Raw genomic sequence first — 56767 nt, 5'->3', positions numbered from 1 at the left:
GCGCCGCATAAAAAGCCTCCTGAGCCTGCACCAGAGGTGCGCGCAGACCACAGGCCGGCAGTATCAGGCAGGATTGATCTGTCCCAAAACATTCCACCACAGGTGTGTCACGTTTCATGGCACGAACAACGGCACCGATGCTGATCTGGGCCGCCGGACGCGCCAGCGTCAGCCCCCCGTTGCGCCCGCGCTCGGAGACCACGAACCCCTCACGGGCAAGCTGGGTCGCGACTTTGGACAGGTGGTTTTCTGACAACCGATAAGTTGCCGCAATGTGTGATGTCGGAACCCGCGCCGGTGCGCGCACCGCCAACATCATCAATACGCGCAGGGCGTAATCTGTGAATTTGTCCAATTGCATGGGGAATATTTAGCATTTGCAATACGTATTTAAAAGAACTAGATAATCCGCATCTCAAATACCAATTAAGGACTGAACCATGACCCTCTCTGATGCTATTCTCTGGCCCGGAACAAAAGTCTGCGAGCATCTAGGTCTGGATCCAAAGGCGGACGCCGGCCTGATCCGCTGGTTGATCAATACGCTGGTCTATCTGGTGATCAGCCTGATCGTTGTCTGGGTCGTTGTTGTATGAACATGCCGCCGCGCATCCCTGTCACGGAGGAACAGATAGACCGGGTGGTTTCGCAGTTCTACACGCGCGTTCGCGCCCATCCCGCACTTGGACCGATCTTTGCCGCACATGTGAAAGACTGGTCCCCGCATGAAGAAAAGATTGGGCGGTTCTGGCGCAACGCGTTGCTTTTGCAACGGTGTTATGATGGCAATCCGATGCAGGTTCATATGGCAGCTGGCAACGTCAAGCCCGCGCATTTCCCGGTTTGGCTGTCCTTGTTCGACACGGTGCTGATGCAAGAGTTGCCGCATCCGCTGGCAAAATCCTGGTCCGCGCTGGCCCACCGGATCGGACGCGGCCTGAGTTATGGGTTGCCTCAGGAAAACGATCAGCCCCAGATGCCTTATCTGGGTGAAAGCTGGACCAAAAAGATCCTTCTCCAAACAGGCGAGACGGAATAGGGTTGCTTCGTACGGGCACCCTGCCAGATCAGGTCTGGCACCACGACCTTAACCGCAACCGACGTAGTCCGATGTCCCATCGCGATCGGCCTTATCGCAAGCCCATGAGACGTGTGTTAATGCCCGCCCAGTATCCCGGTGCGCACATCATAGTCCACGGCCAGTTCGTAATCGGGGTCATCGTCACTATCGACCACAAGATGGCCGGCCTTGGTCAGCAAACGGTGACAATCGCGGCTCAAATGGCGGAGCTGAATGCGTTTGCCGGCCTCTTCATACTTGCCCGCGATCGCCTCAATCGCCTGCAAGGCGGATTGATCCACCACCCGGCTGTCGGCAAAATCAACGATCACCACATCGGGGTCCGCTTCGATGGTAAAAAGCTCTGAAAACCCATCCGATGATCCAAAGAACAGCGGCCCGTGTATTTCGTACACCTTGGCCCCCTTCTCACGCTGCGATTCCCGTGTGGTGGCGTGGATGCGTCGCGCATTGTTCCACGCATAGGCCAGCGCAGACACAATAACGCCGACCACGACGGCGACAGCCAAATCCTTGTATACTGTCACAACCGTGACCAGCAGGATTACAAAAGCATCCATCAAAGGCACTTTACGCAAGATTGTGAGGCTGTTCCAAGCAAAGGTGCCAATCACGACCATGAACATCACGCCCACCAGCGCCGCCAATGGGATAAGCTCAATCACCGATGATCCGACGAGGATAAAGAGCAGCAAGAACACTGCCGCCGCAATTCCGGCCACACGGGTGCGACCGCCGGATTTGACGTTGATCATGGACTGACCAATCATCGCACAGCCACCCATGCCGCCGAAAAAACCGGTCACGGTGTTTGCAACGCCCTGCGCAATGCATTCCTGCGATGCGCCGCCACGGGCATTGGTCATGTCGCCAACAAGGTTCAGCGTCAGCAAGGATTCAATCAGGCCAATTGCGGCCAGGATCACGGCGTAAGGCAGCACGATCCAAAGTGTTTCGAGCGTGAAGGGCGCAAGCGCCGTGCCATATATCCCCACCCCTTCACCAAAGGGGATGTGGAAAGCTGGAAAGCCACCGCTGATTGACGCCAGATCGCCCACCCGTGGCACATCCATGCCGGTAAAGATTACCACCGCCGCTACAATTCCGATGCCTGCCAAGGGTGCCGGAATGAACCGAGTGATACGCGGCATGATCCAGATGATCGCCATCGTGGCCGCCACCAGCGCCAGCATGAGATAGAGCGGCGGGCCAGAGAGCCACTCCCCCCCCGACATGCCATGCCCGGTGTCGACCATGGTGCCGGGCACCTTGAATTGGCTCATTTGCGCGAGGAAAATAACAATGGCAAGGCCGTTCACAAACCCAAGCATAACCGGATGTGGGACCAGCCGGATAAACTTGCCCCATTGCATGACGCCTGCAAATATCTGGATCAGTCCCATCAGCACAACTGTGGCAAACAGGTATTCAACGCCATGTTGTGCAACGAGGGCCACCATCACCACGGCCAAAGCACCTGTTGCCCCCGATATCATACCGGGACGCCCCCCGATCAACGCCGTGATCAGGCCCACCAGAAACGCGGCATAAAGCCCGACCAGCGGATTGACCCCCGCGACAAATGCAAATGCAACCGCTTCTGGCACCAGCGCCAGCGCCACCGTCAGTCCTGACAGCAATTCGATCCGCAAACGACCAATACTGAACCCATCCTCCGGCATCCAGCGCAGGTCGGTCACATCGAGGTTCTTGGTAAAGCTGTGCAGCGTAGCGCGCGGCATGAGGGGTATCCTTCGTCGGAATTTCGTCAGTAAATGGCCCATATGAATGCGGGCGATTTTGTTAGCGCTGACTAGACCAGAACGCTGGAGATTAAAACCCTTTGGCGCATGCCCATGTCTGCAGCCCGCAGAAAACGCCGTTTCTCTTTGTGCTAACGCCCTGCGCTACCTCCTGCGCAACCCGCCAAACGCGACCATCAAATTTTCCCTTTCTTACGGTGGCGAGGCAAATTCGTGACCCGCAGGGACTTGATATTGAGGGGATCGTCTGACTTGGTGGGCTTAAATAGCATACCAAACCACAAGGGAGTGTCGCATGACACAGACAAAAATCGCTGTGATTGGCGGGTCGGGGATTTACGACATTGACGGGCTTGAGGGTGCCGACTGGATCACGGTCGAAAGCCCTTGGGGGGTACCGTCGGACGCGATCCTATGTGGGACTTTGGACGGCGTTGAAATGGCTTTTTTGCCGCGCCATGGGCGTGGCCATGTGCATTCGCCAACAACTGTGCCCTATCGTGCCAACATTGATGTGCTCAAACGGTTGGGCTGTACGGATGTGATATCGGTCTCTGCCTGCGGATCGTTTCGGGATGCAATGGCACCGGGGCATTTCGTGATTGTCGATCAGTTCATCGACCGGACCTTTGCGCGGGAAAAGTCGTTTTTTGGCACCGGTTGTGTGGCCCACGTCAGTGTCGCCCACCCGACCTGTCCGCGATTGGGCGATGCCTGTGAACAGGCCGCAAAAGACGCAGGTATCACGGTGCATCGGGGGGGTACGTATCTGGCTATGGAGGGCCCGCAGTTCAGCACCCTTGCTGAATCCAGGATGTACCGCGAAAGCTGGGGGGCGGATGTCATCGGCATGACCAACATGCCAGAGGCTAAACTGGCCCGCGAAGCAGAGCTTTGTTACGCATCGGTGGCGATGATCACCGATTATGACAGCTGGCATCCGGATCATGGTGAAGTCAACGTGACACAAATCATCGCGACGCTTATGGGCAATGCGGACAAGGGCCGCGCCCTGGTCAGTCGGCTGCCCACCCTTCTGGGTGCAAAGCGGGATGCATGCCCGCACCACTGTGACCGCGCGCTGGAACATGCAATCCTGACGCAACCTGACGCGCGTGACCCTGCAGTGATGGTCAAACTTGATGCGGTGGCAGGGCGCATCATCTGACGGCCGTGAGGATGTGAGAGCAGACGGTATTTGAGAAAGGGTGAAATTGAAGTGTAAGGCGTGCCGCAATCCCTGTTGCGCTGAGGCCGTGATGCTGTCTTTGATTGGAACCAAACCATTGGAGGCTGCCCCATGTCCTTTGAACTCTGGCTGACGTTTGTCGCGGCCTCTACGGCGCTGCTGTTGATCCCCGGCCCAACGGTCTTGCTGGTGTTGAGCTATGCGCTGTCGAAAGGCAGGTCTGTTGCCGTGGCGTCGGCTGCCGGTGTGGCTTTGGGTGATTTGATCGCGATGACGGCGTCTTTGTTGGGATTGGGCGCGTTGGTTCTGGGCTCTGCAACGTTGTTTGTGGCGCTGAAATGGGCAGGCGCTTTGTATCTTGTCTGGTTGGGGATCAAGCTGATCCGCTCCGCGCCATCTGACGGCCTGTTTGTCAGCGCACCTTCGGATGTCAGCGCCAGACATGTCTTTGGACATGCTACGGCAGTAACTGCTTTGAACCCCAAATCCATTGCGTTCTTTATCGCCTTCGTTCCACAGTTTATCCGGGCGGAAGCACCCCTTTTGCCGCAGTTCAGCATCCTGATCTTGACCTTTGTGGGCCTTGCCGCCCTGAACGCTCTTGCCTATGCGCTGCTGGCGGATCGTTTGCGCCAGGTCATCGCGCGGCCCTCGATCATTACATGGATCACGCGCTCGGGCGGTGCCGCACTGGTCGGCATGGGTGTCTTAACAGCAACTTTGCGCGGGAGTGCGGTATGAAAAAGGTTGAGGATTACATTCGCACGATTGTCGATTTCCCCCATGAAGGCATCATGTTCCGCGATGTGACGACGCTTTTTGCGGACCCGCGCGGGTTTCGCATGGCAATCGACCAGATGTTGCACCCCTATGCAGGCATCGACATCGACAAGGTGGTGGGTCTTGAGGCGCGCGGATTTATCCTTGGGGGGGCCATTGCACACCAATTGTCCGTGGGGTTTGTGCCGATCCGCAAAAAAGGCAAGCTGCCGGGGCGGACCATCAGCCAAGATTATACGCTGGAGTACGGCGAAGCGATTGTCGAAATCCACGATGACGCCATTCAGGCCGGAGAAAAGGTACTGGTGGTCGATGATTTGCTGGCCACAGGCGGCACCGCCGAGGCCGGGATCAAATTGATTGAGCGGTTGGGCGGCAAGATCGTGTCCTGCGCGTTCATTATTGACCTGCCGGAACTGGGTGGACGCAAGAAGCTAGAGGCAATGGGCATGGAAGTGCATGCGCTTTGCGCGTTTGAGGGGATGTAAGCAGAGAGCCAATGTCTGCTTTGTGCCCAGGGCGGACTCATCAAACAAATATTGTCACCGCCGAGACCTAGACATGCTAGAAAGAAGCATCTTAGGTCGATGAGAAAGAGATGCGATATGTCTGATGGGCACATTGGCCGCTGTCTTTGCGGAGCTGTGGAGTACAATACGGGCAGCGAGCCCCTTTGGGTGACGATCTGCTACTGCCGTTTCTGCCAACGTGCTACGGGTTCGGACCGAATGGTTGAGCCCATATTCGAACACGAAACCTTCTCTTTCACCCAAGGCAATCCGAGCGTATACACACTCCGTTCAGAAGGTAGCGGTAAAGCCGTAAGGGTTCACTTCTGCTCCAATTGCGGGACCAAGCTTGCCCTGACTTTCGAGCGTTGGCCCGATCGATTGGGCATATATGTCGGCACACTGGATGATCCGAGTTCGATTTCAACCACGCCCGAAAACAGCAAGTGCATTTTTGTCTCTGAAGCACGCATCGGCACCACCCTTCCGCCTGGCTTTAAGACCTTCGACCGCCATGCCACAGAAAACGATGGTACACCGATTGAGCCGACTGTGCATATGACGGCTTATCTGGTGGGGAGCTGAAGCTTTTCACCAGCCCTAGCCCAACATCTGCATCCGCACGATGCAGCAATTAATGGTCGGCGTTCCGAACATTTTGACCTGAGCGTCGGTTCTGAGCCCAAGAAGGCAGCATTGACGAAGTTGAGATCAGTGTACACCCGGCATTGGAGCAGCGTTTACTTCGATCGTGTTTAGATCGGGATCAAGCATATAGAGTTGAGGGAAACCGGCGAGGCCTTCACGCAGGATCATTACTCTTTTCCTGTCATTCTCCGGCAGGTCCTCCCTAAATCCAGCCGCCTCCAATCGTTGGACCATATTTTCAAAGTCATCGGTACAGAATGCAAAGTGAACATCGGCAAGGTCAGGAGACGATTTGGTACGATAGGTTCCAGCTTCGTTCAGCACTAGATGGATTTGGCGATCATGACACGCCAACCAAACACCCGGTATCGGAAATGGTGGGCGTTCAAGACGTTCTAGGTCGAAAAGACTTTCGTAAAAAGAAGCCGACACCTCAACGTCCCTCACGGGATACGAGACGTGATGAAGCAGCATTGTGGGCATGAAATCTCTCTTCTCAAAGTCTTTTGTACAATCAATATCATATGTTGCACCAAATGTCCGCTCCGTCCCGCAAAGCGGTCTTTCGTTCAAACTTCAGCGCTCCATCTCATGATACCCAATTTCTCGCAGCACCGCCCCCGGATTCATAATGCCGTTCGGATCAAGTGCTGCCTTTATCGCCCGCATCGCGGACAGTTTCGCAGGATCGCCATAGCGCTCCAGATCACCAACCTTGAGCCTGCCGATCCCGTGTTCGGCACTGATTGACCCGCCCATTTCATGCACCAGATCATGTACCATCTGTTTGATACCATCGCGCAGGTGTTCGTGATCAGCGCGGGTTTTTCCGGGCACCGGAAAGACATTATAGTGCAGGTTGCCGTCGCCCACATGGCCAAAGCAGTTGATGCGGAAATCGCCCAGTGCGGCAATCTTGCGCCCCGCTTGGGCGATGAAGTCAGGGATCGCGCCCAAGGGTACCGAAATGTCATGGCTCGATACCGATCCAATGAGACGGTTTGCCTCCGGGATCATTTCGCGGATGCGCCAGAAATCATCCGATTGCTGCTGGTTCTGGGCGATCAGACCGTCCGTGACAAGGCCCGCCTCCATTGCGGTCGCAGACAGCGTTTCGAGCGCCCCGGCAGGGTCGATACCGCCGCTCAGGCCCAGCTCAATCAACACCGACCATTCTGGCGTTGTCGCAAATGGGTGTCGCACGTCAGGCAAAACTTCAGCCAGAAAATCAAAGCCTTGGCGATGTATCAGCTCAAACGCGCTGACCATTTCACCCAGTTGCACCCGCGCCATCGACAGCAGTTCAAGGGCGGCAGCAGGGCCTTGGACGGCCAACAGAGCGGTGCCTGACCGCGCGGGCTGCGCAAAGAGTTTCAGTGCGGCCGCGGTGATCACGCCCAATGTCCCCTCGGCACCGATCAACAAGTGCCGCAGGTCATAGCCGGTGTTGTTTTTCCGCAAGCGCGTCAACCCCTTCCAGATTTGGCCATCGGGCAGAACCGCCTCAAGCCCCAGACACAGATCGCGGGCATTGCCATAGCGCAGCACGCCGGTGCCGCCTGCGTTGGTGGCCAGATTGCCACCGATCCGCGCCGAGCCTTCGGCGGCGAGTGACAGAGGGAACAAGCGGTCCACATCCTTCGCGGCGGATTGTACATCGGCCAGAATCACCCCGGCCTCAGCCACCAGTACATTCTCATCCGGGTAGATCGCGCGCACCTTGTTCAACCGTTCAAGTGACAGGATCATCGGCGCGGGCCCATCGGGCGCGACCTGTCCCCCGACCAGACCTGTACCGCCGCCATAGGGCACGACGCCAACACGCGCTGCATTGGCGTGACGGATCAGGATCGCAACCTCTTGCACAGTGCGCGGCAGCGCCAAAAGCGCCGCCTGCCCGGCATAACGGCCGCGCGGTTCTTCGAGATAGCGGTCATCGGCGGGGCGAAACACAGCGTCCGGCAAATCAGTACGCAGGCGGGTCTCAAATGCGGTGTCAGCAGGATTCAATGTCATGGAAACTTGATCAGGCCTCAGGCGCTCAGATGCAAGTCCCTATCGCGCAACGTCGATATAGGCCGGGCGCAGCACCATGATGGTGGGCCGTGACGGCAGCTTGTCCATCGCCACAGTTAACGATGGGCCGCCCACCTCAACGATTGAAAATTCATCCGCCATGCCGCGCAGGAAATCCCGCAGCGCGGCTTCGGAAAACCAATGCATGGGAATGACAATTGACGACTTCAACCGTTTGAGAATTGCAATCATTGTTGGCTGATCAAGAGTATAACCGCCATCCACCGGGGCCATCACAACGTCCACCCGCCCCAAAGCGGCGTATTGCCCCGCATCTGGTTCATGATGCAAATGGCCTAGATGGCCGATGCACAGGCCCGCCATTTCAAACACAAATATCGAATTTCCTTTCGGTTCGACTCCGCCATAAGGCGACCGGATGTCGGTCGAGACATTGCGGATCAGCACCTCGTCCAATTCCAGCTTGTGATCAATGCCTTCCCCGAATGGCCCCCACCCTTTCAGCGGATGGGGAATGGCGGGATCCACAAAGTTGGTCCAATGGCTGTCATGGGCATGGTTCATGGTGATCACATCCGGGACAAACGGCAGCGTTCCGGTAAATCCTGTGTAGTCTGTGACAATGTTAAGGGCACCGTGGCTGCGGATCAAAAACGACGCATGGGCGATATAATGGAGATATACCGTTTCAGCCGTCACCTCAGGCAATGTTGCAAGGGTGACATATTCCAAGCCGGGTGCCGCATTGGCCAAAGCCACACAGTGACTTGGCGTTCGGTCCTGTGCCAGAGCAAATGTTGGCAAACAGAGCATCAGCAAAAAAGAAAAACGGAAAATCATGGCATCCTCCCCTTTGGCCCTCAACCTAGAGCATCAATGGCATATTGCGACCAAATTTCTACACGCAGGGGGGAAATCTGGTTTGCCAAGGGACGCAAAAGCGCGCGATGTTGATGAAAAATGAGGGGAGTGATCAAAATGTTGGCGACAAGAAAATGGGTACCGGCGGCCTGCGATGCGCGGGTGACCACCATTGCAACGCAAACGGCGGCTGCCAGCAGCGCTGAGATTGCCGACCGCATTGCTGCATTGGCCAAAGAGAACCGCGATATTCATGAACGGGCGTGTTTTAACCTCAATCCTGCAACCAATGTCATGTCACCGCGCGCCGAGGCGATCTTGGCGTCTGGCATCGGCACCCGTCCGTCACTTGGATACCCCGGCGATAAATACGAAATGGGGCTGGAAGCGATCGAAGAGATCGAGGTGATCGCGGCGGAGCTTTGTGCGCAGGTATTTGATGCGCAGTTTGCCGAAATCCGGGTGCCATCGGGGGCGATTGCCAATCTCTATGGGTTTATGGCGACCTGCAAACCCGGTGACACCATCATTGCACCGCCTGCGTCAATTGGCGGCCATGTGACGCATCACGCGGCGGGATGTGCGGGGCTATACGGGCTCAACACTGTGCCCGCGCCAATCAATGCGGACGGCTACACACTCGACATTCAAAGGCTGCGTGCTTTGGCGCATCAGGTGAAACCAAACCTGATCACGGTTGGGTCTTCGCTGAACCTCTTTGAACACCCGGTGGCCGAGGTGCGTGAAATTGCAGATGAGGTGGGGGCAAAGGTGCTCTTTGACGCGGCCCATCAATGTGGGATCATCGCAGGGCGCGCGTGGCGCAACCCGCTGGCCGAAGGCGCGCACATGATGACAATGAGCACTTACAAAAGCCTTGGCGGGCCTGCAGGCGGTCTGATTGTCAGCAACGATGCCGCATTGGCCGAACGGCTTGATGCCATCGCCTTTCCCGGCATGACAGCGAACTTTGACGCGGCAAAATCGGCTGCTCTGGCGCTGACAATGCTGGACTGGATCGATTATGGCCCGGAATATGCCGCTGAAATGATCGCGGTGTCGCAGGCTTTTGCGCGGGAACTGGATGCGGCGGGACTGCGGGTTTTTGCCAAGGATCAGGGTTTTACCACATCGCACCAATTTGCGGTTGAGGCTGCGGAGTTTGGGGGCGGTCAGGCGGCGTCAAAAAAGCTGCGCAAAGCGGGATTCCTGGCCTGTGGCATCGGCCTGCCGATAGATGAGGTGCCGGGGGACATGAACGGCCTGCGCATCGGGACGCCGGAATTGGTACGTTGGGGTGTGGGCGTAAAGGATGTGCCGGAAATCGCCGCGCTGGTGGCGCGGGCGCTGCGGTCAGACGACCCGACGGGCTTGGCGGATGAGGTGCGCAGCCTGCGCGGGCGGTATGGAAGGTTGCATTTTGTGGGATGATGCGATCGGGCAAGGACGGCTGTAAGAACAACGACCACCATGACAGAGGCAGTGACCTTGTCAGGGCAGGAGAGACGCTCCAATTGACCGCGCGATACGATGATTGATACTAATCAATGTGCAGCAACATGCGAGTTTGTATATTGCGACTTAGGCAACAGAAACCAAGGAGTCTTCCATGCATAGATTTTTCATTGTCACGACAGTTGTTTCCACTTTGGGTCTTTCTGCGTGTGACGAATTAAATTCGGATTTGGAGCGTGCTGCGGTGGGCGGTGCGATCGGCTGCGCCGCCGGAGAGGTCCTTGCAGACGGGCGCTGCGTCGAAGGTGCCCTTGTTGGTGCAGGTGTTGGCGTCTTGACCAACTAGAACGCAGTAACGGCCTGTGTGGTCGTCGGATGCTATATTAAGGGCAAGCTCTTTGAAGGCGAGTTCAACAGCGGATGGGCGCGTGCCACTTAGCGAAGTTAACTCTCTGCCACGGGCGACGGTGTCGAGCTGGATCAAGCTTCCAGTTGGCACCTGTCGATGATTATTTCTGCTCGACATGGGCATTGTTGCAGCGTTCGCGGATCTATCTTGGATCAACTCGAAACACCGCTTTGTCTGCACAGTGAACGGTGCTTTCCGCTACCCTGCCTCCGTCTTACCCCGCCGATCGCTGCGCAACGATGCGTAAAGGACATGGGTCCGCCAGCGGCCCTCAATCTGCAGATAGCTTTGCGCGACGCCCTCGTATTTGAACCCGGCTTTTTCCAGCAATCCGCGTGAAGCAGCGTTTTCAGGCAAACAGGCGGCCTCAACCCGGCTGAGATCCAGCCGGGAGAACGCCTGATGCACAACTGCGTCGATCGCCTCGCGCATATACCCTTGCCGTGCAAATGGTTCCCCGGTCCAATAGCCCAGAGTGGCCGATTGTGACGGTCCGCGCCGGATGTTGTCGAGGGTGATCGCACCGATCAGTGATTGATCCTCGCGGCGGATCAAAAACAGTGGCATCGCAGTGCCACTGCTGATCGACCGCGATGCCCAATAGACCCGGTTGGTGAACGCCTTGCGGGTCAGATGATCATCCGCCCAAGTTGGTTCCCACGGAACAAGATAGCTCTGGCTTTTGACCCGCAATGCCGTCCAGGCCCGAAAATCAGAATGGATCGGCGTGCGCAGTGTCAGCCGTTCAGTTTCGATCTTGATTTTGCGCCTCATCAACAGCATCAGGCCGCGCGCCGCTCCTGTAAGGCGGCAAGCGTTGGTGCCGCTTCCACTGGACCATAAAGCGCCAGCGCTGCCGGGGCCGCGAGTGCCATGGTTTCAGCAAAATCACGCACATCCCCGGTCGTCACAGCGTCGATCTGAGCCACGGTTTCTTCCAATGGCGGGATACGGTCCCAAATCTGGATCAGCCGGGCCAGACGTTCAGCGCGGTTTGACGGGCTTTCCAGCCCCATCAGCAACCCTGCTTTCATCTGAGCGCGCGCGCGCGCAACTTCTGCGGGCGACATATCGGATGCTGCGCGCTTCATCTCGTCCACGGTGATGGTCGCAAGTTCCGGCAATTGTTCAGCGCTGGTCCCGGCGTAGATTGTGGTCATCCCGGTGTCCGCATAAGCGCCGGCAGAGGCAAAGATCGTATAGCAGAGCCCGCGGTTTTCGCGGATTTCCTGAAACAGCCGCGACGACATGCCGCCGCCAAGCGCTGAGGCGTAAATCTGAGCCACATAAATATCGTCAGCGCGGTAGCCGGGCGATTCAAAGCCAAGCGCAAAATGGGCCTGTTCCAACGGTTTGATGTGGCGCGTCTCGCCGCCCTGAAAACGGGCTGCATCCACCTGGAACATCGGCTTGGGCGTCATGTCCCCAAACAGCGCCTCGGCCAGTTTCACGATCTCATCATGGTTCACAGCACCCGCCGCCGACAGGATCATTTGTTCGGGGCCATAGTGATCGCCGATAAACGACCGCAGGTCTTCGCGGTTGAAATTCGAAACACGCTCGGACAGACCCAGAATGGTGCGGCCCATCGGCTGATCCGGGTATGCCTCTTCTTGCAGCCAGTCGAATATCACGTCATCGGGGGTGTCCAGCGCCTGACCGATTTCCTGCAAGATCACGCCGCGCTCAACCTCGATTTCGCTTGGGTCAAGGATGGGATCACGCAGAATGTCCGCAATCACATCCAGCCCCAGCGCCACGTCGTTTTCCAAGACGCGCACGTAATAGGCCGTCACTTCGCGACTTGTATAGGCGTTGATATAGCCACCCACATCCTCGATCGCCTCTGCAATTTGCAAGGAACTGCGTTTTGAGGTGCCTTTGAACGCCATATGCTCAAGGAAATGCGCGATGCCATTTTGTTGCGGCGTCTCGTGACGTCCCCCCGCTGTGACCCATATCCCGATGGAGGCTGAAGCCAATCCCGGCATATGTTCTGTGACGATGCGAAAGCCGTTCGACAGGCGGTGCTGATTCAGGCTCATGCGTTTAGTGCCCCTTTGATGTAGGTCTTGAGCGCGTCCAAATCGTTGGCCACGCGGGTGAACCGTTCTTTGCGGTCAAATAGGTCCGCCATGCGCGGGGGCAGGCCCGGTCTTGTTCCAGTGGCTGCCTCGACCGCATCAGGGAACTTGGCGGGGTGCGCCGTGGCAAGTGTGATCATCGGGGTCGCTGCATCACGTTGTTCATTGGCGACTTTCACGCCGACCGCAGAATGCGGACACAAAAGCTCGCCTGTCGAATTGATCATATCTTTGATGGTTGCTGAGGTTTCCGCCTCGGACGCGCTGCCAGAGCGATAGATGTCCTGCAACGCCTGCATCGCCCCTTGCGATACGTCAAATCCGCCTTGGCCCAATTCCGTCATCAACTGCGCCACCGCATTGCCATCGCGGTCATAGGCATCAAACAATGCCCGTTCAAAGTTGGACGATACCTGAATGTCCATGGACGGACTGATCGACGGATGCACGCCGCCCTTGTGATACCCCTGCCCTTTCAGGCAGCGGTCCAGAATATCGTTTTGGTTGGTGGCAATCACCAGATCGGCAATCGGCAGGCCCATGCGCTTGGCGATATAACCGGCAAAGATGTCACCAAAGTTACCTGTTGGCACGGTGAAACTGACCTCGCGCCCGGGCGCACCCAGCGACACGGCAGAGGTAAAGTAATAGACCACCTGAGCCAGCACCCGGCCCCAGTTGATCGAATTCACCCCCGCGAGCTTTACACCGTCGCGAAATTCAAAGTCATTGAACATATCCTTGAGACGGGCCTGGCAATCATCAAAATCTCCATCCACGGCAAGGGCATGGACGTTCGGTTCTGACGGTGTGGTCATCTGGCGGCGCTGCACATCGCTGACGCGGCCATGCGGGTAAAGGATAAAGACGTCGACATTATCCAATCCCCGGAACGCTTCTATCGCAGCGGATCCGGTATCGCCGGATGTGGCCCCGACGATGGTCACACGGGCCCCTTTGCGACCAAGCGCCTTTTGAAACATCTGGCCAATCAATTGCATCGCGAAATCTTTGAACGCCAGTGTTGGTCCGTGGAACAGCTCCAACAGGAAATGATTGGGGGCAAGTTGCACCAATGGGGCGCGGGCGGTGTGGCCAAAGCCCGCATAGGCATTGGAAATCAACCTGCGAAATTCGTCGTCGGTAAAGGTATCGCCAATAAACGGGCGCATCACCGTATAGGCCACGTCCTCGTAGGATTGCCCGGCCATTGCTGCGATCTGATCCTTGCTCAATGTCGGGATCGTCTCGGGTACATATAGCCCGCCATCACGCGCAAGCCCGGTCAGCATCGCCTCTTCGAAGGTGAGGACAGGGGCAGAGCCACGGGTAGAGACATAGCGCATGGGTTAGCTTTCAGGGGTTGGCGCGCGACGGCGCAGGAAATAGGCGGACATGGCAAGCCAGATCGCAGCGAGGGAAAACCACGTGATTGCATATTGCAAGTGGTCATTCGGAATTCGGGCGGTATCGACGGGCAGCGGTGTGATATCACCGTCCTGGAACGACACATCGCGCGCCACGATCAGGATCGGACTGGTTCCAAGCTCAGCCGCCATCGCCTCCACATCGCGGGCAAACCAGATGTTGTTTTCCCGGTCTGGCGCAGGCGTGAAACTGTCGGTTTCGTTGGGCCATTGCAGGTTGCCCGTGAGGGTCACAGGGCCACTTACAAAGGCTTGTCTGCCTGCCTCAACAGGCAGGAACCCGCGATCCACCATTACTTTCATATCAGGTGTGTTGAGCGCCGAAATGATCCGATATCCCGGCCCTACATCCTTTTGTGAAACAAGAACCCGCAACACCTGTGTATCAAAAGTCCCAGTGACCGTCACCGGCAGATAGGCGTCCGCATCAGGGTTGGGATCATTCGGCAAGGCAACCGGAGCGGCCACGATCCGTGCGTTGATGCCAGAGATAACGCCCTGCTTCCAGGCCAGTCGCTGCATTTGCCAGATGCCAAGGCTTACCAGAATGGCAGCCCCGCCCAGACCAATCACAACAAAGAACAGCGCGCGGTTCATAAAGGCTCTGACCTCAAGAAAAATCGCGCGAGGCAGGTGCTTCGCGCGATTTGGGTTTTACGCCGCAGGGGCGCGATTGCAACCCTGCAAAATCATGGGGCTATTGGGCAGGCACACCAAAGACATAGACGGCAAAGAACAGGAACAGCCATACGACGTCAACAAAGTGCCAGTACCAAGCTGCCGTCTCAAAACCAACGTGCTGTTGCGGGGTGAAATCCCCCTTCATCGCGCGGATCAGGCACACTCCCAGAAAGATCGTACCAATGATCACGTGAAGGCCGTGAAAACCTGTGGCCATAAAGAACGCAGAAAAGAACGCGTCTTCGCCGAACTTCCAGTCATGGTGCAACAGCAATTCGCCGTATTCATAGGCCTGCAACGCGGTAAAGGCGATGCCCAGCACGATGGCAATGGCCAGACCTGAAATCAGGTCTTTGCGGTTGTTTTCATGCACAAGGGCATGGTGCGCCCATGTGACGGCACAGCCTGACAACAGCAGAACCAACGTATTGATCAGCGGCAGGTTAAAGGCGTTCACCGGATCGAATACCGGCGGCACATATTCTGAGCCTACGTATTCGTTCATCGGGTACATGGCTTGTTTGAAGAAGGTCCAGAACCAAGCGACAAAGAACATCACTTCGGACATGATAAACAGGATAAAACCATAACGCAGGCCGATGCGCACGACGCCGGTGTGATCGCCAACGTGGCTTTCGATCACCATTTCGCGCCACCATCCGAACATCACATAAAGAACGGCAACAAATCCGCCCAAAAACAGGAAGGGTGTGATACCGTGTATCCACAAAACGGCACCAACAAGCATGGCAAAGCCGCCAAGCCCACCAAGCAGCGGCCAGCTGGATGGGGCTAGAATATGATAATCGTGGTTCTTTGCATGGGCCATGATGCGGGGTCCCTCACCTTTGTTAATTCAGGTCTGTTGTTGTTCCCTGCTCCAAGGCGGCATAGCCTTCGGGCAGGTCAATTTGATAGAATGTATAGGACAGTGTGATGGTATGTACAAACTTCCCGTCACGGTCTTTGACAATTTCCGGATCAACGTAAAAGCTAACCGGCATCTGGACGCGTTCGCCCGGTGCCAGCACCTGTTCGGTGAAACAAAAGCAGTCGATCTTTTCGAAGAAAGCGCCAGCCGTGTAAGGCGTCACGTTATAGCTGGCCTGGCCCGCAATGGGCCGGCTGGTCGGGTTATAGGCTTCATAAAAGGCAAGGCCGGTTTCGCCGATACGCAATTCCATCTCACGCACGACCGGTTTGAATTCCCAGGCGAGACCTGCATTGATCGAACCATCAAAGCGGACTTTTATAGTCTGATCCAGAATTTCCTCTGATGCGGTTTCCACCTGACCCGGCACACCGCCAAATCCCGTAACCCGGCAGAACCAGTCGTAAAACGGCACCGATGCCCATGCCAGACCGCCCATCAACACAACAAGCGATACGGTCTGCATCACGGTTTTCTGAGGACCGGAAAGCGCCATCAGTTATTGGCCTCTTTTTGCGCTGCGGCCGCGGCACCAGCAGCACCTGCGGCCTTGGTGAAATCAGTCTGAGTGATTTTGACAAAGGTCAGCACCATTACCAGAATGACGAAAGCACCCAACATCAGGCCCACCCCGACATTGCGGCCTTTGCGCCGGCTGTGAATTTCATGTTCTGCTCGAATGTTCATGACCAGCCTCCCAGACCCCAGGGGCGCAACGTGGCCTCAATCAGGATCGCGCCGAAATGCAGGAAAAGGTAAAACAGCGACAGCCGGAAGAATTTGCGTTCGACGGCGTAATTGTCACCCTCTGCATCATCTTCATCCCGGTTCCAGATGCGCCAGGCCCCAAGCAGGAACATCGCATTCAGGATGACCGCTGTGGCCAGATAGATCGGCCCGCCGATTGAGGTGAACGCCGTCCCGATCGCCAGCACCGCCAGCAGCGCCGTATAGATAAGTATGTGCCGCCTGGTGGTTGGACGCCCATGCGTCACTGTCAACATCGGCACGTTGGCGTCGTCGTAATCCGACCGCATGAACAGCGCCAGCGCCCAGAAGTGTGGCGGGGTCCACATAAAGATCAACGCGAACATCAGCCATGCTTCGATCGAAAAGCTGCCCGTGGCAATGATCCAGCCAATCACTGGGGGAAACGCACCAGCAGCACCGCCAATCACGATGTTCTGCGGCGTCGCACGTTTGAGCCACATGGTATAGAAAACGGCATAAAAGAGGATCGTGAACAGCAACATCCCTGCCGCCAGCAGGTTTGCTGCAAGCCCAAGCATCATTACCGCCATGCCCGACAAAGCCACGCCCAGCGCCAGCGCTTCGCTCGGTTGTACGCGGCCAGACGGAATTGGACGGGACCGCGTCCGGCGCATGACCGCGTCGATGTCGGCGTCCCACCACATGTTCAGCGCACCAGACGCCCCTGCCCCGATGGCCACAAACAAGATCGACGCAAAGCCAATGACCGGATGCACAGAGACCGGTGCAGCCAACATGCCAACCAGCGCGGTGAAAACAACCAGTTGCATCACACGTGGCTTGAGCAGGGCGAAATAATCGCCCAGCTGCGCCTCGTATTCTGATGCTGGTGTGTTCGTGACGTCCGTCATTGCGGCTTTTACCTTATAAACAAGGTGGGCGCTGCGCCCACTTTACCTGTCATGTCGCAAGCTGGGCGCACCGCCCAGCCCGCAGGCAGTTTAGTTTGACGCAACGGTCACTGGCTGCGCGATGCCAGCATATTCCGCTTTGGCCTTGCCCAGCCACTCGGCATAAGCGGCCTCTGACACCACTTTGACCGTGATCGGCATATAGGCATGCGCCTGACCACAAAGCTCTGAACACTGGCCAAAATAGACGCCTTCCTTGTCAGCGCTGAACCACAGTTCGGCCAAACGACCCGGCACCGCATCTTGCTTTACACCAAACGCCGGCATTGCCCAGGCGTGGATCACATCAGATCCGGTGACCTGCATAACGATCGTTTTGCCAATCGGCACAACGACGGATGTATCCGTCGCAAGAAGCCATTCATCGCGGCCATAGCCCGCTGCGGCCAGCTTGGCTTCCATCGCGGGGTTCAAAACGTTGGCCACGGCACCAGCTTGTTCATCTTCGGCTGACAATGTGGCAGGTGCACCAATCATATAGCTGTCAAAGCCAAACTCTTCGTCGACATATTCGTAGGACCAATACCACTGATTGCCTACCGCCTTGATGGTGATGTCAGCGACCGGGATTTCCTGCTGCCGGAACAAGATTGGCAAGGAATAGGCACCGATCAGCACCAGAATAACGATTGGCAAAATGGTCCACGCAATCTCGATCGGGGTATTGTGCGTGAACGACGCAGGCGTTGGATTGCGCTTTTTGTTGTAGCGGACGGCGACCCAGAGGATCAGACCAGTCACGAAAACAGTGATCAGGGTGATGATCACCAGAATCAGATAGTCCAGATCATGAATGTCAGTGGCCAGCCGGGTCACACCAGGTTGAAAACCCATTTCGCCGTCAACGGGTTTGCCGATGATCTCAAGGCCGTCAATCCGAAGCGATTCCTGCGCAAATGCCGGCAAGGCTGCAAAGCTGGCCAAAAGACCCGAAAGAGAGAGAAGATGTTTCATATGTCGTCCTGATCTTGTGACCATTAAGTGCGAATCTTATGTGCCCAGCCTATCGGAGCAGCCCGGCCGTTGTAATCCTACTGCTTACAATCATATTCTGAGTGCAAGATAAAGCCACCCGATTGCGTCAAACAGACGCGAAATGTGTTTTTGTGGCGAGAATTGAGGACAGACCCCGATGACCAACACCCCATTCAAGCCGTTTGAGGCCAATGTAGATCGCGAAATCGCACTTCAAGTGCTGCGGGATGCCGTTGCCGGGGCCGATGATGGGGAATTGTTTTTGGAACGCCGCCGGTCCGAGGCATTGGTGTTCGACGATGGTCACCTGAAAACCGCCAGTTATGACGCCTCAGAGGGATTTGGCTTGCGCGCCGTGCGTTCTGAGGTCGCGGGATATGCCCATTCGACCGACATTTCGGTGAGTGCGCTAAAGCGTGCCGCCGAAACCGCCCGTCTGGCAGTGGGTGCCGGCGGCGGCACATGGTCCGATGCGCCCGAGGGGACAAACAAACGTCTTTATACAGACGCCGACCCGATTGAAGGGGCGACGTTCCCGGTCAAAATCGAAACCCTGCGTGAGATTGACGCATTTGCCCGTGGGCTGGACAAACGGGTCATTCAGGTCAGCGCAACCATTGCCGCCAGCCTGCAAGAGGTAGAGATATTGCGCCCCGAAGGCACCTCCGTGCGTGATGTTCGCCCCATGACCCGTGTAAACGTGTCGGTCATCGTTGAACACAACGGCCGCCGCGAAAGCGGGTCTGCAGGTGGTGGCGGGCGCGTGGGTCTTGACGGGCTGCTGAGCGCTGACGATTGGCAGGCCAAGGCCCGTGAAGCGTTAAGAATAGCAGTGGTAAACCTTGATGCCGTGCCTGCCCCTGCAGGCGTAATGGACGTTGTGCTTGGCCCCGGCTGGCCCGGTATCTTGCTGCACGAAGCCATCGGTCACGGGTTGGAAGGCGACTTTAACCGCAAGGGAAGTTCAGCCTTTGCCGGATTGATGGGCCAACAGATCGCCGCAAAAGGCGTGACGGTTCTGGACGATGGCACAATCCCCGACCGGCGCGGTTCGATCACGGTTGATGATGAAGGCACGCCCAGCGCCAAGAATGTATTGATCGAAGACGGTGTGCTCATCGGGTATATGCAGGACCGCCAGAATGCGCGGCTGATGGGGGTCAAATCCACGGGCAATGGGCGACGACAGTCATATGCGCATATCCCCATGCCTCGGATGACGAACACCTATATGCTGGGCGGCGACGTGGCACCGGGCGACATCGTGGCCGATCTTAAGGACGGTATCTATGCCGTGGGGTTTGGCGGCGGCCAGGTGGACATTACCAATGGCAAGTTCGTTTTTTCATGCACCGAAGCGTACCGCGTCGAAAACGGGGTGGTCGGCGCGCCGGTAAAAGGGGCCACGCTGATCGGGGATGGCGCCACGGCGCTGAAACAGATCCGCGCCATTGGGAATGACCCGGCCCTTGATCCGGGCATGGGCAATTGCGGCAAACAAGGTCAATGGGTGCCAGTGGGGGTGGGTCAGCCAACATTGATGATCGGCGGCCTGACGGTGGGTGGTGCAGCGGCTTAACGCGCATGTAGATTAGGTGCCTACGAAACGGGCTGGTAAATATATGGTGGACGCTTGGTCCATCTGCCTTGCCGCATTTGTCTGAAATCGAGCCGGAACGATTCATCCTGTGTTAACCAGTTCGCTCTAATACTGATTCCAGCAACGGATGGAGACGCGGGATGACTGACAAGGACCTAAATCCTTCTTCCACTCACCCCCCAATCCCACCCACCCAGGAAGATGAACAGTTTGCGCGTCTCCGTCTGTTGCGCTCGCGCCGGGTTGGCATTTCGACGTATAAACGTCTGCTGATTGAACATGGCACTGCGCAAAACGCGCTGGCCGCGCTGCCTCAGGTGGCGCGCGCCGCGGGTGTATCCGAATATCAGATTTGTCCCGAGGGTGTGATCTGGGCTGAACTTAAGGCCGCCCGCGCTGCCGGTGCGCAATTGGTTTTGCAGGGGCAGGACCCCTACCCATCCCTTTTGAACGATCTTGCAGATGCCCCGCCATTTTTGTGGTGCATCGGCGATACCTCGCTTTTGGCGCGCCCGATGATTTCAATGGTAGGTGCCCGCAATGCTTCATCGTTGGGGACCCGTATGGCACAGGCTTTGGCCCGTGATCTGGGCGCGGCCGGATATGTCGTGGTGTCTGGGTTGGCGCGAGGTATTGATGCGGCCACCCATCTGGCCTCAATGACAACTGGCACCATCGCGGTGCAGGCAGGCGGCGTTGATGTCATGTATCCGGCTGAAAATACAGAACTTGCGCTCAACATCGCCAAATCTGGCCTGCGCCTTTCAGAGCAGCCAATGGGCCTGCAACCCATGGCGCGACATTTTCCCAGCCGCAATCGCATCATCTCAGGCCTCAGCCGTGCGACCATCGTGGTTGAGGCGGCCGCAAAATCCGGCAGCCTGATCACGGCACGTGATGCCTTGGACCAGGGGCGTGATGTGCTTTCTGTGCCGGGGCACCCATTTGATGCGCGCGCAGCAGGGTGCAATATCTTGATCCGTGATGGTGCGACGCTGGTTCGTTCTGCAGCCGATGTGATTGAGGCGTTGGGACCCATATCTGGCCAGCAGACCACGCCAGAACTTCCACTGACCCCTGCCAAGCCGGACAAACCCAAACGCAGCCTGCGTGAAACTGCCGCACTTCATCTGCAAATCCTGTCGCGTCTGGGACCATCGCCAGTCGCAGAGGACCAGTTGATCCGTGATCTGCAAGCCGCACCCGCAGATGTCGCCCCTGTTCTTGTGGATCTGGAGCTTGACGGCCAAATTGCACGCCGTCCCGGTGGTTTGCTGGCGCGGGTGGTGTGATGGGGCAGTCTGTTTACAGTAACTGATTGAAAGGTCTGTCTGCGGGGTGCATCGCCCCGGCAAAACCTTCCTTTTGAGTGAGCACTGCTCATGTGCCGGTGGTGTCATTGCCGCACTTTGCTCAGCAGTTGCATTGACAATCCCCCCTTACCTCCCACATGTGACAGCGCGAGAGACCGCCCGCCAATTTGATTTAAGGTGCTTTATTTTATGCCAGTCGTTGTTGTCGAATCCCCTGCCAAGGCCAAAACGATCAACAAGTATCTGGGCGATAATTTCACCGTTCTGGCATCTTATGGCCACGTGCGCGACCTGCCTCCCAAGGATGGATCGGTCGACACCGAAAACGAATTCGACATGAAATGGGAAATCGCCAGCGACAGCAAGAAACATGTCAAAGCGATTGCTGACGCCCTGGCAAACGACAACGAACTGATCCTCGCGACCGACCCCGACCGTGAGGGCGAGGCGATCAGCTGGCATTTGCAAGAAGCATTGACCAAGCGCAAATCAATCAAGAAAGACACGCCCGTCAGTCGCGTGGTGTTCAACCAGATCACCAAGAAAGCAGTGACAGATGCGATGGCAAATCCACGTCAGGTGGATATGCCTTTGGTTGAAGCCTATCTGGCCCGCCGTGCGTTGGACTATCTGGTAGGCTTTAATCTGTCCCCGGTTTTGTGGCGCAAACTGCCCGGGGCGAAATCAGCAGGCCGGGTGCAATCGGTCACGCTGCGCATCATCGTAGAGCGCGAGATGGAAATCGAAGCGTTCCGCAACCGAGAGTATTGGAGCGTCAAAGCTCTGATGGCGACCCCCCGTGGGCAAGAATTTGAAGCCCGACTGGTAACGTTGGCAGGTAAGAAGCTGGACCGCTTTGATCTGGGCAACGCCACGCAGGCTGAAATGGCCGTGCAAGCGATCACCAGCCGCGCCCTAACCGTGACAAGCGTCGAGGCAAAGCCGGCCAGCCGCAATCCATCCGCCCCCTTCATGACCTCGACCCTGCAACAAGAGGCCAGCCGCAAGTTTGGCATGGGCGCGCGGCAAACCATGAGCACAGCCCAGCGGCTGTATGAGGCCGGCCACATTACCTATATGCGGACAGATGGTATCGACATGGCCCCAGAGGCCGTGACCATGGCGCGCGATGCGATCAAAGACCGCTATGGCGTAGAATATGTGCCCGATGCGCCGCGCATCTATAAGAACAAAGCCAAGAATGCCCAAGAGGCCCACGAATGTGTGCGCCCCACCGACATGACCAAAGACGCCCCCAGCCTGAAGTTGGAGAGCGATCAGGCCAAGCTTTATGATCTGATCTGGAAACGCACGCTGGCCTGCCAGATGGAAAGCGCACGTTTGGAGCGCACAACCGTCGAGATTGGCAGCAAAGACGAACAGGTCGGTCTGCGCGCCACAGGTCAGGTGGTGCTGTTCGATGGTTTTCTGCGCGTTTATGAAGAAGGCCGCGATGATGTGGTTGTCGATGACGATGACAAACGCCTGCCACAGATCACCCAAGGCGACGCGATGGACAAAAGGTCGGTCACGCCAGAGCAGCATTTCACCCAGCCGCCGCCCCGGTACACAGAGGCGACATTGGTCAAGCGCATGGAAGAGTTGGGCATTGGCCGCCCCTCGACCTACGCCAGCATTGTCACGACAATCCAGGACCGCGAATATGTGCGCAAAGATGGCAACCGCCTGATCCCTGAGGACAAGGGCCGGTTGGTGACGGCGTTTCTTGAGAATTATTTCCGCAAATATGTGGGGTATGACTTTACCGCCGATCTTGAGGATCAGCTTGATAAGGTCAGCGCAGCGGATGCAGACTATAAAGATGTGCTCAAACGGTTCTGGCGTGATTTTTCCGCCGCGATTGCCGAAACCGCTGATCTGCGCATCACCGAGGTTCTGGAAAAGATCAACGAGGTTCTGGAACCGCATCTGTTTCCACCGCTTGATGATGGCGGCGACCCGCGGCTGTGCCCAAACTGCGAAGCGGGGCGCTTGTCGATGCGCACCGCCCGCTCCGGTGGCGCGTTCATCGGCTGTTCCAATTACCCTGAGTGCCGCTATACCCGCCCCTTTGGCCCGCCAGACCCAGAAGCCGAAGCATCGGCTATCCCTCCGGACGGCAAGTTGCTGGGCAAGGATGGGGGCGACGAGATCCGTGTGTTCAAGGGACGTTTTGGACCCTACGTGCAGCGTGGCGCTGTTACAGAAGAAAACAAGAAACCCCAGCGACAGTCGGTGCCCAAGGACTGGCCTGCAGAAGAGCTTGAGTTGGAGCGAGCGCTGATGCTGCTGTCGTTGCCCCGCGAAATTGGCCCGCATCCTGAGGACGGGATCATGGTCTGGTCGAACATCGGGCGCTATGGGCCTTATCTGAAACACGCGGAAAGTACATCGGAACGCGGCGGCACCAACGCCAATCTGGAAAGCCTGGATGAGGTCTTTACCGTTGGCATGAACCGCGCTGTCCAATTGCTTGCCGAAAAAGTCGCAAGCCGTGGTGGACGGGGCAAAGCCGCCAAACCGATCCGCGAGATGGGCGAACACCCTGATTTGGGCGGGGCTGTGAATATCATGGAGGGCAAATACGGGCCTTATGTGAAATGGGAAAAGGTCAATGCGACGATCCCCAAAGAGGTTGAGCCTGCTGATTTGACCATGGAACGGGCGGTCGAGTTGATCGAGGAGAAGCTGGCCAAGTCCCCGGCCAAGCGCAAAGCCGCACCAAAAAAGAAAGCTGCGCCTAAAAAGAAACCCGCGGCCAAAAAGAAACCTGCGGCCAAAAAGAAACCTGCCGCCAAAAAGAAACCTGCCGCCAAAAAAGTGGCAGCCGAAAAAGAATGACCCGACCATAGCCGCGACCACATACCGAACATCATGCATATGTGATTTGCCTGTGCCATGCGCGCCTGCCAAACCCATGCGCAATCAACAATGCGAAAGGCATGGACATGGCAGAGCAGAATATTTCACGGCGTAGACTGATGATCGGGGCCAGTGTCGCGCTTTGTGCACCAAGCTTGGTGCGTGCGCAGTCAACTGACCTGAATGGTGTGCGCCGCAACGCCACCAGCTTTATAAGCCAGCACTGGCAGGATCATTTCGACGATCTGGGCAAGGCGACCATTGTGGCCGATACAACATCACGCGCGCTTCATTATTGGAACGCGGATGGCACTGATTACCGCGTCTATCCCACATCTGTGCCCGCCACAGAAGAATTGACGAAACGCGGCTACACCAAAATTACCCGAAAGAAAGTTGGTCCCGATTGGACGCCAACCGCGTCAATGATGGAACGCTTTCCTGAATACAAGTATATGCCACCCGGCCCAGATAATCCGCTTGGCACGCATGCGATGTATCTCGATTGGCCCAATTACATCATCCACGGTACCCATGACACCCGCAAGATCGGGCGGCGGTCATCGGATGGGTGCATTGGTCTTTACAACGAAAAGATAGAAGAGCTATTTGCGCTTTGCCCCGTTGGCACCCAAGTCCGCATCCTGTGACAGCACGCAAGTCCCCGCGGATCAATTGACTTTGCCGCGCTGCGGCGGCAAGACTCCCCAAACAATTGACAGGCACCGACAAGGGGGAGCGTTACGCTATGAAAAAGGTCTATGGATCAGCTGCGGAGGCGTTGGATGGCGTCTTGTCAGACGGCATGTTGATCGCGGCAGGTGGCTTTGGCCTGTGTGGCATTCCTGAATTGCTGCTGGCCGCGATCCGCGATGCAGGCACCAAGAACCTGACGTTTGCGTCCAACAACGCGGGTGTTGATGATTTTGGGATCGGCATCTTGCTCCAAACCAAACAGGTCAAAAAGATGATCAGTTCGTATGTCGGTGAGAATGCTGAGTTTATGCGCCAGTATCTGTCGGGTGAGTTGGAGTTGGAGTTCAACCCCCAAGGTACGCTGGCCGAGCGCATGCGTGCAGGTGGCTGTGGCATTCCGGGGTTTTACACCAAAACGGGTGTGGGCACGGTGATTGCCGATGGTAAAGAAAGCAAAATGTTCAACGGTCAGGAATATATCCTTGAGGAAGGCATCTTTGCGGATCTGTCGATCGTAAAGGCGTGGCGCGCTGATGACACCGGTAATCTGGTGTTCCGCAAAACGGCGCGCAACTTTAACCCGCCGGCGGCGATGTGCGGCAAAATCTGCATCGCCGAGGTCGAAGAGATTGTCCCGCGCGGGTCGCTGGACCCTGACATGATCCACCTGCCGGGCATCTATGTGCACCGGATCATTCAGGGTGATCATGAAAAGCGGATTGAGCAGCGTACAGTGAGGACAGCATAAGATGTGGGATCGCAATCAAATGGCGGCACGCGCCGCACAGGAACTGCAAGACGGCTGGTATGTGAACCTTGGCATCGGCATTCCGACGCTGGTGTCGAACTATATACCTGATGGCATGGATGTGACGCTGCAATCGGAAAACGGCATGTTGGGCATGGGCCCCTTTCCAACCGAGGATGAGATTGACGCCGATCTGATCAACGCGGGCAAACAAACGATCACCGAATTGGCGCGCACGGCGTATTTCGATTCAGCCACCAGCTTTGGCATGATCCGGGGCGGCAAGATAGCGATGGCGATCCTGGGCGCGATGGAGGTCGCTGAAAACGGCGATCTGGCAAACTGGATGATCCCCGGCAAGCTGGTCAAAGGTATGGGCGGCGCGATGGATCTGGTCGCAGGTGTGGGCCGTGTGGTTGTGGTGATGGATCACACCAACAAACATGGTGACAGCAAAGTTCTGAAGGAATGTAGCCTGCCGCTGACGGGGAAGGCCGTTGTTGACCGGATCATCACCAATATGGGCGTGCTGGACGTGGTTGAAGGTGGTTTGCGGATTGTCGAATGTGCGGATGGCGTTACGGAAGACGAATTGCGCGCCGCGACTGAGGCAACCCTCGTCTGAACAACAAAGGGGGGCGATGCGCCCTCCTTGCCGCTGCAAACGCAAAGCGGTCGCGCCGTCCGCCCCGATAATAGGTTCATCCAGATTTGTGAGGAGGTGGAGACGCGGGTTTGAAAAACACGGTAGCCGCCATTTGTCGGACGTGAACGTCCGTCCTAGTTCATTGCAGCAAAGACGCACCCGTCGGTGATCAGCTCTGGTGGTGTTTTGCACAGGCCCTTTGCCACCTGAAACGCCGCCAACACCTTGGGCACATAATCGCGGGTCTCGGCAAAAGGCGGCACGCCTGCGTGTTTGCGCACCGACCCCTCGCCTGCATTATACCCAGCCAGCACCAGGATCGGATCGCGGTCAAACTCATCCATCAACCAATTGAGGTATTTCACCCCACCCAGAATATTCTGCGTCGGCATCAAACTATCAGTGACACCAAACCGCGACGCTGTATCCGGCATCAGCTGCATCAGCCCTTGCGCCCCGGCCCCGCTGATCGCATCCGGCCTGCCCGCCGATTCAACTGTAATGACTGCCAGCACCAATGCGGGTGACACCTGCGTCCCGATGGTAGAGCGCAGAATGTCGATGCCATTCACTTTTGCAATGTCCTGCATCTGCTGCAAGCGCGGTGCACTCACTTTGTCTGCTGCGCCGGCCAACGTGGACATGGCGGTCTGCAAACGACCAGGGCCGGATTCGGCAGCATCCGGCGATACCTTGGCCCAGAACCAGTCGTACTGACCCGGCGCTTTGGGCATTATCGCACCGGATGGTTGCGCAACGGCGGCGGGGACTGCTTTTACCTGCGCTGCGGGGTCAATCTGAATGTTGATACGATTGCTGCTGCCAGATTTGGGTGGTTTGATACGTTTGGCGCTGAATTCAGGAAACGGCGCTGGACCTTCGGCAAGGCAGGGTGCCACAGCCAAAGTGCCCGCCAGAAGCGAAATTCCGAAAATACGATACATGCCTGCCTGCTTTTTTGCTTTATCGGCTCGAATGGTTGGGAATATCCCACAAAAAACCCTCTCAGACCAGCAAATCAGGGCTTAGAACAAGGCGGTTTTGCCTTATTTGACCGAAAAACCGTTCAATTTTGAATAATTCATACCTTTTCTAATTTTTATTTTCTTTTAAAAACAATAAGGTAGACTGGAAATGCTATGTATTTTGCGTATAAATGCAATTGGCACATTAACTGTCAAATTCATGCCCCAATCAGAAGTTTATATAGCTGCATACCAAGTCGGACAGGCACTTGATTGAGAGTGACAGTGCCAAACGGACGGCGAGGTAATACTCAAATCTAATGATCCTTGGAGGGACATACCATGATGAAATTTATTGCAAACTTCCGCAAAGACGAAGACGGCGCTGTAACAGTTGACTGGGTCGTTCTGACCGCTGCCGTTGTTGGTTTGGCCGTTGCTGCCTATACCTCAATCCAGACCGGTACCGTCGCACTGACCGGCACTACATCTACATACATCGAAGGCCGGACACCAGGTGGCGCAGCGCCAGCACCTGTTGCTCCTTAAGTTCAATACTTGAACTAGGTCATTCTACCAAGCTGGCGGGCACTTTCTCAAAAGTGACAGTGTCATCCGGTCGGCTTGGTAGAACTTCGAACCAGCTCTTAGTATGAAAGGACACACCATGATAAAATTTATCGCAAACTTTCGTGAAGACGAAGATGGGGCGGTAACAGTCGATTGGGTCGTTCTTACCGCTGCTGTTGTTGGTCTGGCCGTTGCTGCCTATCAAACCATCGAGGACGGCGCGACTGCATTGACTGCCGCCACAGCTGCGTACATCGAAGCGCAGGATCCTAATTAAACTTCAGTCCTGAGCGACTGCCATGGGGGCTGTTCGCTGGATACGGCGCGCTGCCCTTTAGTCATGCAGACTGTTACCTTTTTATCATTGCACTTTTTAAGGAACACATCATGTGGAGCAAACTGAAGAACTTTCGCGCTTCCGAGGACGGCGCTGTAACAGTAGACTGGGTTGTTCTGACCGCCGCTGTTGTCGGTTTAGCTGGTGCTGTTATCGTCTCAATTAACGGCAGCTCCGGCAACGTAAGCTCTGGCATAAGCACGTATCTCGCAGCACGCCCTGTTGGTCCTTAATTGCACCCAAATCTGAAGAACATGCCGGCTAATTCTTTGGCCGGCTTTTTCTTTTGGGCCTGCATCTTTTGGCAGCATTGATCGTGTTTTTGCCTGACCAATGGCAAACAAAAACCATAATTGCCTGACATTGTTTCCCACAGCAGGTCCGGGAAACTTTCCGGTAAATAAATCTAGATGAGGTGACTGAAATGCGAATGGTTTTTGGATTGGTACTTTTGCTAGGCATCGCGCTTGCCGGTGGTGCCGTGTACTTGGCCAAGGATCGAATTGCTCAGTATCAGGCTGCCAATGCCCAGGCACAGGCAGCTCTGGCTGAGATTGTTCCCACCAAAACGGTCTATGTCGCACAAGGCCCCCTTAAGTATGGTCAAAAGCTGACCAAAGAGGATGTCCGCGCAGTTGCATGGCCGGAAAATGCAATTCCGGAAGGGGCATTTGTTGATTTGGTCGCCCTCTTTCCCGAAAATACCGACGAATTGCGGGTGGTATTGCGGCAAATGGAAAAAGACGAAGCGATCTTGGCACTGAAAGTTACCGAACCCGGTGAGGACACAGGTTTGACCTCGCGTCTGGCACGAGGGACACGTGCTTTTGCGATTAAGGTCGATGTATCCAGCGGCGTCTCGGGCTTTTTGCGTCCTGGCGACCGCGTTGACATCTATTGGACAGGCCGCGTGAATGTCGCCGGCGCACCCGACAAAGGTGATGTCACCAAACTAATCGAGGCTAACGTTCAACTGATTGCCATCGACCAAAGTGCCGGTGGCGAACTGAATGAAACCACCATCGCCCGCACGGTGACTGTTGCGATCAGCCCCCAGCAAGTTGCGTCCTTGGCGCAGGCACAATCAACGGGCAATCTGTCGTTGGCATTGGTCGGCGCGGGAGATGATACAGTTGCCTCTTCTATTGAGGTCAACCAGCGGTCTTTGCTTGGCATCGCCAGCCGAGAAGTCAAAGCAGAAATTGAAAAAGAGAAAGTTTGCACCATTCGGACCCGCCGCGGGGCCGAGGTTGTGGAACTGCCCATTCCCTGCACGAACTGAACCAACTCGCCAGAAAAATCAAATGGTTAACATGACGCCGCACATTGTGCGGCGTCATTGCATTCCATATTATGTTGCCATTTATCCACATAAGCTTTCCCCCTGAACTCATTGATTCTTGCAATAAAAATGAAACTGCCGCAGAGTGTTCCAAACGACGGGCACCAAGACCCTACATTGAGGCGTGATCAAAAAGGCAGGTCACATGAAAATCGATAGATTTCTAAAAGCAGCTCTCGTAGGGCTGACATTGAGCGCCGTACCTATGGCATTGACGACACCAACCTCGGTTTCAGCCGAGACATTGCGTGTGGTTAAGAAGGGTACAAACACGGACTTGCATGTGCCGATGAACCGCGCGGTGGTTGTCGAAAGTGACATTCCCTTCGCGGAACTCAGCATCGCCAACCCAGGCATTGCCGATATCTCTTCCTTGTCGGATCGCAACATCTATGTGCTGGGCAAATCGCCCGGAACAACCACTCTGACCTTGCTGGATGCGAGCGGACAACTGATTACCAACGTCAATGTGCGTGTCGCAGCGGACGTCACCGAATTCAAGGAACGCCTGCGGCAGATCCTGCCCGGCGAGCGGATTGAAGTTCGCACAGCCAATGACGGTATTGTGCTGTCTGGCATCGTTTCCTCCACCCAGCGCCTGCAGCGCGCGCTTGATCTGGCCGAACGCTACGCCCCTGAACGGGTGTCCAACCTCATGAGCGTTGGTGGAATTCAGCAAGTAATGCTGAAGGTTCGCTTTGCTGAAATGCAGCGTAACGTTTCCAAATCCTTGAGTTCATCACTGGCGATTGGTGGCTCGGACCTTAACGCGGGGACAGGCACGACCAACACGGCAAGCAGCGTTCTTGGGTCATTGGGCGGGTCCATTCCGACCTCGAACCAAAATGCAGGTGCTGTCCTGTTTGGCTTTAACGCAGGATCCACTCAGGTGGGGCTGTTGCTTGAGGCACTTGAACAAAAAGGCGTCGTCCGCTTTCTCGCAGAGCCAAACCTTGTGGCCTTGTCGGGCCAGGAGGCGAAGTTCCTTGCAGGTGGCGAATACCCCGTACCGGTTGCACAGACGGGTGAACGGATAACCATTGAATTCAAGCCGTTCGGCGTTGAACTGGCCTTTATCCCGCGTGTTGTGGACAAAGACCTGATCAACCTTGAACTCAAGGCCGCAGTGTCGGCGATTGATCCGACAAACAGCCTGGCATTGGGCAATGGTATCGAAATCGCGGCCTTTACCCGGCGCGAGACCTCTTCGACGGTCGAAATGCGCGATGGAGAGAGCTTTGCGATTGCCGGATTGCTAACGGACGACTTTACCGACAACTCAAGCCAACTGCCGTGGATCGGTGACGTGCCCATTCTGGGTGCGCTGTTCCGTTCTGCGGACTATCAGCGCAACCAGACCGAATTGGTCATCATTGTCACCGCGCATCTGGTAACCCCGACCCGGGGTGAGGCTTTGGCCCTGCCAACGGATCGGATCAAACCACCCACTGAAAAAGACCTCTTCCTCTTTGGCCGCACAGCTGATGGCACCCGCACTCCCAAAAGAGGTGCCGCTGGTGAGGTTGCCAAGCAGGACTTTGGCGGGTCTTATGGCTATGTATTGGACTAAAACAATGAAAAGCGTGAAGGCCAACAAATTCAGCATTATCGGTCTGACAGCCGCGGTCGCAACAGTGATGGGCTGCGTACCGAGCCCGGACCCGGTTTACACCCAGTTCTACCGAGAGGCAGGGGCAATCGCCGATACTGGCAGCTTTGGCAACGCAACCCTGAACAACCGTCTGGTCATGACTGGCGAACGCCAACATACCTTTAATCTGGCAAACCGTTTTGCAGAAGACGTGAACTCAACCGTCACATTTGCCTTTAATTCTGCACAGTTGGACGGAAATGCACAAGCCGTGTTGCGTCAACAAGCCGGGTGGATCAGGCAGTTTCCGGAAATCCGGTTCCGTGTCTTCGGTCACACCGACGCTGTCGGATCGAACAGATATAACAAAGTATTGGGCCTGAAACGGGCAAACGCCGTTGTTGGATATTTGTCCACATTGGGCATCAGCCGCAGCCGCCTTGAAGCCGTTGTTTCGTTTGGTGAAACGCAGCCATTGGTCGTTACACAAGGTCGCGAACGGCGCAACAGGCGTACGGTGACCGAAGTGAGCGGTTTCGTGAAAGGACATCCAACAGTTCTGGACGGCAAATATGCACAGATCATTTACCGTGATTATATTGCCAGCGCTGTACCGCCGACACAGCTGACCGGCAGCGCGGTGGGCGAATTGGCCGCCGAATAATTTGGTCAAAATTTTGCGACGCCGCCCTCTTTCGGGGGCGGCGTTTTTCGTTTCGCGTCGCGAAATACCTCTGATCAATCACCAGCTTTCAGCGTGATCGTTTCAAGATACCCAACAATCAGACCTTTTTGGCCCCAATCCTGCCCAAGTTGCCTGTGATATTCCCAGCAATAGGACAGATGTGTCTGGGCAATGGCCTGGGCATGGGTGGTCGCGGAGATAGTTCAATTGCGCGTAAGACGCAAAGGATCGCTCTGCCAAACCCTTGATAGTAAAGGATTAGGTCATGAGCAGCAGTATGCCACAACCAGAAACAGCACCCATCGTGGCCTGTACCATCAGCCGCGATGTGCAAAACTTTGATCTATTGATCGAGGATATGGAAGATGCACTTGGTGAGAGCTGGGGTGATTTAGGGTTTGCTGAGGCACTGGCATTTTTCGGGCAACCAGAAGCGAACAACATGGAATTTGTTGCCTTGGCGATAGATGAAACAGATGAAGACAATCTGGTTCTGATGACCGAGATCATCACCCAAGCCAAATCCCGCAATATCAAAGTGATCTTAATCGCTGAAGACGTGACACCCGCCGCCTTGCATTCGCTGTTGCGCCAAGGTGCCGATGAATTTGTCCCCTACCCATTGCCAGAAGGTGAATTGGCCCAGGCCATTGCCCGCGTCCGTGCGATAGAAGAGGCCCCTGCCCCCACCGCCAACGCTCCGCAGCTTAAGGCCGGTGCCTCAAAAGATGGCGCACTGATAGTGGTGCACGGATTGGCCGGTGGCACGGGTTCAACCACGCTTGCCGTCAATCTTGCGTGGGAACTGGCCTGTGTTGGTAAAAACGAATCCCCGTCCGTTTGTTTGCTGGATTTGGATTTGCAGTTTGGTGCTGTCGCCACATTTCTCGACCTGCCGCGGCGCGAGGTCGTTTATGACATGCTGTCTGACACAGAAACCATGGACGAAGAAATCTTTGGCCAGGCTTTGTTGACCTTTGGCGATAAATTGCAGGTGCTGACCGCACCGACCGACATGTTGCCGCTTGATCTGATCACATCCGAGGATGTGAACCGTATCCTGACGATCGCGCGCAATCAGTTTGACTATGTGATTGTCGACATGCCCTCGACCTTGGTGCAATGGTCCGAAGCCGTGCTGAGCAATGCGCATGTCTATTTCGCGATGTTGGAACTGGATATGCGATCGGCACAGAATACGCTGCGCTTTAAGCGTGCGTTGCAATCTGAGGAGCTGCCAGTCGAAAAGCTGCGCTATGTGATGAACCGTGCGCCGAAATTCACCGATCTGAGTGGCAAGGGTCGCGTCAAACGTATGGCGGAATCGCTGAGCATTTCCATTGACGTGCAGTTGCCCGACGGCGGCAAGCCGATCACGCAGGCCAACGACCATGGTACGCCGTTGGCCAATTCTGCCCCCAAAAGCCCACTGCGACGCGAGATCGCCAAACTGGCGGCGTCCATCCATGACCTGAAAGGTGATCAGGCTCAAGCGGCCTGATCCCATATAGAAAGAGCGCAGACATGTTTTCGAAATACAAAAAGTCAGGGCCAGCAACGCCAGCTGCAAAACCTGATGCGCCTACAAATGTGACACCAATCTTGGAAACCCCCGCACCTGCATCAATGCGCAAGGCGTTAAAACCTGCGGCGGCAGCCCCGGAAGACAAAGAGCTGAAACGCAAGCAGCGAATGAGTGATATCAAGCTCGAACTGCACCGTGCGCTGTTGGACAACCTGAACCTTGCCGCCCTTGAGCATGCCACGGAGCAGGATTTGCGGCAGGAAATCAATGAGATTGCCATTGAGATTCTTGAGCAGAAAAGCATCGTTCTGAACCGCGAAGATCGGATGACACTGAATTCAGAGCTTTATGACGAGGTGACAGGCCTTGGTCCGTTGGAAACCTTGCTCAAGGATGAAACGGTCAACGATATTCTGGTCAACGGGCCACAACAGATTTTTGTGGAACGCGAAGGCAAGCTCGAACTCACTGAAGTGACGTTCAAAGATGAACGCCATCTTTTGCGGATCATCGACAAGATCGTGTCGGCGGTGGGTCGTCGCGTGGACGAAAGCAACCCGTATGTCGATGCGCGCCTCAAAGATGGTTCACGTTTCAACGCCATGGTACCGCCCGTTGCGGTCGATGGGTCGCTCGTGTCCATTCGTAAATTCAAAAAGGACAAGCTCGGCATCGACGACCTGGTGAACTTCGGTGCCTTTACCGAAGAAATGGCAGCCTATCTACAAGCTGCCGTGGCCACCCGCCTGAACATCATCGTTTCTGGTGGTACGGGTTCAGGTAAGACAACCACCCTCAACGCGCTGTCTTCGTTCATCGACAACGCCGAACGCATTTTGACCATCGAAGACACGGCGGAACTTCAACTGCAACAGACCCACGTGGGCCGAATGGAAAGCCGTCCACCAAACGTCGAAGGCAAAGGCGAAGTGTCCCCGCGCGATTGTTTGAAGAACGCCTTGCGGATGCGTCCAGACCGGATCATCGTGGGCGAAACGCGTGGCGAAGAAGTCATCGACATGCTGCAGGCCATGAACACCGGTCACGATGGGTCTATGACAACGATCCACGCCAACTCGGCGCGCGATGGTGTGTCGCGACTGGAAAACATGATTGCGATGGCCGGTATTGAAATGCCGCTCAAGGCCGTGCGCAGCCAGATCTCATCGGCGGTGAATTTGATCGTGCAGGCATCACGTCTGCAGGATGGGTCGCGCCGTATGACATCCATCACGGAAATCACCGGCATGGAAGGTGACGTCATCTCTATGCAGGAAATCTTTCGGTATCAGCGTGTCGGGCTCACACCCGAAAACAAGATCATCGGTCATTTCACCGCAACCGGGGTGCGCAGCCACTATGCCGAACGCTTCCGCATGTGGGGCTATGACCTGCCATCTTCCATCTATGAACCCATCGCAGCACAGTAAGGAAAACAAGTCATGAGTGCCGAACCAATTATCTATGGCCTGATTTTCATTGGCGTGCTGGTGCTGGTCGAAGGTCTGTATCTGGTGGCTTTTGGTAAATCCATCAGCCTGAACAGCCGTGTTAACCGCCGCCTTGAAATGCTCGAAAAAGGCACACGCCGCGAAGAGGTGTTGGAAAAGCTGCGCAAGGAAATGCAGCAGCACATGAATTCAAAGTCAATTCCATTGTATTCGCTGCTTTCGGAAAAGGCGCAAAGAGCCGCAATCGCGTTTTCGCCCAAGCAGCTTTTGATGATCATGGCTGGTGTGGCTGTTTTCGCCTTTTTGGCGCTGACTGTTGGCACGGAAACCGAACCACCTGTTCGCGCCCTGCTTGCCGTGGGCATCGGCGTGGGTGGTGTTTATTTCTGGGTTTCATCCAAAGCCAACAAGCGCATGGGCATGATCGAAGAACAACTGCCTGACGCAGTCGAACTGATGGTGCGATCCTTGCGGGTCGGTCATCCGTTCACCAGTGCCATTACCATTGTATCCAAGGAAATTCAGGATCCGCTGGCGTCTGAATTCGGCGTGATCTCGGATGAGGCCGCCTATGGTCGCGACGTCGGTGAAGCGCTGAAAGACATGGCCGAGCGGCTGGACATGCAGGATTTGCGGTTCCTGGCCGTTGCCGTGACGATCCAACAGCAATCTGGTGGTAACCTCGCCGAAATCCTCGCCGGTCTGGCAAAGGTGATCCGCGCCCGTTTCCGCCTGTTTCGCCGCGTGAAAGCGATCACCGCTGAGGCGAAATGGTCAGGCAAGTTTCTCTCCGCCTTCCCGATTGTTGCGCTGATCGTGATCAACGTTCTAGACCCGAATTACTATGATGAAGTGCGCGACCACGCCTTCTTCATCCCGGCCTGCTTTATTGTGGGCATCTTCCTCGCGGCAAACCTGATGGTGATGCGCGTCCTCACAGACATCAAAGTGTAAGGAGCATTTGCGATGGAATTCCTAAATCAGATCGAAGCGGTCCTGGGCCCAATTGGATTGATCATTATCGTCGGCGTGCTGGGTCTGGTCCTTGTTGCGATCACTGTTGTCCTGATTGTGAAGCAACCAGAAGACCCGCTGAACAAACTCAAGCGGGCATCAAGCCCAGCAGCGAAATCCGCTGATCCGACCAAAAAGTTGCGGCAGGCTGACGGGAACCAACAGCTACAGAAGTTTGCCAAATTTCTCGAACCCGAGGACGTTGCCGAACTGAGCGCGAAACAGTTGATGCTGCGTCAGGCGGGGTATCAGTCCCGTGATGCAGTGCGGATGTTCTACTTTGCCCAGATGGCTTTGGGCCTGTTCGGTATGTTTGCAGGCATCGTATATGTCAACTTTCTGGGCGGAGGCGAAGGCATGAGCACCCAGAAGATGATGATGTATACCGTGGGGCCCGGTGGCATCGGGTATTACCTGCCCAAGTACTGGGTGACGCGCCGGGTTGGTATGCGCAAACAGGAAATCGAACGCGGGTTTCCCGATGCGCTTGATATGATGCTGGTCTGCGTTGAGGCCGGCCAGTCGTTGGACCAATGTATCGTCCGTGTGGCGCGTGAATTGCGTGCGTCGTACAAGGCCCTTGCTGACGAGTTCGAAGTTGTCGCTTACGAAATGAAGGCCGGTAAAGACAAGGTGACCGTGCTGAACGATATGGGCGAACGTTGTGGCGTGCAGGATGTGTCGTCATTTGTAACCGTTCTGGTGCAATCGGCCGCTTTTGGTACGTCAATCTCAGACGCGCTTCGGGTTTATGCGGCTGAAATGCGCGACAAACGGGTGATGCGCGCCGAAGAGGCCGCAAACAAGTTGCCAACCAAGATGACCCTTGCCACAATGATGCTGACGGTACCGCCATTGCTGATCATTCTGGTTGGCCCTTCGGTACACGGCATTACACAATTGGGTAAGATAAGCGGACCGGGCCAATAATGACATCAAGACGCTGGCGCAGGGCAACCTGCGCGATGGCACTTATAACAATTCTTGGAATGGCCGCCTGTTCACCGGGCGGCTTTTCTGCGCCGCTGTTCCAGAAGAAAACCGAAAACCCCTATGCGCCCGGGGTCAATCAACGCAAAGACGCCGAAGACGGTGTAGAAGTTGGTCATCGCCTGATGGCGGCCGGACAGTATGAGTTGGCGATCAAATCCTTTAACCGCGCTGCACTTGCGCAAGGCGTTGATGCCGAAATCCTGTCAGGCCTGGGCAGTGCGAACCTTGGCCTGGGCCGTCTGGGACAAGCCGAAGATCTGTTGCGGCGCGCCGTCAAAGAGAACGAAACCGAGCCTGAAGATTGGAATAATCTGGGTGTTGTGCTGATCGAAAGGGGCAAAACCCCCGAGGCGGTACAGATATTTCGCAAGGCCTATGCGCTGGACAATGGCGAAAGTGACGCAATCCGTGACAATCTGCGCTTAGCGCTCGCAAAATCAGAAAATTCTGTTATTAATGATCTTGACGATGATAATTATAAATTGGTGCGGCGCGGTGCGGGTGACTATTTGATCCGTCCCGGCATATGACCGACACCAAGCCCGAGGCAGAGCAGTAAAAAGGACGCAAAAATGCGCCACCCTATTCTAATTGCAACCTGCATTGCAGGTGTCGCCGTTGTTGCAGGCTGCGGTGAAAAAGACGCGAACGCCACCGTTGAACGGGCCTTTAAGGACGTCAATGTTGTCGACGCAACAAATCTTTCAGATGTGATGCTGACAGTGGCTGACCCGAACGAGGCAGTCAGTTATTTCTCGCGTTCCATCAAGGAAGACCCAACAAGGATCGACCATCAACGCGGTCTTGCGCTTTCCCTAATCCGTGCAAAGCGTGTGACCGAGGGTGCCATTGAATGGTCCAAAGTGACAAAGATGCCAGAGGCCACAAACGATGACAGCGTCGAATACGCCGATGCGCTGATCCGCAGCGGTGATTGGGCAAAAGCCGAAACAGTTCTCAACAGTGTCCCTCCAACACACGAGACATTTAAGCGGTATCGCCTTGCTGCACTGATCGCAGACAGTAAGAAGGAATGGACGAAGGCCGACAGTTTCTATGAAACGGCGGTCGGGCTGACCACGACGCCCGGTTCCGTCATGAACAATTGGGGCTATTCCAAACTGACGCGCGGTGACTACAAAGATGCCGAGCGGCTGTTTTCGGACGCCGTGCGTCAGGATACCAGCTTGTTTACCGCCAAAAACAATCTCGTCCTCGCGCGCTCGGCGCAACGCGACTATTCATTGCCGGTGATCCCGATGGATCAGACAGAACGTGCGCTCTTGCTGCACACAATGGGCCTTTCTGCGATCAAGCAAGGCGACGTTGAAACAGGTAAAGGCCTGCTGCGCGAAGCAATTGATACACATCCACAGCACTTCGAAGCAGCCGTACGGTCCTTGCGCGCGCTCGAAGACAACGGCTAGCGCGATGGCGATCACCGCCACATCTGCACTGTGGTTTCTGCCCTTTGTCTTGCCGATCTGTTTTTACGTCATGTTTACCGACATGGCACAGATGCGCATCACCAATCAGGCTGTTGTCGTTTTGGCTTTGGTCTTTGTTGTCGTGGGTCTGTTTGTCTTGCCGTTCAACACCTATCTCTGGCGTCTGTTGGGCCTTGTGACTGTGTTGGTCATTGGTGTTGTATTGAATGCCGCAGGCGTGATGGGGGCCGGAGATTCCAAATTTCTGGCTGCAGGTGCCCCTTTTGTGGCTTTGGGCGATCTGCGAATGCTGATGGCGCTTTTTATGGCGGTCACCTTGGCCTCTGTCGCAACGCACCGGCTGGCAAAACATTCGCCATTGCGCAGACTGGCCCCCGATTGGGCCAGCTGGTCACAAGCAAAAAAATTCCCCATGGGTCTTGCCCTTGGCGCGACTTTGGCCGTGTATCTTATTCTGGGTGCAAAATATGGTGCGTGATTCACACCATATTCAGCCCTTTTGGTGCAGGTATCACATTCCCTGCCCCCATTCGTCAGGAGTGTTGTCATGAACGTCCAAGCGTCCAGCGTAGTGGCCCCGCCGCCCCCCAAGCGGTTAGAAGATATGCGGCTGCCCATCGTTATGATGCGGGACATTCTGCTGAAAACAATCTTTCGAAAAAACGTCGATTTGGTAAGTGAACTGGCCCGTGCGGTTTGCCTTCCCATTCAGGTCACACAAGAATTGGTCGATATGGCCCGCGAACAGCGCCTGTTGGAAGCAACCGGTACCCTGAATGCCCAAAATGGCAACGAAATGGGATATCAGCTGACCGATGCCGGCAAGGCGCGCGCGCTGGATGCTTTGGCACAGTCAGAATACTTCGGTCCGATGCCGGTGCCGCTGGGGGTCTACAGCGAACAGGTCAAACGCCAGTCGGTGCGCAATCTGCAGATTACCCGCGAGCAACTGGTCGGTGCAATGGGCCATCTGGTCCTGCCCGACAGCCTTCTGGACCATCTGGGGCCTGCGGTATCTGCGGGGCGCTCAATTCTGATGTACGGCCCGCCGGGCAACGGTAAATCCAGTATTTCCAACGGGATCCGTGATGCTTTGGGCGACCGGGTCTATGTCCCACGGGCGATCGAATACGCCTCGCAGGTGATCACCGTCTATGACCCAATCGTCCATTCCGCCGCCGAGGATGAGGTCCAGGACCCCACATCCCTGCGCCGCGTTACCCGCTATGATGCACGCTATGTCTGCTGCGAGCGGCCAACCGTTATCACCGGTGGCGAACTGTCGCTTGATATGCTTGATCTGGTCTATAACCCAACGGCGCGCACCTATCAGGCCCCATTACAGTTGAAATCAACGGGCGGCATTTTCATTGTGGATGACCTTGGCCGTCAAAAAGAACCACCGCAAAGCATCGTCAACCGCTGGATCGTGCCACTGGAAGAAAGCAAGGATATCCTGGCGCTGCAGTCGGGTGAAAAATTCGAGGTGCCATTCGACACGCTGGTGATCTTTTCAACCAACTTCCACCCGAATGAGATTTTTGATACCGCCGCCCTGCGCCGTATCTTCTTTAAGATTAAAATTGATGGCCCCAATCAGGAAAACTTTCTCAAGATTTTTGCCATGGTGGCACGCAAACGCGGCATGGGGCTGGATGAGGCGACTTTGGTGCATCTGCTCAAGGTCAAATACCCCACAATCGACAATGTATATGCAAACTATCAGCCGATCTTTCTGATCGACCAGATGATCGCGATCTGCGATTTTGAAGGCATCCCCTATCGAATGTCGCCTGACCTCATCGACCGGGCGTGGGCCAACATGTTCGTCAAGGACGAAGTGATCGTTAAGTAGCGTTCCCTTCCGGCGCAGGGCGCTCTAAATTGCCCAGATGACGCAACTCCCCGCTTTGTTTCAGACTTGGTTCGCCTCGAAAGGCTGGTCCATCCATCCCCATCAGCTGGCAATGCTGGAGCGCGCGGATGCACCGTCGCTTTTGCTCATTGCGCCGACGGGCGGGGGCAAAACCTTGTCTGGTTTCCTCCCCACGCTTATTGATCTGGCTCAGCGTGAACATATGGGCATGCACACGCTTTATATCTCCCCGCTCAAGGCATTGGCTGCGGATATCAAACGCAATCTGACCACGCCGGTGCAGGAAATGAATTTAGCCATTACAATCGACGAACGCACCGGCGATACGCCGCAAAGCAGGCGCAAACGGCAACGTGCGGACCCGCCCCATATTTTCTTAACCACACCAGAAAGCCTTGCCCTGCTGGTCAGCTACGATGACGCCCCGCGCATGTTCAAAGGGCTGAAACGGGTGGTGATTGACGAAATCCACGCCCTTGCCGAAAGCAAACGTGGTGATCAGATGATGCTGGCGCTGGCGCGACTGCAAACGATCTGTCCCGATCTCAAACGTGTGGGGCTGTCAGCAACTGTGGATGACCCAGCAGCCATCGCGCATCTGATGGCCCGACATCCGGACCCGTGTGAAATTCTGCTGGCCGATCCTGGCCCCGCACCCGATATCCAGATGCTGCGCACCGAAGAAGCACCGCCGTGGTCCGGTGGCGGCGCGGCCTATGCCATCCCGGCGGTGCTGGAACAGATCAAACAACACAACACCACGTTGATCTTTCACAACACCCGTGCGCAGGCGGAAATATTCTTTCATAACCTCTGGCTTGCCAATGACGAAGGTCTGGCGATTGGCATCCACCACGGCAGTCTTGACCGCGAACAACGTGCGCGCGTTGAGGGCGCGATGGTAAGGGGCGAATTGCGCGCCATCGTTTGTACCGGCTCGCTTGATCTGGGCATTGATTGGGGGGATGTCGATCTGGTGATCCAGATTGGTGCCCCTAAAAATGTCAAACGTCTGGTACAGCGCATCGGCCGCGCCAACCACCAGTATAATGCCCCCTCAAAGGCGCTTTTGGTGCCTGCCAATCGGTTTGAAGTGGTCGAATGCGTTGCGGCACTTGAGGCCGTTCTGGCGGGCGAGCTGGACGGCGAGCCGCGCGGCTCCGGCCCGCGCGATGTGCTGTGCCAGCATATTCTGATTGCCGCCTGTGCCGGGCCGTTCCATGCGGATGATCTTTATGCCGAATTCACCTCTGCGGGTGCCTACAGCGATCTCACGCGGGCCGCGTTCGACGACTGCCTCGCATTTTGCGCGACAGGCGGCTATGCGCTGCGCGCCTATGACCGTTGGCAGCGGTTGATCCAACGGCCCGACGGACGCTGGCAATTGCGCGATCCGCGCAGTGCACAGCGCATCCGCATGAACATCGGCACCATTCAGGACACTGACACGCTCAAAGTCCGGATGCGGCGCAATCGTGGTGGCAAACCTTTAGGGGAAATTGAAGAAGGCTTTGCCGCATCGCTGACACCTGGCGATACGTTTTTGATCGGCGGCCAGATTGTGAAATACGAAGGCCTGCGTGAAATGACAGTTGAGGTCAGCCGGGATGCTGCGAAAAAGCCAAAAATAGCGACATTCATGGGCACGAAATTTGCCACATCAACGCAGCTCTCTGCACGTATTCAGCAGATGTTTACCCAAAGCAGCTGGCCTGATCTGCCAGCCCACACTGCCCAATGGCTGCACCTGCAGCGCGAGGTCAGCCAATTGCCACAGCCCGGCAGATTGCTGGTCGAAAGCTTCGCCCATGATGGCCGTGAACAAACCGTTGTTTACGGATTTGCCGGACGCAACGGGATGCAAACGCTCGGCCTGTTGCTGACCAAACGGATGGAAGAGCTGGGCTTGCACCCGCTTGGCTTTGTGGCCACCGATTATGCGACGCTTATCTGGGGGCTGGACGCGGTAAAAGACCCTGCCCCGCTGTTTGATCTCGATGCGCTGCAGGACGGGCTGGACACTTGGCTGGCCGGAAACGCGGTGATGAAACGCACCTTTCGCGCAAGTGCGACAATAGCCGGGCTGATTGAACGAAACCTGCCCCAAGCGCGTAAATCGGGCCGGCAGGCAACGTTCAGCTCTGACATTCTGTATGACACGCTCTACCGGTATGACCCTGAACACCTCATGCTGCAGATCACCCGCGAAGAGGCCCTGCGCGGTTTGGTTGATTTTGGCCGCATCGAAGAAATGATTGGCCGTGTCGCGGGTCGGATTGATCATCTGCGCCTGCCACGCGTTTCACCTTTGGCGGCCCCGTTGTTTTTGGAAATGGGCCGCGTCCCGGTCAAAGGCGAGGCTGAAGAGCGGTTGCTCGCGCAAGAGGCCGAGCGTTTGATGGAGCAATCCGGCCTCGCCAGCATCACCCCTGCCCCGTCAAACAAGCCGCGTTGGCGTATGGGATTTTGACCTTGGGCCGGTCCTCTTTTCATTTGGGTCCAACGCATCGGTATTTGGAAAAGGGTGAAATTAAGAGTTCATCATTCTTTAACGACGTTTAGGCCAAGATGAGGTGCGGTACAGGCTGCGGAGCCGATGACCGTAAAGGGTGAAGGCGCGTCATGTCTTCATGGGTACGAACCCAAATGTTGGCGCGTCTTCCATTTCACCCTTTTTCAAATACCGATGCACGCCATCCGTTCCAAACGCACGGAATCTGATTGTCTGCTTGCCAAACGGCACCAATTCAAACATGAACAAAGGATGAACGGATACGATTTCACTCTTGCTGGTGCACAGATGACGGCACTTGGCAGTGGCGCGCTCTGGTGGGCAGATCAGCGGCTGCTCTGTGTCAGCGATCTGCATCTGGGCAAGTCAGAACGGATTGCCAGACGGGGCGGTGGTACCCTGCCCCCATATGACACGCGCGATACCCTGACCCGGCTTGCCGCCGATCTGACGCGCTGCAATGCGCAGGTGGTGATTTGTCTGGGTGACAGTTTTGACGATCTGGGTGCCGCACTGGCCCTGCCCAATGAAGATCGGCTCTGGATTGCCAAGCTTCAGGCCGGGCGTCGGTGGGTGTGGATAGAGGGCAACCATGACCCCGGCCCTGTCGATCTGGGCGGCAGTCATCTGGCCGAATTGCCGATTGCCCCGCTGACCTTTCGTCACATCGCCCAGATTGACGCGAGTGGGGAGGTGTCGGGCCACTATCACCCCAAAGCGTCGCTGCACGCCTCAGGTCGAAATATTTCGCGACCTGCATTCCTGTTTGACAGCGATCGGGTGATCCTGCCAGCTTATGGCACCTACACCGGCGGGCTGCGCAGCCGTTCGAATGTACTCTGTGATCTGATGCGCCCAGAGGCCTGTGCGATTCTGACAGGCAAGAACCCCATTGCCATTCCAATGCCGAGGTAACTTGAAGTGGACCAACCTGCCATTGACCGCATTCACACAAGCTTTGCCGCGCAAAGTATGATGTCCACCTTTGGTGCAACACTCAGTGACGTGCGCGAGGGCCATATCTGCATCACGGCACCAATATTGCCGCTGGCGTTGCAACAACAAGGGTTTGGTCATGCGGGGCTGACCTTTTCCATCGGGGATTCTGCGGCCGGCTATGCAGCTTTGACCATGCTTCCATTGGACATGGAGGTGGTCACCGCGGAGATCAAAGTGAACCTGCTTGCGCCTGCACGTGGGGACATCCTGATTGCCACGGGCCGGGTGATCAAACCCGGCAGGCGGCTTTGTGTGGTCAGCGCAGAGGTCCACGCCGAACAAGACGGGGTGCGCAATCTGATTGCTGTCTTGCAGGGCACCATGGTGCCTGTCCCTGCCTAGGCGGTCAGGCCTTCGGGTTCTGCCAACCCATTTGCGCGGCAACAGGCAGTAACGGTGTTTGCCAGCAGGCAGGCGATGGTCATCGGCCCCACGCCGCCCGGCACAGGTGTGATTGCCCCTGCAACAGCCGCGCAGCTTTCATAGTCAACGTCCCCCACCAGCTTGGTCTTGCCTTCGCCCTTTTCAGGGGCGTCAAGGCGGTTGATGCCAACGTCAATCACTGTCGCACCTTTTTTGATCCAATCCCCCGGCACCATTTCAGGGCGGCCCACGGCGGCCACAACGATGTCGGCGCGGCGCACAACGTCAGGCAAATCCTTGGTTCGGGAATGCGCAATAGTGACCGTACAACTGTCACCCAGCAGCAGTTGTGCCATCGGTTTGCCAACGATATTTGACCGCCCGATAACCACCGCATCCATTCCCGACAGTGAGCCGTGATGGTCGCGCAGCATCATCAAACAGCCCAGCGGTGTGCAGGGCACCATGGATTTCTGGCCTGTCCCCAACAAACCCACATTGGAGATATGGAAGCCATCCACGTCCTTGGCGGGCGAAATCGAATTGATCACCAGATCTTCGTCCAGGTGTTTGGGCAGTGGCAATTGCACCAGAATGCCGTGGATATCGGGATCGTTGTTCAACTGATCAATTAGCGCCAACAATTCAGCCTCGGGCGTCTCAACATCCAGTTTGTGTTCAACGGATTTCATGCCCACTTCGACGGTCATCTTGCCTTTGGAACGGACATAGACCTGCGATGCCGGGTCTTCGCCCACCAGAACCACAGCCAAACCCGGTGTGATGCCATGGTCGGTTTTCAGGCGGGTCACATGGTCGGCCACCTTGCCCCGCACTTTTGCTGCAAAGGCCTTGCCGTCGATCACTGTTGCTGTCATTTGCTTTCCCTTTTCATGCGTAAGGCGGGGGTACACCCCGCCCTACCCCTTATCCTCTAACGAAGGTTTGTCCCCATCTGAGTATCAGAACAACCCTTCAACGTCGCCGTCAGCGTTCAGCCTGATTGTTTCGGCCGAGGGAGCCCGGGGCAGACCCGGCATGGTCATGATCTCACCACAGATCACCACAACAAATCCGGCCCCTGCGGACAGACGCACCTCGCGTACCGGGACGGAGAAGCCGGTTGGCGCGCCACGGCGGTCAGGATCGGTGGTAAAGCTGTACTGGGTTTTGGCCATGCAGACGGGCAGATTGCCATAGCCTTGTGCTTCCCATTCTTTCAGCTGGTTGCGAATCTTCTGGTCGGCCAGCACCTCGTCGGCGCGGTAAATGCGCTTGGCGATGGTTTCGATCTTTTGCATCAGCGGCATGTCGTCGGGGTAGATGGGCGAGAAGTTGGCGGACTCGCCATCGGCAATCTCGGCAACGCGAGTGGCAAGGTCTGCAGACCCTTCTGAACCCAACTCCCAGTGACGCGACAGGATCGCCTCGGAGCCTTGCGACGCCACATAATCTTTGACGGCCTGCACCTCGACGTCGGTATCGGTGACAAAGTGGTTGATTGCAACGACAACCGGCACCCCGAAGGATTTCATGTTTTCGATGTGACGACCAAGGTTGGCGCAGCCCTTTTTCACCGCATCAACATTCTCCGTGCCCAGATCAGCCTTGGCAACGCCGCCGTTCATCTTCATCGCGCGCACGGTGGCCACGACCACGACAACAGAGGGTGACAGGCCGGCTTTGCGACATTTGATGTTCATGAATTTCTCGGCACCAAGGTCAGCACCAAAACCAGCCTCGGTCACAACGTAATCTGCCAGTTTCAAAGCCGTTGTTGTTGCGATAACTGAGTTGCAGCCGTGGGCGATGTTCGCGAACGGGCCGCCGTGCACAAATGCCGGATTGTTTTCGAGGGTTTGGACGATGTTTGGCTGCATCGCGTCCTTCAGCAGAACGGTCATTGCACCGTCCGCTTTGATGTCGCGGGCAAATACAGGTGTGCGGTCGCGGCGATAGGCCACAATCATATTGCCCAGACGTTCCTGCAGATCGGTCAAGTTCTTCGCGAGGCAGAGGATGGCCATGACCTCGGATGCCACGGTTATGTCAAACCCGCCTTCACGCGGGAAGCCATTCGCCACACCGCCAAGGGATACGTTGATCTGACGCAATGCGCGATCGTTCATGTCGACGACACGGCGCCACACAACGCGGCGGGTGTCGATCTCAAGCTCATTGCCCCAATAGATGTGGTTGTCGATCATCGCCGACAACAAAGAATGGGCAGAGGTGATCGCGTGGAAGTCGCCGGTGAAATGCAGGTTCATTTCTTCCATCGGCACGATCTGGGCATAGCCACCGCCTGCGGCACCACCCTTCATGCCAAAGTTCGGACCAAGCGATGCCTCACGGATACACACGCAGGCGTTTTTGCCAATGCGGTTCAGACCGTCGCCCAGCCCAACAGTTGTTGTGGTCTTGCCTTCGCCCGCTGGCGTCGGGTTAATCGCGGTCACAAGGATCAGTTTGCCGTCTTTGCGGTCCTGAACCGAATTGATGAATTTCTGGCTGACCTTTGCTTTGTCGTGGCCGTAGGGCAGCAGGTCATCTGTGCCGATGCCCAGTTTCTTGCCGATTTCCTGAATCGGTTTCTTGTTCGCTTCGCGTGCGATTTGGATGTCGGTCTTGAAAGCCATCTGAGAATCCCCTGTTGCCATGTCGGCGGTGTTGCTGTGCCCCTCTTACAGGTGCCCTTGTCTTGGCGAGGGCGCATTTCCGACATTTCCACCCCGTGATGCGGCGAGACGCCGCAGCGGGGTTTCTTTTTGGAAACATGGGGCCTCAAAGATGGGGCCATTGAGGTTGATCAGGAACATGCAGGCGCAAAGTGTCACCAATGGCGATCATGCCTTCGCGCTCGACCCATGCGGTCACCCCGCGTTTGCCACGGGCGGCTGTTTTGAACGATTTACCGTGCCCGGGCATATCTTTTTCGATCTCGCGGGCGGGAAAATTGCAGGGGCCGTTTTCGACGTCAATGACGATCGTCGTTCCGCTTTCAGTCTGAAGCCGCGATCCCGGTGGCACATAGGTAAAATCGGGAATGCCTTTTAGGATAATCGACGCCCCCAATGTGGTCGGGTCCATGGCCTCGATGCCAATCACTCGCGCGATGGCATCCAGCTCCTCAACCGACAGGATGGACAACTGTCGGGTGTTGCGGATTTCGGTGCCTTTGGGATGCTGTGCGGTGACCCGCACACATGAGGCCCGTGTGAGACCACTGTGAAAATCGTCCTCGATTCCAGCATAGCTTACGAATGCCTGTTCAATAGGTTCTGACCGGATGTTGGTGCGCTTTTTTGGTACCCTGCCCAGCCACGTGACGATTGCGATAAAGTCGGTTGGACGAAGCTCTGCCATGGGTGATCCTTTTTAGTCTTGTCCGGTCAAAGTGCGCGTTGTCCAGGCAAAAGAAAAGGCCCGGCACAGGCCGGACCTTATGATTTCTTATGATGTTCCCATCACCAGATCAGATGGATCAGGTCGATGGCTCCGGTTTCAACTTCCCCGAAGACGGCGGTGATTTCTTGGCCTTGGCCTTGGGGATCGTTGTCACGCTTGGTGCGCTGCCTTCGTCGGATGGACCTTCGTCCACGTCGGGGTCTGGTGTGGGCGGCAGACCCGAGATCACACGCTTGATCTCGTCGCCCGTCAGCGTTTCATATTCAAGCAAACCTTGCGCAAGAAGCTCAAATTCCTCGATCTTTTCCTTGAGGATTTTTGCAGCAAGATCATAACCTTCGTCGATGATGCGTTTCACTTCGCTCTCGATAAGCTCTTTCGTGGCCGCAGAAACAGAAAACCCACCGGCCCCGCCATTGGCCTGATAGCCAGCCGCCGCTTCTTGATAGTCAATGTTGCCAACCTTGTCGGACATGCCATAGCGCATCACCATTGCCCGGGCGAGCGCGCTGGCTTGCATGATGTCACCTACCGGGCCGGACGACACGGATTCGGGGCCATATTTCAGGATTTCGGCCGCTTTGCCCGCCATGGTCATGGCAATGCGCTGCTCAGCCTCGTCTTTGAACATTTGCAGCTTGTCCATTTCCGGCAGGCTCATGACCATGCCCAAGGCACCGCCACGCGGAATGATCGTTGCCTTGTAGACCGGGTCGCACTTGGGCAAAGAGATGCCCACAATCGCATGGCCCGCTTCGTGATAGGCGGTCTTTTCCTTTTGGTCCTGCGTCAGGACCATTGAACGCCGTTCGGCACCCATCATGATTTTGTCTTTGGCGGATTCGAAATCCATCATCGCCACAAACCGCCGCCCCAAGCGCGCCGCAGTCAGTGCTGCTTCGTTCACGAGGTTGGCCAGATCAGCACCCGAGAAACCCGGTGTACCACGGGCAATGATGCGCAAATCAACATCAGGCCCAAGCGGCGTTTTGCGCGCATGCACGTGCAGAATTTTCTCGCGGCCTTTGATGTCGGGATTGCCCACACTGACCTGACGGTCGAAACGACCCGGACGCAGCAGGGCCGGGTCCAGAACGTCCTTACGGTTGGTGGCTGCGATGATAATCACGCCCTCATTCGCCTCAAAGCCGTCCATTTCAACCAGCAACTGGTTCAATGTCTGTTCACGTTCGTCGTTGCCACCGCCATAACCAGCACCACGATGGCGACCAACTGCGTCAATTTCGTCAATGAAAACGATACAAGGGGCGTTTTTCTTGGCCTGCTCGAACATATCGCGGACACGGCTTGCGCCAACACCTACGAACATCTCGACGAAGTCAGAACCGGAAATGGTGAAGAACGGCACGCCCGCCTCACCCGCGATGGCCCGCGCAAGCAGCGTTTTACCTGTACCGGGAGGGCCCTCAAGCAGCGCGCCTTTGGGAATTTTGCCGCCCAGACGGCTGAATTTTTGCGGATTGCGCAGGAACTCTACGATCTCTTCAAGCTCTTCCTTGGCTTCATCAATGCCAGCAACGTCATCAAACGTCACGCGGCCATGCTTTTCGGTCAGCATCTTGGCCTTGGATTTGCCAAAGCCCATGGCACCACCTTTGCCACCGCCCTGCATCCGGTTCATGAAATAAATCCATACACCGATCAGCAACAGAATAGGCAACAAGGACATCAGGAACGTGGAAAATCCAGATTGTTCCTGCGGTTTGGCCTGAATGGGAACATTGTTGTCGATCAACAGTGTGGTGATTTCAGCGTCTTCTGGCTTGATCACGATATAATCACCGCCGTCGGCCTTGCGAAAACGAACCTGTTCACCGTCCAGTGTCACATTCCGGACATCACCGCCTTTGACCGAGTTTACAAATTCAGAATAGGTGATCTCAGTGCTTTGCAGATTGTTGCCTGAGCCGTTGAACAAATTGAACAACGCCAGAACCAGCAGCATCAACACAACCCAGAAGGCGAGATTACGAACATTGCCCAAGGAAATTCTCCTATTATCAACAAGGCGCGCGCGGGTGCTGCGGCCCAGAGGACACATCTTTATGACGCGGCCACCCCTTTAAGATAGAGATGATGCGCGCATGTTCAATGCGTTAAAAGCGCGGCAAAGAAAGTCTCTTCACCGCCGATAACGTCCGCATGCCATTTCTGGCTCCATCCGGCAAGGGGGGCCGCGACAACAACGTCACCTCGCCAGACGGCTGGCGTGGACAAAAGAACCGCATGGGGACGCCCGGAAGCGCGCCAATCTACGCATTGTTCAAGTCCCTCTTTGCCCAACGCCCGCACTGTCACGTTCCGCCATTTGTCGGATGTGTCAGCGGTGGTCAAATGCCAGCGGGCGTCCCAAAGCTCATCCGGGGGGGTTTGTACGTTTTTCACGGCGTTATGTTCGCGAAACACCCAGATTTGGCCGCCGACCCTGCGGGCATGACATCCCTCCAAAGTCGCAGCCTGACCTTTACGCAGTGCCTGCATCAGCGATGTTATCGCTGCGTGACGCGCCGGATAGGTTTCGTTGCTGATCCAGTTCACAGCGCTCACAAACAACCGGCGCTGAATGTCATGCGGAAGAATGCGCAACTTGCGCTCACAAATGACGATCGCGCCTGCGTCCACCTTGGCGATGTCACGTGCAGCCAGATAGGTCTGCCAATCCAAGGCCGTACGGGCCTGTGCCATATGTTCGGCCACCGCTGACAGCCCTTGGGCATCAATCCCCAATGGGGCGAGCACCTCTAGGATCTGGCGCGCCTTGACGCGCTCGAAAGCGGTATCGTCGTTGCTGGGGTCTTCGGTCCAAGGGACATCTTGGGATTGCAGATAGCCGCGCAGTTCCGCACGGCTGGCCTTGAGCAGCGGGCGCACCCATGTCACGCCTTCGCGAATAATCCGCGGCGACATGCCCGCCAGCCCATTCACACCAGAACGCCGGGCCAGACGCATCAAAAACGTCTCAGCCTGATCATCCGCTGTGTGGCCCAATGCAATTGTGCCGATCCCGTGTTCGGCTGCCCACGCTGACATCAGCGCAAAACGGGCATCGCGGGCTGCACTCTGCAGATTTCCTGTGCCGTCCCAGGCATCCCAAAGCAGGGTGTCATGCAAAATGCCGAAGGTTGCACAAAACTGCTGTACCATTCGGGCCTCCGACGCTGCCTCAGCACGCAGACCATGATTTACGGTCACCGCACGCAATTTTGTTCCGTGCAGGGTGCAAAGGCCATGCAGCAGATGCAGCAATGCCATTGAATCGCCGCCACCCGACACCGCGACACCTAACACCTCAGGGGGGGTGGGCAAAAACGCCTCAGCGACCTGTTGGGTTAAGCGTGCTGGCATGTGATCAAGAGCAGCCCATCTTCGCACGCTCCCCCTCAGCCTGCGCCACTGCGGGACTGTCAGGGAACCGCACAGCGATCTCACTCAATGTCACACATGCCTCCTGAGTCTGGCCCAAAACGCCCAATGCGCGGCCCAGTTCAAACAAGGATGCAGGTGCAACAGGGCCAACCGGATCTGCGGTGAAGCTGGCCAAAAATGCACGCGCTGCTTCGCGGGGGTCACCAAGACTGTTGAGTGCCTCGCCCCGGCGCAAATCGGCCTCGGCGGCTAGCGGTCCACCCGGATAGGTTTGATTGAAGGTCGCAAACTGGTCTGCGGCGCCGCGAAAGTCACCGGAGGCGAGCGCCGCCTGCGCCCGCTCAAAGTCTGCTGCCTCACCCACTGCCAAAGATGCCGTGTCGGTGGGCGTTGCCGGTGCCGTCAAAGGGGCCTGGCTGGAGGTCTGGTCCGCGCCGCCCAAAGTCGATGTTTCACCCAAGGTAGAAATATCGCCACCTTCAAGTTCAACCAGACGGAATTCCAGATCGCCAATGCGGCTTGTGCCGTCCGCGACAATACGGTTGATGCGGTTTTCCAGCTCTTCGCTCTTGGATGTCAGGCGCTGCAATTCGCTTTCCATGGCGTTCACACGCTCAAGCACCGACCCACCGCCTGTGTCCACCGAAACGCCACCGGTGGTTGACAACTCGCGTTTGAGCTTTTGCACTTCGACATTCAGGACCGTCAGTTCCTGACGCACATCCGCAAGGGTTTGTGAGTCCTGTGCATGCAAGGCAACGGGGCTGACCAGCACCCCCAAAGCCATCGCCAGAATAACGCGTTTCATCATAGTCAATTATACCTTAACTGGTCAGTCCACCGGCCAGAACCGTCACCGCGCGGCGGTTCTTGGCATAGCAGGCTTCTTCTGAACAAATTTCAATCGGGCGTTCCTTGCCATAGCTCACAACCCGCAAACGGGAGGCTGGCACACCTTTGGACACCAGATATTCCTGCGCTGAATTGGCACGGCGTGCCCCCAAGGCAAGGTTGTATTCGCGCGTGCCCTGTTCGTCCGCGTGGCCTTCGATCACCGCCTGATAGTCGGTGTTCGCCAAAAGCCAGCCAGCCTGGCCATCCAATGTGGCGCGGCCAACTGCGGTCAGGTTTGACTGGTCAACCTCGAACAGGACCCGGTCACCGATGGCCTGCTGGAAATAAGCGGTTGAGGAAGGGTCGCTTGCACTGCCCGGCAAAACGCTGCCGTTTATCCCTGCGTTGGCGTTTGCCCCGCCCGACCCGTCCGCACCAAAGCGATTGGGGTTGGTACAGGCCGAAACGGCCAAAGCTGCGATCAAGATGGTGCTGGTCAGGAAACGTTTCATGCTACTGCCTCTCGTGTGATGGCTTTGTGCCAATTGATCTGTTGTTTATCACAGGCGCGCGCCCATTGGAAATATTCCGCGCATGTTTGGTGATCACTTTTGCAAGGGTGACCATGATGGGTCAGACCCCCCTTCGGGCGTGCGCACAGGTCTCAGGTTACGGCCTGAAATGTCCACTGAATAGAGCGTTGATGACCCGCCTGCGCCTTGGGTTTCGCGGGCAAACATCACCACACGACCGTTGGGTGCCCATGTTGGGCCTTCGTCCAGAAACGATGCTGTCAGCAGACGTTCTTCTGAACCGTCCAACCGCATCACACCAATGTGAAAACGGCCTTTGTTCTGTTTCGTGAACGCCACCAGATCGCCACGCGGCGACCACACAGGCGTGCCATAACGCCCTTCACCAAAGGAAATTCGCGTGGCTTCGCCGCCAGTTGCAGGCATGATATATAGTTGCTGCGTGCCGGACCGGTCGCTTTCAAACACAATGCGTTGGCCATCTGGCGAAAAGCTGGGTGCGGTTTCAATCGCGGGGGTGTTGGTCAGGCGCACGGATGATCCGCTGGCAATGTCCATGGTGTAGATGTCAGTATTACCGCCTTGGGTAAGCGAGAAAACCACCGTCTGTCCGGAGGGCGAAAATCGCGGTGCAAAGCTCATTGTGCCCTCTGAACTTTCCAGAACGCGGCGCGAGACGCTGCCGATATCAAGCACATAGATGCGCGGAAATCCGCTTTCGTAGCTTGTATAAAGAACCCTGTCGCCGCTCGGTGAAAAACGCGGTGCCAGAACGATGGATCCTGAATCGGTCAGGTACTGCACATTCGCGCCATCGTAATCCATGATCGCCAGACGTTTCTTGCGGTCATCCTTTGGGCCTGTCTCAGAAACATAGGCAACGCGGCTGTCGAAATAGCCGCCTTCACCGGTGATCCGGCTATACACCTCATCGGCCACCTTGTGCGCCATCCGCCGCCACCCGCCGGTGGTGCCGGAAAACTGCAGTCCGTTGCCCATTTCAGCACCTGAAAACACATCATAAAGGCGAAATTTCACATTGACCGAACCGCCCTGAACATTCACGGCCCCGGTGACCAAAGCCTGCGCGTTGATCGCCTTCCAATCGGCGTATTGCACGCTGGCATTAAAATCGCTGACGGTTGAGATAAATGCGCTTGCAGGGATTTCGCGGAACAGCCCGGTGCCAATCAGATCTTCGGCGACCACACGGGCAAGATCGCTGGCCAGCTGTCCGGCCTCGGCGCTTTCAGGCTGAAAGGTCGGCACCGCGAAGGGCAAAGGTTCGATGATCCCTTCATCAATGATGATCTTGAGCGGTTCTTGCGCGAGAACCGTGGCGGGGACGGCTATCGCGCTGAGCAATGCCAAACAAATGCTGAGAAAACGTGATTTCATCTGAGGCAAATCCTTTCAGGACCAAACATGATGGCAGTGTCGCGCCTAGTGGCGTGCTTTTCGAGGGGAAGTTTATGGGCTTTGACACCCGAGCAGGCAATCATATGACACAATGCCGCGCCGATTTTCGCCAGAGGGGCGGTAAAATTGTGAGTGCAAAGGCTCATCTGCTCCCCATCTTTTTGGGATCAAAGGTCATCTCTATGGTTTGCCATTGGCTGAATTTATCGCTGGGCAGATTATAACCCTTTGACCCACAAAGGATAATCGCACGGCGTGCAGAGTCGAACACCCGTTTTGCATCCGCGTCAGAGCCACCAGATGCACCAACCTGCCGGATTGTTTCAATCACGGGCGTGCCGTTTTGATTCATATTCACGCTGACAACAACCGTTGTCTGCAGCGCTGCCGAAGACAGCGAGCCGACATTCCAGCAGGCCGATACCGCAACACGCAGCGAATCTTTCTCTGCTGCCGACAAGGGCGGACCGCTTGGGGCTGCGGGTGTCGCGGGTGCCGGTGTTTCGGCACCGCTGAGCGCTTCTTCCAGTGCTGCAGTCACCGCGTCGGTTTCGGCTGACGTGGACGGCTCTGCAGGTGTGGAGGTCGGTGTCTCGGTTACTTGCGGCTGCGGTGCAGCAGGACGTTGGCCGGGCGGACGCGGCGATGCAGCAGGGGCTGCGGTGGCTTCGGTCACGATCTCGGTTGTGGCCTCAGGTGGTGCCTGAGCCTCTTGTGGTTCCTCGACGGTTTCACCGGCGGCGTCCGGTGCGACCGCCTGTTGCTCCACCGGGTCCGGCGTTGCATCTGGATCAGGTTCTGCCACAGGGTCTGGTGCCACCCGTTCAACCGGGCGCGGTGCCGCTTCCGGGGCAACCTCTGGCACCAGTACGGCGATATCGCCCACCGGCTGGTCCAGCTCTGGCGGGGCATCGTCGACCTGAGTTTCGGGCGGCAACGCCAGTTCCGTCACCTCGGGTGGTGTATCGTCGGGGGGCGGTGTTTCGGCCTGAATGGGGGCGGGTTGTTCAATGGCCGCATCCGGCGTTGCGGGCACCTCTGGTACATCCGTTGACACCTCTGGCTCGGCTGGCTGCGCCACGTCAGTCGCTGTGTCAGGCGATTGCCCGGCTGCGACCAATGCATCAAAATCGGCACCGCTGATCACGGACACCTCCGTCATCTCAAATGGCGGCGGATCGGGGTCGAACACGCTGCCAAAAAGCAGCCAGCCGATGAAAATCAGATGCCCCGCCCCAGAAATATAATGCCCGGTATGCACGCCTAGCCACCCGATGCGTCGGTGCCATCCAGCGCCGGACCACCGATGTCTGTGACCAGACCGATGTTTGAAAAGCCACCCGCATTCAGCGCGCCCATGATCTCCATCACGGCGCTATAGGGCACTTTGCCGTCGGCGCGCAGAAACACCCGGTCGCTTGCCCGTTCAGCCGCGATCGCCCGCAGCTTGTTCACAAGATCATTTCGCGGTGTTTCCGTGGTCTGGATCTGCACGCCGCCATCCGCTGTGATTGTCACTGTCAACGGCTCTTCTTGTTCTGACGGCAAGGCACCGGCAGCCGTTTTGGGCAACTCAACAGGCACACCGACAGTCAACAGGGGTGCGGCGACCATAAAGATGATCAACAGCACCAACATCACATCTACAAAAGGTGTGACATTGATCTCTGCCATCGGCTGGCTGCGCCCGCGCCGCCGTCCGCGCCCGCCGCCTTGCTTTTTTACAACTCCTGCCCCCATGACCTAGCTGTCCAGCTGGCGGCTGAGGATGGTGGCAAATTCGTCTGAAAAGGCTTCATATCCACCAAGGATACGATCGCTGTCGGCGCTCAGTTTGTTATAGAATACCACGGCCGGGATCGCCGCCATCAGGCCCATGCCTGTCGCCAAGAGCGCCTCTGCAATACCGGGGGCAACGACGGCCAAATTGGTATTTTGCTGTTCTGCGATTTCGATAAAGGCATTCATGATGCCAAAAACGGTTCCGAACAAACCTACAAACGGGGCTGTTGAGCCAACGGTCGCCAACACAGGCAACCCTTTTTGCAGCCGCTCCGCTTCCTTTGCGATGGCCACGTCCATGCTGCGGTCGATGCGGGCGGTCGCACCGGGGATCAAACCACCGTCATCGCGGTGCGAGCGGCGCCATTCGGTCATGCCGGAGGCAAAGATTTTCTCTGCCGATCCATCCGGGTCCCCTCCAACACTGTCAAACAACCCATCGAGTGGCTCACCTGACCAGAACGCCTGATCAAACTGCTCTGCCTGGGCGCGGGCCTTGCGGTATTGGATGATTTTCTGGACGATGATCGACCACGACCAAAACGACGCAACGATCAGTGCGATCATCACCAATTTCACGGTCACGGTTGCCTCGGCAAACATCGACCATACCGAAATGCTGCCCCCAACGTTGGCTGCTAATAATGCTGTCTGCATGTGTCCTGCTCTTTTTACCCACCGCTGATGCGGCCTACTGCCTCAGGCCTCGGTTTTCCAAGGCTCCATTTGGCACGAAACTAACCCAGCGCAATTGGGAAAGCTAGGGTCTTGGCAAAGCGCCGCTTGTCAGAGGGTCATTGAGCGAAGTTTCGCTGGCAAACGCGCTGGTTTTCCGCCCGCCCCGATGCAGACAATTGTGACGACGGCGCGAAACAGGCAGGTCTGACCGCGCCAGACCTCTTGACCCATCACCATACGCGCGGGCGTGAGTGCCTCTATGGTTGTGCGCACCTCCAACACATCCTCAAACTGTGCCGGGGCCAGATAATCCGCTTCGATCCGTCGCACCGCAAACACCAGCCCATCCGCTTTCATCGCAAGTTGATCAATGCCCATCTCGCGCACCCAGTCGCTGCGCGCGCGTTCAATGAACCGCAGATAATTTGCGTAATAGACGATGCCCGCCATGTCGGTGTCTTCGTAATAGACACGCAATGAGAATCGATGGATCATTGCGGTTTTCCCACCCGCGCCGCAATCCGCAACGCATGTGACGGATCCTGTGCCATCGCCGGCAAAACAGGATCATAGGCCGCACGCAAAACATCGGCGATGTCGGGGCGCAAGACGGTTGTCTCGCCGTTTGCGGCCAAGGGTGAGCGGTCTTGGAAAGCGGTGTCGGACCACAGCAGCATC

The 56767-nt window shown here is 56.4% G+C and carries 59 protein-coding genes (2 of these 59 running past the window's edge); 31 read left to right on the top strand and 28 right to left on the bottom strand.

Translation table 11 applies throughout. The features are described 5' to 3' along the window. A protein-coding gene (locus C1J02_RS06445) for an Rrf2 family transcriptional regulator (RefSeq protein WP_114877840.1) crosses the window boundary here: on the bottom strand, positions 1 to 361 show its 5' portion. 68 nt of this gene lie to the left of the window's left edge; 361 of the gene's 429 nt are visible here — the first part of the coding sequence; it begins with the start codon at positions 359 to 361; its stop codon lies off the left edge, out of view. 79 nt (positions 362 to 440) lie between these two features. Here C1J02_RS06445 and C1J02_RS21030 point away from each other — a divergent pair, with 79 nt between their 5' ends. Then, positions 441 to 596: a hypothetical protein gene (locus C1J02_RS21030; protein WP_205389874.1), complete on the top strand. Its 156-nt coding sequence runs from the start codon at positions 441 to 443 to the stop codon at positions 594 to 596. Next, positions 593 to 1039: a group III truncated hemoglobin gene (locus C1J02_RS06440; RefSeq protein ID WP_114877839.1), complete on the top strand. Its 447-nt coding sequence runs from the start codon at positions 593 to 595 to the stop codon at positions 1037 to 1039. The genes C1J02_RS21030 and C1J02_RS06440 overlap by 4 nt, the downstream gene beginning before the upstream one ends. A gap of 116 nt (positions 1040 to 1155) precedes the next feature. Here C1J02_RS06440 and C1J02_RS06435 read toward each other — a convergent pair whose 3' ends face one another. After that, positions 1156 to 2823: a SulP family inorganic anion transporter gene (locus tag C1J02_RS06435; protein WP_114877838.1), complete on the bottom strand. Its 1668-nt coding sequence runs from the start codon at positions 2821 to 2823 to the stop codon at positions 1156 to 1158. Between the two features lie 316 nt (positions 2824 to 3139). On the opposite strand from C1J02_RS06435, the gene C1J02_RS06430 reads away from it, so the two are divergent. The 4 genes from C1J02_RS06430 to C1J02_RS06415 all read left to right on the top strand — a co-directional run bounded on the left by C1J02_RS06430 (position 3140) and on the right by C1J02_RS06415 (position 5907). After that, entirely contained in the window at positions 3140 to 4012 is an 873-nt protein-coding gene (locus C1J02_RS06430) for an S-methyl-5'-thioadenosine phosphorylase (RefSeq protein ID WP_114877837.1), read from the top strand. Positions 4013 to 4144: 132 nt separating this feature from the next. Then, the gene (locus C1J02_RS06425) at positions 4145 to 4774 is read left to right on the top strand and encodes a LysE family translocator (RefSeq protein WP_114877836.1); all 630 of its coding nucleotides are present in this window, start codon (positions 4145 to 4147) and stop codon (positions 4772 to 4774) included. After that, the gene (locus tag C1J02_RS06420; protein WP_114877835.1) at positions 4771 to 5301 is read left to right on the top strand and encodes an adenine phosphoribosyltransferase; all 531 of its coding nucleotides are present in this window, start codon (positions 4771 to 4773) and stop codon (positions 5299 to 5301) included. Before C1J02_RS06425 ends, C1J02_RS06420 begins: the two co-directional genes overlap by 4 nt. Before the next feature lie 99 nt (positions 5302 to 5400). Continuing rightward, complete coding sequence (locus C1J02_RS06415) at positions 5401 to 5907, top strand: GFA family protein (RefSeq protein ID WP_368073774.1); 507 nt, start codon at positions 5401 to 5403, stop codon at positions 5905 to 5907. Positions 5908 to 6033: 126 nt separating this feature from the next. Here C1J02_RS06415 and C1J02_RS06410 read toward each other — a convergent pair whose 3' ends face one another. The 3 genes from C1J02_RS06410 to C1J02_RS06400 are packed head-to-tail and all read right to left on the bottom strand — an operon-like array spanning position 6034 to position 8847. Beyond that, complete coding sequence (locus C1J02_RS06410) at positions 6034 to 6543, bottom strand: VOC family protein (RefSeq protein WP_205389873.1); 510 nt, start codon at positions 6541 to 6543, stop codon at positions 6034 to 6036. 3 nt (positions 6544 to 6546) lie between these two features. Then, positions 6547 to 7986 carry an FAD-binding oxidoreductase gene (locus tag C1J02_RS06405; protein ID WP_114877834.1) on the bottom strand — a complete coding sequence of 480 codons (1440 nt, stop codon included), beginning with the start codon at positions 7984 to 7986 and terminating at the stop codon, positions 6547 to 6549. 39 nt (positions 7987 to 8025) lie between these two features. Next, a complete protein-coding gene (locus C1J02_RS06400; RefSeq protein ID WP_114877833.1) occupies positions 8026 to 8847 on the bottom strand; it encodes an MBL fold metallo-hydrolase in 822 nt (273 codons plus the stop codon). A 138-nt stretch (positions 8848 to 8985) separates the two neighbouring features. On the opposite strand from C1J02_RS06400, the gene C1J02_RS06395 reads away from it, so the two are divergent. Both C1J02_RS06395 and C1J02_RS06390 read left to right on the top strand, forming a co-directional pair. Beyond that, on the top strand, positions 8986 to 10299 hold the full coding sequence (locus tag C1J02_RS06395) for a serine hydroxymethyltransferase (RefSeq protein ID WP_114880418.1): 1314 nt from the start codon (positions 8986 to 8988) through the stop codon (positions 10297 to 10299). A gap of 178 nt (positions 10300 to 10477) precedes the next feature. Then, positions 10478 to 10669, top strand: a complete 192-nt coding sequence (locus C1J02_RS06390; protein ID WP_114877832.1) for a hypothetical protein — start codon at positions 10478 to 10480, stop codon at positions 10667 to 10669. Positions 10670 to 10930: 261 nt separating this feature from the next. On the opposite strand, the gene C1J02_RS06385 is transcribed toward C1J02_RS06390, so the two are convergent. The 9 genes from C1J02_RS06385 to coxB form a co-directional block, all read right to left on the bottom strand. Then, complete coding sequence (locus C1J02_RS06385; RefSeq protein WP_114877831.1) at positions 10931 to 11515, bottom strand: GNAT family N-acetyltransferase; 585 nt, start codon at positions 11513 to 11515, stop codon at positions 10931 to 10933. Next, positions 11515 to 12777, bottom strand: coding sequence for a pitrilysin family protein (locus C1J02_RS06380; RefSeq protein ID WP_114877830.1), 1263 nt, complete (start codon positions 12775 to 12777; stop codon positions 11515 to 11517). The genes C1J02_RS06385 and C1J02_RS06380 overlap by 1 nt, the downstream gene beginning before the upstream one ends. Beyond that, positions 12774 to 14162, bottom strand: a complete 1389-nt coding sequence (gene thrC, locus C1J02_RS06375) for a threonine synthase (protein WP_114877829.1) — start codon at positions 14160 to 14162, stop codon at positions 12774 to 12776. The genes C1J02_RS06380 and thrC overlap by 4 nt, the downstream gene beginning before the upstream one ends. A 3-nt stretch (positions 14163 to 14165) precedes the next feature. Continuing rightward, on the bottom strand, positions 14166 to 14840 hold the full coding sequence (locus C1J02_RS06370) for an SURF1 family protein (protein ID WP_114877828.1): 675 nt from the start codon (positions 14838 to 14840) through the stop codon (positions 14166 to 14168). A 100-nt stretch (positions 14841 to 14940) separates the two neighbouring features. Beyond that, positions 14941 to 15753 carry a cytochrome c oxidase subunit 3 gene (locus C1J02_RS06365; protein ID WP_114877827.1) on the bottom strand — a complete coding sequence of 271 codons (813 nt, stop codon included), beginning with the start codon at positions 15751 to 15753 and terminating at the stop codon, positions 14941 to 14943. A 22-nt stretch (positions 15754 to 15775) separates the two neighbouring features. After that, positions 15776 to 16351 (bottom strand): cytochrome c oxidase assembly protein, encoded by a 576-nt coding sequence (locus tag C1J02_RS06360; RefSeq protein ID WP_114877826.1) that lies wholly within the window; start codon positions 16349 to 16351, stop codon positions 15776 to 15778. After that, a complete protein-coding gene (locus C1J02_RS06355) occupies positions 16351 to 16542 on the bottom strand; it encodes a cytochrome C oxidase assembly protein (protein WP_114877825.1) in 192 nt (63 codons plus the stop codon). The genes C1J02_RS06360 and C1J02_RS06355 overlap by 1 nt, the downstream gene beginning before the upstream one ends. Further along, positions 16539 to 17477, bottom strand: coding sequence for a heme o synthase (cyoE, locus tag C1J02_RS06350; RefSeq protein ID WP_114877824.1), 939 nt, complete (start codon positions 17475 to 17477; stop codon positions 16539 to 16541). Before cyoE ends, C1J02_RS06355 begins: the two co-directional genes overlap by 4 nt. 90 nt (positions 17478 to 17567) lie before the next feature. Further along, positions 17568 to 18491 (bottom strand): cytochrome c oxidase subunit II, encoded by a 924-nt coding sequence (gene coxB / locus C1J02_RS06345; protein ID WP_114877823.1) that lies wholly within the window; start codon positions 18489 to 18491, stop codon positions 17568 to 17570. 178 nt (positions 18492 to 18669) lie between these two features. Between coxB and tldD the strand changes: the two genes are divergently transcribed. From tldD to C1J02_RS06315, 6 genes are all read left to right on the top strand, one after another. Continuing rightward, positions 18670 to 20091 (top strand): metalloprotease TldD, encoded by a 1422-nt coding sequence (gene tldD, locus C1J02_RS06340; protein WP_114877822.1) that lies wholly within the window; start codon positions 18670 to 18672, stop codon positions 20089 to 20091. A 161-nt stretch (positions 20092 to 20252) separates the two neighbouring features. Further along, on the top strand, positions 20253 to 21404 hold the full coding sequence (gene dprA / locus C1J02_RS06335; RefSeq protein ID WP_114877821.1) for a DNA-processing protein DprA: 1152 nt from the start codon (positions 20253 to 20255) through the stop codon (positions 21402 to 21404). Between the two features lie 210 nt (positions 21405 to 21614). Then, the gene (gene topA / locus C1J02_RS06330; protein WP_114877820.1) at positions 21615 to 24266 is read left to right on the top strand and encodes a type I DNA topoisomerase; all 2652 of its coding nucleotides are present in this window, start codon (positions 21615 to 21617) and stop codon (positions 24264 to 24266) included. A gap of 107 nt (positions 24267 to 24373) precedes the next feature. Beyond that, a complete protein-coding gene (locus C1J02_RS06325; protein ID WP_114880417.1) occupies positions 24374 to 24937 on the top strand; it encodes a L,D-transpeptidase in 564 nt (187 codons plus the stop codon). Between the two features lie 98 nt (positions 24938 to 25035). Then, positions 25036 to 25731 (top strand): CoA transferase subunit A, encoded by a 696-nt coding sequence (locus C1J02_RS06320; RefSeq protein WP_114877819.1) that lies wholly within the window; start codon positions 25036 to 25038, stop codon positions 25729 to 25731. A gap of 1 nt (position 25732) precedes the next feature. Further along, positions 25733 to 26356 (top strand): 3-oxoacid CoA-transferase subunit B, encoded by a 624-nt coding sequence (locus C1J02_RS06315; protein ID WP_114877818.1) that lies wholly within the window; start codon positions 25733 to 25735, stop codon positions 26354 to 26356. A gap of 155 nt (positions 26357 to 26511) precedes the next feature. Here the strand turns inward: C1J02_RS06315 and C1J02_RS06310 are convergent, their stop codons facing one another. After that, on the bottom strand, positions 26512 to 27321 hold the full coding sequence (locus C1J02_RS06310; protein ID WP_114877817.1) for a lytic transglycosylase domain-containing protein: 810 nt from the start codon (positions 27319 to 27321) through the stop codon (positions 26512 to 26514). 363 nt (positions 27322 to 27684) lie between these two features. On the opposite strand from C1J02_RS06310, the gene C1J02_RS06305 reads away from it, so the two are divergent. The 17 genes from C1J02_RS06305 to C1J02_RS06225 all read left to right on the top strand — a co-directional run bounded on the left by C1J02_RS06305 (position 27685) and on the right by C1J02_RS06225 (position 44027). Next, a complete protein-coding gene (locus C1J02_RS06305) occupies positions 27685 to 27891 on the top strand; it encodes a hypothetical protein (protein WP_114877816.1) in 207 nt (68 codons plus the stop codon). Positions 27892 to 28009: 118 nt separating this feature from the next. Next, positions 28010 to 28189, top strand: a complete 180-nt coding sequence (locus C1J02_RS06300; RefSeq protein WP_114880416.1) for a hypothetical protein — start codon at positions 28010 to 28012, stop codon at positions 28187 to 28189. Between the two features lie 110 nt (positions 28190 to 28299). Then, positions 28300 to 28482: a hypothetical protein gene (locus tag C1J02_RS06295; RefSeq protein WP_114877815.1), complete on the top strand. Its 183-nt coding sequence runs from the start codon at positions 28300 to 28302 to the stop codon at positions 28480 to 28482. Positions 28483 to 28673: 191 nt separating this feature from the next. Beyond that, positions 28674 to 29531 (top strand): Flp pilus assembly protein CpaB, encoded by an 858-nt coding sequence (cpaB, locus tag C1J02_RS06290; protein ID WP_114877814.1) that lies wholly within the window; start codon positions 28674 to 28676, stop codon positions 29529 to 29531. Positions 29532 to 29736: 205 nt separating this feature from the next. Next, positions 29737 to 31161 (top strand): type II and III secretion system protein family protein, encoded by a 1425-nt coding sequence (locus C1J02_RS06285; RefSeq protein WP_114880415.1) that lies wholly within the window; start codon positions 29737 to 29739, stop codon positions 31159 to 31161. Between the two features lie 4 nt (positions 31162 to 31165). Further along, positions 31166 to 31846 carry an OmpA family protein gene (locus C1J02_RS06280; protein WP_205389872.1) on the top strand — a complete coding sequence of 227 codons (681 nt, stop codon included), beginning with the start codon at positions 31166 to 31168 and terminating at the stop codon, positions 31844 to 31846. A gap of 286 nt (positions 31847 to 32132) precedes the next feature. Continuing rightward, entirely contained in the window at positions 32133 to 33368 is a 1236-nt protein-coding gene (locus C1J02_RS06275) for an AAA family ATPase (RefSeq protein WP_114877812.1), read from the top strand. A gap of 23 nt (positions 33369 to 33391) precedes the next feature. Next, complete coding sequence (locus C1J02_RS06270) at positions 33392 to 34822, top strand: CpaF family protein (protein WP_114877811.1); 1431 nt, start codon at positions 33392 to 33394, stop codon at positions 34820 to 34822. 12 nt (positions 34823 to 34834) lie between these two features. Next, positions 34835 to 35797: a type II secretion system F family protein gene (locus tag C1J02_RS06265; RefSeq protein ID WP_114877810.1), complete on the top strand. Its 963-nt coding sequence runs from the start codon at positions 34835 to 34837 to the stop codon at positions 35795 to 35797. Positions 35798 to 35809: 12 nt separating this feature from the next. Then, positions 35810 to 36787 (top strand): type II secretion system F family protein, encoded by a 978-nt coding sequence (locus C1J02_RS06260; RefSeq protein ID WP_205389871.1) that lies wholly within the window; start codon positions 35810 to 35812, stop codon positions 36785 to 36787. A 35-nt stretch (positions 36788 to 36822) separates the two neighbouring features. Continuing rightward, positions 36823 to 37380, top strand: a complete 558-nt coding sequence (locus C1J02_RS06255; protein WP_254693222.1) for a tetratricopeptide repeat protein — start codon at positions 36823 to 36825, stop codon at positions 37378 to 37380. A gap of 42 nt (positions 37381 to 37422) precedes the next feature. Continuing rightward, entirely contained in the window at positions 37423 to 38277 is an 855-nt protein-coding gene (locus tag C1J02_RS06250) for a lipopolysaccharide assembly protein LapB (protein WP_114877808.1), read from the top strand. A gap of 4 nt (positions 38278 to 38281) precedes the next feature. Beyond that, positions 38282 to 38776: a prepilin peptidase gene (locus tag C1J02_RS06245; protein ID WP_114877807.1), complete on the top strand. Its 495-nt coding sequence runs from the start codon at positions 38282 to 38284 to the stop codon at positions 38774 to 38776. Between the two features lie 69 nt (positions 38777 to 38845). Further along, positions 38846 to 40153 carry an ATPase gene (locus C1J02_RS06240; protein ID WP_114877806.1) on the top strand — a complete coding sequence of 436 codons (1308 nt, stop codon included), beginning with the start codon at positions 38846 to 38848 and terminating at the stop codon, positions 40151 to 40153. A 37-nt stretch (positions 40154 to 40190) separates the two neighbouring features. Next, the gene (locus C1J02_RS06235; RefSeq protein ID WP_114877805.1) at positions 40191 to 42644 is read left to right on the top strand and encodes a ligase-associated DNA damage response DEXH box helicase; all 2454 of its coding nucleotides are present in this window, start codon (positions 40191 to 40193) and stop codon (positions 42642 to 42644) included. A 294-nt stretch (positions 42645 to 42938) separates the two neighbouring features. Then, positions 42939 to 43601 carry a ligase-associated DNA damage response endonuclease PdeM gene (gene pdeM / locus C1J02_RS06230; RefSeq protein ID WP_114877804.1) on the top strand — a complete coding sequence of 221 codons (663 nt, stop codon included), beginning with the start codon at positions 42939 to 42941 and terminating at the stop codon, positions 43599 to 43601. A gap of 57 nt (positions 43602 to 43658) precedes the next feature. Continuing rightward, positions 43659 to 44027 carry a PaaI family thioesterase gene (locus C1J02_RS06225; RefSeq protein WP_114880413.1) on the top strand — a complete coding sequence of 123 codons (369 nt, stop codon included), beginning with the start codon at positions 43659 to 43661 and terminating at the stop codon, positions 44025 to 44027. Here the strand turns inward: C1J02_RS06225 and folD are convergent. From folD to C1J02_RS06160, 13 genes are all read right to left on the bottom strand, one after another. Beyond that, positions 44024 to 44926: a bifunctional methylenetetrahydrofolate dehydrogenase/methenyltetrahydrofolate cyclohydrolase FolD gene (gene folD, locus C1J02_RS06220; protein ID WP_114877803.1), complete on the bottom strand. Its 903-nt coding sequence runs from the start codon at positions 44924 to 44926 to the stop codon at positions 44024 to 44026. The genes C1J02_RS06225 and folD overlap by 4 nt on opposite strands. Positions 44927 to 45010: 84 nt before the next feature. Further along, positions 45011 to 46687 carry a formate--tetrahydrofolate ligase gene (locus tag C1J02_RS06215; RefSeq protein WP_114877802.1) on the bottom strand — a complete coding sequence of 559 codons (1677 nt, stop codon included), beginning with the start codon at positions 46685 to 46687 and terminating at the stop codon, positions 45011 to 45013. 145 nt (positions 46688 to 46832) lie between these two features. After that, positions 46833 to 47414: an MOSC domain-containing protein gene (locus tag C1J02_RS06210; RefSeq protein ID WP_114877801.1), complete on the bottom strand. Its 582-nt coding sequence runs from the start codon at positions 47412 to 47414 to the stop codon at positions 46833 to 46835. Between the two features lie 118 nt (positions 47415 to 47532). Then, on the bottom strand, positions 47533 to 49461 hold the full coding sequence (gene ftsH, locus C1J02_RS06205; protein ID WP_114877800.1) for an ATP-dependent zinc metalloprotease FtsH: 1929 nt from the start codon (positions 49459 to 49461) through the stop codon (positions 47533 to 47535). A 104-nt stretch (positions 49462 to 49565) separates the two neighbouring features. Continuing rightward, complete coding sequence (gene tilS, locus C1J02_RS06200) at positions 49566 to 50822, bottom strand: tRNA lysidine(34) synthetase TilS (RefSeq protein WP_114877799.1); 1257 nt, start codon at positions 50820 to 50822, stop codon at positions 49566 to 49568. A gap of 4 nt (positions 50823 to 50826) precedes the next feature. Continuing rightward, on the bottom strand, positions 50827 to 51651 hold the full coding sequence (ybgF, locus tag C1J02_RS06195; RefSeq protein ID WP_114880412.1) for a tol-pal system protein YbgF: 825 nt from the start codon (positions 51649 to 51651) through the stop codon (positions 50827 to 50829). A gap of 16 nt (positions 51652 to 51667) precedes the next feature. After that, positions 51668 to 52189 (bottom strand): peptidoglycan-associated lipoprotein Pal, encoded by a 522-nt coding sequence (pal, locus tag C1J02_RS06190; RefSeq protein ID WP_114877798.1) that lies wholly within the window; start codon positions 52187 to 52189, stop codon positions 51668 to 51670. A 93-nt stretch (positions 52190 to 52282) separates the two neighbouring features. Next, entirely contained in the window at positions 52283 to 53608 is a 1326-nt protein-coding gene (tolB, locus tag C1J02_RS06185; RefSeq protein WP_114877797.1) for a Tol-Pal system beta propeller repeat protein TolB, read from the bottom strand. A 163-nt stretch (positions 53609 to 53771) separates the two neighbouring features. Continuing rightward, a complete protein-coding gene (locus C1J02_RS06180; protein WP_114877796.1) occupies positions 53772 to 54890 on the bottom strand; it encodes an energy transducer TonB in 1119 nt (372 codons plus the stop codon). A 2-nt stretch (positions 54891 to 54892) separates the two neighbouring features. Beyond that, positions 54893 to 55369: a protein TolR gene (gene tolR / locus C1J02_RS06175; RefSeq protein ID WP_114877795.1), complete on the bottom strand. Its 477-nt coding sequence runs from the start codon at positions 55367 to 55369 to the stop codon at positions 54893 to 54895. A gap of 3 nt (positions 55370 to 55372) precedes the next feature. Further along, a complete protein-coding gene (gene tolQ, locus C1J02_RS06170; protein ID WP_254693272.1) occupies positions 55373 to 56014 on the bottom strand; it encodes a protein TolQ in 642 nt (213 codons plus the stop codon). A 183-nt stretch (positions 56015 to 56197) separates the two neighbouring features. Continuing rightward, the gene (gene ybgC / locus C1J02_RS06165) at positions 56198 to 56584 is read right to left on the bottom strand and encodes a tol-pal system-associated acyl-CoA thioesterase (RefSeq protein ID WP_114877793.1); all 387 of its coding nucleotides are present in this window, start codon (positions 56582 to 56584) and stop codon (positions 56198 to 56200) included. After that, positions 56581 to 56767, bottom strand: partial view of a hypothetical protein gene (locus C1J02_RS06160; protein WP_254693221.1) — the end only. 461 nt of this gene lie beyond the right edge of the window; only the last 187 of its 648 coding nucleotides appear in the window; its start codon lies beyond the right edge, outside the window; its stop codon occupies positions 56581 to 56583. Before C1J02_RS06160 ends, ybgC begins: the two co-directional genes overlap by 4 nt.

The organism is Sulfitobacter sp. SK011 (assembly GCF_003352065.1).
Classification (GTDB): Bacteria; Pseudomonadota; Alphaproteobacteria; order Rhodobacterales; family Rhodobacteraceae; genus Sulfitobacter.
Note: the sequence above shows the minus strand (reverse complement) of the source record. Positions and strands in the feature narration are given on the sequence as shown.

Coding starts and splice junctions, on each gene's coding strand:
- C1J02_RS06435 (WP_114877838.1), bottom strand. CDS start 2,823: ATGCCGCGCGCTACGCTGCACAGCTTTACCAAGAACCTCGATGTGACC.
- C1J02_RS06440 (WP_114877839.1), top strand. CDS start 593: ATGAACATGCCGCCGCGCATCCCTGTCACGGAGGAACAGATAGACCGG.
- C1J02_RS06260 (WP_205389871.1), top strand. CDS start 35,810: ATGGAATTCCTAAATCAGATCGAAGCGGTCCTGGGCCCAATTGGATTG.
- C1J02_RS06390 (WP_114877832.1), top strand. CDS start 10,478: ATGCATAGATTTTTCATTGTCACGACAGTTGTTTCCACTTTGGGTCTT.
- C1J02_RS06235 (WP_114877805.1), top strand. CDS start 40,191: ATGACGCAACTCCCCGCTTTGTTTCAGACTTGGTTCGCCTCGAAAGGC.
- C1J02_RS06325 (WP_114880417.1), top strand. CDS start 24,374: ATGGCAGAGCAGAATATTTCACGGCGTAGACTGATGATCGGGGCCAGT.
- C1J02_RS06295 (WP_114877815.1), top strand. CDS start 28,300: ATGTGGAGCAAACTGAAGAACTTTCGCGCTTCCGAGGACGGCGCTGTA.
- tldD (WP_114877822.1), top strand. CDS start 18,670: ATGACCAACACCCCATTCAAGCCGTTTGAGGCCAATGTAGATCGCGAA.
- C1J02_RS06425 (WP_114877836.1), top strand. CDS start 4,145: ATGTCCTTTGAACTCTGGCTGACGTTTGTCGCGGCCTCTACGGCGCTG.
- C1J02_RS06405 (WP_114877834.1), bottom strand. CDS start 7,986: ATGACATTGAATCCTGCTGACACCGCATTTGAGACCCGCCTGCGTACT.
- C1J02_RS06305 (WP_114877816.1), top strand. CDS start 27,685: ATGATGAAATTTATTGCAAACTTCCGCAAAGACGAAGACGGCGCTGTA.
- tolB (WP_114877797.1), bottom strand. CDS start 53,608: ATGAAATCACGTTTTCTCAGCATTTGTTTGGCATTGCTCAGCGCGATA.
- C1J02_RS06240 (WP_114877806.1), top strand. CDS start 38,846: ATGAACGTCCAAGCGTCCAGCGTAGTGGCCCCGCCGCCCCCCAAGCGG.
- pal (WP_114877798.1), bottom strand. CDS start 52,189: ATGAAACGTTTCCTGACCAGCACCATCTTGATCGCAGCTTTGGCCGTT.
- C1J02_RS06300 (WP_114880416.1), top strand. CDS start 28,010: ATGATAAAATTTATCGCAAACTTTCGTGAAGACGAAGATGGGGCGGTA.
- C1J02_RS06265 (WP_114877810.1), top strand. CDS start 34,835: ATGAGTGCCGAACCAATTATCTATGGCCTGATTTTCATTGGCGTGCTG.
- dprA (WP_114877821.1), top strand. CDS start 20,253: ATGACTGACAAGGACCTAAATCCTTCTTCCACTCACCCCCCAATCCCA.
- C1J02_RS06365 (WP_114877827.1), bottom strand. CDS start 15,753: ATGGCCCATGCAAAGAACCACGATTATCATATTCTAGCCCCATCCAGC.
- tolR (WP_114877795.1), bottom strand. CDS start 55,369: ATGGGGGCAGGAGTTGTAAAAAAGCAAGGCGGCGGGCGCGGACGGCGG.
- C1J02_RS06315 (WP_114877818.1), top strand. CDS start 25,733: ATGTGGGATCGCAATCAAATGGCGGCACGCGCCGCACAGGAACTGCAA.
- C1J02_RS06275 (WP_114877812.1), top strand. CDS start 32,133: ATGAGCAGCAGTATGCCACAACCAGAAACAGCACCCATCGTGGCCTGT.
- C1J02_RS06395 (WP_114880418.1), top strand. CDS start 8,986: ATGTTGGCGACAAGAAAATGGGTACCGGCGGCCTGCGATGCGCGGGTG.
- cyoE (WP_114877824.1), bottom strand. CDS start 17,477: ATGACGGACGTCACGAACACACCAGCATCAGAATACGAGGCGCAGCTG.
- folD (WP_114877803.1), bottom strand. CDS start 44,926: ATGACAGCAACAGTGATCGACGGCAAGGCCTTTGCAGCAAAAGTGCGG.
- C1J02_RS06255 (WP_254693222.1), top strand. CDS start 36,823: ATGGCACTTATAACAATTCTTGGAATGGCCGCCTGTTCACCGGGCGGC.
- ybgC (WP_114877793.1), bottom strand. CDS start 56,584: ATGATCCATCGATTCTCATTGCGTGTCTATTACGAAGACACCGACATG.
- C1J02_RS06245 (WP_114877807.1), top strand. CDS start 38,282: ATGGCGATCACCGCCACATCTGCACTGTGGTTTCTGCCCTTTGTCTTG.
- topA (WP_114877820.1), top strand. CDS start 21,615: ATGCCAGTCGTTGTTGTCGAATCCCCTGCCAAGGCCAAAACGATCAAC.
- C1J02_RS06215 (WP_114877802.1), bottom strand. CDS start 46,687: ATGGCTTTCAAGACCGACATCCAAATCGCACGCGAAGCGAACAAGAAA.
- C1J02_RS06415 (WP_368073774.1), top strand. CDS start 5,401: ATGAGAAAGAGATGCGATATGTCTGATGGGCACATTGGCCGCTGTCTT.
- C1J02_RS06285 (WP_114880415.1), top strand. CDS start 29,737: ATGAAAATCGATAGATTTCTAAAAGCAGCTCTCGTAGGGCTGACATTG.
- pdeM (WP_114877804.1), top strand. CDS start 42,939: ATGAACGGATACGATTTCACTCTTGCTGGTGCACAGATGACGGCACTT.
- C1J02_RS06250 (WP_114877808.1), top strand. CDS start 37,423: ATGCGCCACCCTATTCTAATTGCAACCTGCATTGCAGGTGTCGCCGTT.
- C1J02_RS06280 (WP_205389872.1), top strand. CDS start 31,166: ATGAAAAGCGTGAAGGCCAACAAATTCAGCATTATCGGTCTGACAGCC.
- C1J02_RS06270 (WP_114877811.1), top strand. CDS start 33,392: ATGTTTTCGAAATACAAAAAGTCAGGGCCAGCAACGCCAGCTGCAAAA.
- C1J02_RS21030 (WP_205389874.1), top strand. CDS start 441: ATGACCCTCTCTGATGCTATTCTCTGGCCCGGAACAAAAGTCTGCGAG.
- C1J02_RS06420 (WP_114877835.1), top strand. CDS start 4,771: ATGAAAAAGGTTGAGGATTACATTCGCACGATTGTCGATTTCCCCCAT.
- ybgF (WP_114880412.1), bottom strand. CDS start 51,651: ATGAAACGCGTTATTCTGGCGATGGCTTTGGGGGTGCTGGTCAGCCCC.
- thrC (WP_114877829.1), bottom strand. CDS start 14,162: ATGCGCTATGTCTCTACCCGTGGCTCTGCCCCTGTCCTCACCTTCGAA.
- C1J02_RS06385 (WP_114877831.1), bottom strand. CDS start 11,515: ATGCTGTTGATGAGGCGCAAAATCAAGATCGAAACTGAACGGCTGACA.
- C1J02_RS06320 (WP_114877819.1), top strand. CDS start 25,036: ATGAAAAAGGTCTATGGATCAGCTGCGGAGGCGTTGGATGGCGTCTTG.
- C1J02_RS06400 (WP_114877833.1), bottom strand. CDS start 8,847: ATGATTTTCCGTTTTTCTTTTTTGCTGATGCTCTGTTTGCCAACATTT.
- C1J02_RS06355 (WP_114877825.1), bottom strand. CDS start 16,542: ATGAACATTCGAGCAGAACATGAAATTCACAGCCGGCGCAAAGGCCGC.
- coxB (WP_114877823.1), bottom strand. CDS start 18,491: ATGAAACATCTTCTCTCTCTTTCGGGTCTTTTGGCCAGCTTTGCAGCC.
- C1J02_RS06360 (WP_114877826.1), bottom strand. CDS start 16,351: ATGGCGCTTTCCGGTCCTCAGAAAACCGTGATGCAGACCGTATCGCTT.
- tilS (WP_114877799.1), bottom strand. CDS start 50,822: ATGCCAGCACGCTTAACCCAACAGGTCGCTGAGGCGTTTTTGCCCACC.
- cpaB (WP_114877814.1), top strand. CDS start 28,674: ATGCGAATGGTTTTTGGATTGGTACTTTTGCTAGGCATCGCGCTTGCC.
- C1J02_RS06370 (WP_114877828.1), bottom strand. CDS start 14,840: ATGAACCGCGCGCTGTTCTTTGTTGTGATTGGTCTGGGCGGGGCTGCC.
- C1J02_RS06380 (WP_114877830.1), bottom strand. CDS start 12,777: ATGAGCCTGAATCAGCACCGCCTGTCGAACGGCTTTCGCATCGTCACA.
- C1J02_RS06225 (WP_114880413.1), top strand. CDS start 43,659: ATGATGTCCACCTTTGGTGCAACACTCAGTGACGTGCGCGAGGGCCAT.
- C1J02_RS06310 (WP_114877817.1), bottom strand. CDS start 27,321: ATGTATCGTATTTTCGGAATTTCGCTTCTGGCGGGCACTTTGGCTGTG.
- C1J02_RS06210 (WP_114877801.1), bottom strand. CDS start 47,414: ATGGCAGAGCTTCGTCCAACCGACTTTATCGCAATCGTCACGTGGCTG.
- C1J02_RS06430 (WP_114877837.1), top strand. CDS start 3,140: ATGACACAGACAAAAATCGCTGTGATTGGCGGGTCGGGGATTTACGAC.
- tolQ (WP_254693272.1), bottom strand. CDS start 56,014: ATGTTTGCCGAGGCAACCGTGACCGTGAAATTGGTGATGATCGCACTG.